This is a genomic window from Streptomyces sp. TRM68416 (assembly GCF_014596915.1).
Classification (GTDB): Bacteria; Actinomycetota; Actinomycetes; order Streptomycetales; family Streptomycetaceae; genus Streptomyces.
In genome coordinates this window covers 1-55,386 of the sequence record NZ_JACVWU010000017.1, presented here as the reverse complement: position 1 = coordinate 55,386, position 55,386 = coordinate 1, and the positions used below count along the sequence as shown (strand labels likewise).

Annotated in this window: 53 protein-coding genes, 2 pseudogenes and 1 CRISPR repeat array (1 of these 56 only partly in view); of the genes and pseudogenes, 29 read left to right on the top strand and 26 right to left on the bottom strand. The window is 70.9% G+C overall.

Going from position 1 to position 55,386, the window contains the following annotated elements:
* The 6 genes from cas3 to ICC28_RS25580 all read right to left on the bottom strand — a co-directional run.
* A protein-coding gene (gene cas3, locus ICC28_RS25605) for a CRISPR-associated helicase Cas3' (RefSeq protein ID WP_262928497.1) crosses the window boundary here: on the bottom strand, positions 1-326 show its 5' portion. Its footprint begins 2,470 nt before the window's first position; only the first 326 of its 2,796 coding nucleotides appear in the window; its start codon is at positions 324-326; its stop codon lies off the left edge, out of view.
* A 356-nt stretch (positions 327-682) separates the two neighbouring features.
* Positions 683-1,992: direct repeats of the CRISPR family, unit length 29 nt; unit sequence GTGCTCCCCGCGCCCGCGGGGTTGGTCCC.
* A 174-nt stretch (positions 1,993-2,166) separates the two neighbouring features.
* Complete coding sequence (locus ICC28_RS25600) at positions 2,167-2,655, bottom strand: hypothetical protein (protein WP_188291059.1); 489 nt, start codon at positions 2,653-2,655, stop codon at positions 2,167-2,169.
* 76 nt (positions 2,656-2,731) lie between these two features.
* A complete protein-coding gene (narI, locus tag ICC28_RS25595; RefSeq protein WP_188291058.1) occupies positions 2,732-3,502 on the bottom strand; it encodes a respiratory nitrate reductase subunit gamma in 771 nt (256 codons plus the stop codon).
* Positions 3,499-4,212, bottom strand: a complete 714-nt coding sequence (gene narJ, locus ICC28_RS25590) for a nitrate reductase molybdenum cofactor assembly chaperone (RefSeq protein WP_188291057.1) — start codon at positions 4,210-4,212, stop codon at positions 3,499-3,501. Before narJ ends, narI begins: the two co-directional genes overlap by 4 nt.
* On the bottom strand, positions 4,209-5,726 hold the full coding sequence (gene narH / locus ICC28_RS25585; protein ID WP_188291056.1) for a nitrate reductase subunit beta: 1,518 nt from the start codon (positions 5,724-5,726) through the stop codon (positions 4,209-4,211). The genes narJ and narH overlap by 4 nt, the downstream gene beginning before the upstream one ends.
* A 1-nt stretch (position 5,727) precedes the next feature.
* Complete coding sequence (locus tag ICC28_RS25580; RefSeq protein ID WP_188291055.1) at positions 5,728-9,432, bottom strand: nitrate reductase subunit alpha; 3,705 nt, start codon at positions 9,430-9,432, stop codon at positions 5,728-5,730.
* Between the two features lie 325 nt (positions 9,433-9,757).
* Between ICC28_RS25580 and ICC28_RS40770 the strand changes: the two genes are divergently transcribed.
* The 4 genes from ICC28_RS40770 to ICC28_RS25560 all read left to right on the top strand — a co-directional run bounded on the left by ICC28_RS40770 (position 9,758) and on the right by ICC28_RS25560 (position 12,263).
* Positions 9,758-9,934, top strand: coding sequence for a hypothetical protein (locus ICC28_RS40770; RefSeq protein ID WP_223189459.1), 177 nt, complete (start codon positions 9,758-9,760; stop codon positions 9,932-9,934).
* A gap of 101 nt (positions 9,935-10,035) precedes the next feature.
* The gene (locus tag ICC28_RS25570; protein ID WP_188291054.1) at positions 10,036-10,929 is read left to right on the top strand and encodes a universal stress protein; all 894 of its coding nucleotides are present in this window, start codon (positions 10,036-10,038) and stop codon (positions 10,927-10,929) included.
* Between the two features lie 45 nt (positions 10,930-10,974).
* Entirely contained in the window at positions 10,975-11,772 is a 798-nt protein-coding gene (locus tag ICC28_RS25565; protein WP_188291053.1) for a thymidylate synthase, read from the top strand.
* The gene (locus tag ICC28_RS25560; protein ID WP_188291052.1) at positions 11,769-12,263 is read left to right on the top strand and encodes a dihydrofolate reductase; all 495 of its coding nucleotides are present in this window, start codon (positions 11,769-11,771) and stop codon (positions 12,261-12,263) included. Before ICC28_RS25565 ends, ICC28_RS25560 begins: the two co-directional genes overlap by 4 nt.
* A 733-nt stretch (positions 12,264-12,996) precedes the next feature.
* Here ICC28_RS25560 and ICC28_RS25555 read toward each other — a convergent pair.
* The 3 genes from ICC28_RS25555 to ICC28_RS25545 all read right to left on the bottom strand — a co-directional run bounded on the left by ICC28_RS25555 (position 12,997) and on the right by ICC28_RS25545 (position 16,705).
* On the bottom strand, positions 12,997-14,742 hold the full coding sequence (locus tag ICC28_RS25555; RefSeq protein WP_411158625.1) for a GAF domain-containing protein: 1,746 nt from the start codon (positions 14,740-14,742) through the stop codon (positions 12,997-12,999).
* Positions 14,743-14,886: 144 nt separating this feature from the next.
* Positions 14,887-15,915 carry a type I glyceraldehyde-3-phosphate dehydrogenase gene (gap, locus tag ICC28_RS25550; RefSeq protein ID WP_188291051.1) on the bottom strand — a complete coding sequence of 343 codons (1,029 nt, stop codon included), beginning with the start codon at positions 15,913-15,915 and terminating at the stop codon, positions 14,887-14,889.
* Between the two features lie 94 nt (positions 15,916-16,009).
* Positions 16,010-16,705, bottom strand: a complete 696-nt coding sequence (locus tag ICC28_RS25545; protein WP_188291050.1) for a response regulator — start codon at positions 16,703-16,705, stop codon at positions 16,010-16,012.
* A gap of 307 nt (positions 16,706-17,012) precedes the next feature.
* Between ICC28_RS25545 and ICC28_RS25540 the strand changes: the two genes are divergently transcribed.
* Both ICC28_RS25540 and ICC28_RS25535 read left to right on the top strand, forming a co-directional pair.
* On the top strand, positions 17,013-17,378 hold the full coding sequence (locus ICC28_RS25540; protein WP_188291049.1) for a hypothetical protein: 366 nt from the start codon (positions 17,013-17,015) through the stop codon (positions 17,376-17,378).
* 136 nt (positions 17,379-17,514) lie between these two features.
* On the top strand, positions 17,515-17,961 hold the full coding sequence (locus tag ICC28_RS25535) for a pyridoxamine 5'-phosphate oxidase family protein (RefSeq protein ID WP_188291048.1): 447 nt from the start codon (positions 17,515-17,517) through the stop codon (positions 17,959-17,961).
* Positions 17,962-17,991: 30 nt separating this feature from the next.
* On the opposite strand, the gene ICC28_RS25530 is transcribed toward ICC28_RS25535, so the two are convergent.
* From ICC28_RS25530 to ICC28_RS25520, 3 genes are all read right to left on the bottom strand, one after another.
* Positions 17,992-18,825: a universal stress protein gene (locus ICC28_RS25530; RefSeq protein ID WP_188291047.1), complete on the bottom strand. Its 834-nt coding sequence runs from the start codon at positions 18,823-18,825 to the stop codon at positions 17,992-17,994.
* A 110-nt stretch (positions 18,826-18,935) separates the two neighbouring features.
* Entirely contained in the window at positions 18,936-19,376 is a 441-nt protein-coding gene (locus ICC28_RS25525; protein ID WP_188291046.1) for a pyridoxamine 5'-phosphate oxidase family protein, read from the bottom strand.
* A 112-nt stretch (positions 19,377-19,488) separates the two neighbouring features.
* Entirely contained in the window at positions 19,489-20,163 is a 675-nt protein-coding gene (locus ICC28_RS25520) for a helix-turn-helix domain-containing protein (protein ID WP_188291045.1), read from the bottom strand.
* A gap of 219 nt (positions 20,164-20,382) precedes the next feature.
* On the opposite strand from ICC28_RS25520, the gene ICC28_RS25515 reads away from it, so the two are divergent.
* Complete coding sequence (locus tag ICC28_RS25515) at positions 20,383-20,775, top strand: STAS domain-containing protein (protein WP_188291044.1); 393 nt, start codon at positions 20,383-20,385, stop codon at positions 20,773-20,775.
* Positions 20,776-21,407: 632 nt separating this feature from the next.
* On the opposite strand, the gene ICC28_RS25510 is transcribed toward ICC28_RS25515, so the two are convergent.
* The gene (locus ICC28_RS25510) at positions 21,408-22,391 is read right to left on the bottom strand and encodes an Acg family FMN-binding oxidoreductase (RefSeq protein WP_188291043.1); all 984 of its coding nucleotides are present in this window, start codon (positions 22,389-22,391) and stop codon (positions 21,408-21,410) included.
* A gap of 279 nt (positions 22,392-22,670) precedes the next feature.
* Here ICC28_RS25510 and ICC28_RS25505 point away from each other — a divergent pair, with 279 nt between their 5' ends.
* The gene (locus ICC28_RS25505; protein ID WP_188291042.1) at positions 22,671-23,252 is read left to right on the top strand and encodes a hypothetical protein; all 582 of its coding nucleotides are present in this window, start codon (positions 22,671-22,673) and stop codon (positions 23,250-23,252) included.
* A 198-nt stretch (positions 23,253-23,450) separates the two neighbouring features.
* Here the strand turns inward: ICC28_RS25505 and ICC28_RS25500 are convergent, their stop codons facing one another.
* Entirely contained in the window at positions 23,451-24,305 is an 855-nt protein-coding gene (locus ICC28_RS25500) for a LysR family transcriptional regulator (protein ID WP_188291041.1), read from the bottom strand.
* 68 nt (positions 24,306-24,373) lie between these two features.
* Here ICC28_RS25500 and ICC28_RS25495 point away from each other — a divergent pair, with 68 nt between their 5' ends.
* On the top strand, positions 24,374-25,267 hold the full coding sequence (locus ICC28_RS25495; RefSeq protein ID WP_188291040.1) for an EamA family transporter: 894 nt from the start codon (positions 24,374-24,376) through the stop codon (positions 25,265-25,267).
* Between the two features lie 66 nt (positions 25,268-25,333).
* On the opposite strand, the gene ICC28_RS25490 is transcribed toward ICC28_RS25495, so the two are convergent.
* The 4 genes and pseudogenes from ICC28_RS25490 to ICC28_RS25475 all read right to left on the bottom strand — a co-directional run bounded on the left by ICC28_RS25490 (position 25,334) and on the right by ICC28_RS25475 (position 26,977).
* Positions 25,334-25,933: a TetR/AcrR family transcriptional regulator gene (locus tag ICC28_RS25490; protein ID WP_188291039.1), complete on the bottom strand. Its 600-nt coding sequence runs from the start codon at positions 25,931-25,933 to the stop codon at positions 25,334-25,336.
* Positions 25,934-25,983: 50 nt separating this feature from the next.
* Complete coding sequence (locus tag ICC28_RS25485; RefSeq protein ID WP_188291038.1) at positions 25,984-26,208, bottom strand: hypothetical protein; 225 nt, start codon at positions 26,206-26,208, stop codon at positions 25,984-25,986.
* A 242-nt stretch (positions 26,209-26,450) separates the two neighbouring features.
* A pseudogene (locus tag ICC28_RS25480) lies at positions 26,451-26,631 on the bottom strand (DUF1918 domain-containing protein); the annotation flags it as partial.
* A gap of 55 nt (positions 26,632-26,686) precedes the next feature.
* Positions 26,687-26,977 (bottom strand): DUF1876 domain-containing protein, encoded by a 291-nt coding sequence (locus tag ICC28_RS25475; RefSeq protein WP_188291036.1) that lies wholly within the window; start codon positions 26,975-26,977, stop codon positions 26,687-26,689.
* 213 nt (positions 26,978-27,190) lie between these two features.
* Between ICC28_RS25475 and ICC28_RS25470 the strand changes: the two genes are divergently transcribed.
* Positions 27,191-28,897: a sigma-70 family RNA polymerase sigma factor gene (locus ICC28_RS25470; RefSeq protein WP_188291035.1), complete on the top strand. Its 1,707-nt coding sequence runs from the start codon at positions 27,191-27,193 to the stop codon at positions 28,895-28,897.
* Positions 28,898-29,092: 195 nt separating this feature from the next.
* Here ICC28_RS25470 and ICC28_RS25465 read toward each other — a convergent pair whose 3' ends face one another.
* Together ICC28_RS25465 and ICC28_RS25460 are read right to left on the bottom strand one after the other, a co-directional pair.
* Complete coding sequence (locus tag ICC28_RS25465) at positions 29,093-29,698, bottom strand: lytic polysaccharide monooxygenase (protein WP_188291034.1); 606 nt, start codon at positions 29,696-29,698, stop codon at positions 29,093-29,095.
* Positions 29,699-30,118: 420 nt separating this feature from the next.
* Positions 30,119-31,807: an SLC13 family permease gene (locus ICC28_RS25460; protein ID WP_188291033.1), complete on the bottom strand. Its 1,689-nt coding sequence runs from the start codon at positions 31,805-31,807 to the stop codon at positions 30,119-30,121.
* A gap of 194 nt (positions 31,808-32,001) precedes the next feature.
* On the opposite strand from ICC28_RS25460, the gene ICC28_RS25455 reads away from it, so the two are divergent.
* The 5 genes and pseudogenes from ICC28_RS25455 to ICC28_RS40765 all read left to right on the top strand — a co-directional run bounded on the left by ICC28_RS25455 (position 32,002) and on the right by ICC28_RS40765 (position 36,672).
* Positions 32,002-32,835: an alpha/beta fold hydrolase gene (locus ICC28_RS25455; RefSeq protein WP_188291032.1), complete on the top strand. Its 834-nt coding sequence runs from the start codon at positions 32,002-32,004 to the stop codon at positions 32,833-32,835.
* A 19-nt stretch (positions 32,836-32,854) separates the two neighbouring features.
* Positions 32,855-33,760 carry an alpha/beta fold hydrolase gene (locus ICC28_RS25450; protein ID WP_188291031.1) on the top strand — a complete coding sequence of 302 codons (906 nt, stop codon included), beginning with the start codon at positions 32,855-32,857 and terminating at the stop codon, positions 33,758-33,760.
* Positions 33,757-35,286, top strand: a complete 1,530-nt coding sequence (locus ICC28_RS25445; RefSeq protein ID WP_188291030.1) for an FAD-dependent oxidoreductase — start codon at positions 33,757-33,759, stop codon at positions 35,284-35,286. Before ICC28_RS25450 ends, ICC28_RS25445 begins: the two co-directional genes overlap by 4 nt.
* A gap of 59 nt (positions 35,287-35,345) precedes the next feature.
* A pseudogene (locus ICC28_RS25440) lies at positions 35,346-36,338 on the top strand (amidohydrolase family protein); the annotation flags it as partial.
* Positions 36,339-36,411: 73 nt separating this feature from the next.
* Positions 36,412-36,672, top strand: a complete 261-nt coding sequence (locus tag ICC28_RS40765) for a hypothetical protein (RefSeq protein WP_317454105.1) — start codon at positions 36,412-36,414, stop codon at positions 36,670-36,672.
* Between the two features lie 15 nt (positions 36,673-36,687).
* Here the strand turns inward: ICC28_RS40765 and ICC28_RS25435 are convergent, their stop codons facing one another.
* A complete protein-coding gene (locus tag ICC28_RS25435) occupies positions 36,688-37,314 on the bottom strand; it encodes a TetR/AcrR family transcriptional regulator (RefSeq protein ID WP_188291029.1) in 627 nt (208 codons plus the stop codon).
* A 135-nt stretch (positions 37,315-37,449) separates the two neighbouring features.
* Here ICC28_RS25435 and ICC28_RS25430 point away from each other — a divergent pair, with 135 nt between their 5' ends.
* Entirely contained in the window at positions 37,450-37,935 is a 486-nt protein-coding gene (locus ICC28_RS25430) for a hypothetical protein (protein ID WP_188291028.1), read from the top strand.
* 206 nt (positions 37,936-38,141) lie between these two features.
* Positions 38,142-39,287: a tyrosine-type recombinase/integrase gene (locus ICC28_RS25425; protein WP_223189454.1), complete on the top strand. Its 1,146-nt coding sequence runs from the start codon at positions 38,142-38,144 to the stop codon at positions 39,285-39,287.
* Positions 39,288-39,638: 351 nt separating this feature from the next.
* On the opposite strand, the gene ICC28_RS25420 is transcribed toward ICC28_RS25425, so the two are convergent.
* The 4 genes from ICC28_RS25420 to ICC28_RS25405 form a co-directional block, all read right to left on the bottom strand.
* Complete coding sequence (locus ICC28_RS25420) at positions 39,639-40,508, bottom strand: GNAT family N-acetyltransferase (RefSeq protein WP_188291027.1); 870 nt, start codon at positions 40,506-40,508, stop codon at positions 39,639-39,641.
* An 83-nt stretch (positions 40,509-40,591) separates the two neighbouring features.
* The gene (locus tag ICC28_RS25415) at positions 40,592-40,759 is read right to left on the bottom strand and encodes a hypothetical protein (protein WP_188291026.1); all 168 of its coding nucleotides are present in this window, start codon (positions 40,757-40,759) and stop codon (positions 40,592-40,594) included.
* Positions 40,756-41,880, bottom strand: coding sequence for a radical SAM protein (locus tag ICC28_RS25410; RefSeq protein ID WP_188291025.1), 1,125 nt, complete (start codon positions 41,878-41,880; stop codon positions 40,756-40,758). The genes ICC28_RS25415 and ICC28_RS25410 overlap by 4 nt, the downstream gene beginning before the upstream one ends.
* Before the next feature lie 804 nt (positions 41,881-42,684).
* Complete coding sequence (locus tag ICC28_RS25405; RefSeq protein ID WP_223189452.1) at positions 42,685-43,029, bottom strand: hypothetical protein; 345 nt, start codon at positions 43,027-43,029, stop codon at positions 42,685-42,687.
* A 203-nt stretch (positions 43,030-43,232) separates the two neighbouring features.
* Between ICC28_RS25405 and ICC28_RS25400 the strand changes: the two genes are divergently transcribed.
* The 5 genes from ICC28_RS25400 (at position 43,233) to ICC28_RS25380 (ending at position 46,305) form a co-directional block, all read left to right on the top strand.
* Complete coding sequence (locus ICC28_RS25400; protein WP_188291023.1) at positions 43,233-43,652, top strand: hypothetical protein; 420 nt, start codon at positions 43,233-43,235, stop codon at positions 43,650-43,652.
* Positions 43,612-44,136, top strand: coding sequence for a DUF6879 family protein (locus tag ICC28_RS25395; RefSeq protein WP_188291022.1), 525 nt, complete (start codon positions 43,612-43,614; stop codon positions 44,134-44,136). The genes ICC28_RS25400 and ICC28_RS25395 overlap by 41 nt, the downstream gene beginning before the upstream one ends.
* Before the next feature lie 7 nt (positions 44,137-44,143).
* Entirely contained in the window at positions 44,144-44,998 is an 855-nt protein-coding gene (locus ICC28_RS25390; RefSeq protein ID WP_188291021.1) for a helix-turn-helix domain-containing protein, read from the top strand.
* A gap of 9 nt (positions 44,999-45,007) precedes the next feature.
* Positions 45,008-45,190, top strand: coding sequence for a DUF397 domain-containing protein (locus ICC28_RS25385; RefSeq protein ID WP_188291020.1), 183 nt, complete (start codon positions 45,008-45,010; stop codon positions 45,188-45,190).
* A 197-nt stretch (positions 45,191-45,387) separates the two neighbouring features.
* A complete protein-coding gene (locus ICC28_RS25380; protein ID WP_188291019.1) occupies positions 45,388-46,305 on the top strand; it encodes an endonuclease NucS domain-containing protein in 918 nt (305 codons plus the stop codon).
* Between the two features lie 94 nt (positions 46,306-46,399).
* Here ICC28_RS25380 and ICC28_RS25375 read toward each other — a convergent pair whose 3' ends face one another.
* Positions 46,400-47,149, bottom strand: a complete 750-nt coding sequence (locus ICC28_RS25375; RefSeq protein WP_188291018.1) for a DNA-methyltransferase — start codon at positions 47,147-47,149, stop codon at positions 46,400-46,402.
* A 627-nt stretch (positions 47,150-47,776) separates the two neighbouring features.
* Here ICC28_RS25375 and ICC28_RS25370 point away from each other — a divergent pair.
* The 7 genes from ICC28_RS25370 to ICC28_RS25340 all read left to right on the top strand — a co-directional run bounded on the left by ICC28_RS25370 (position 47,777) and on the right by ICC28_RS25340 (position 55,016).
* Complete coding sequence (locus ICC28_RS25370; RefSeq protein ID WP_188291017.1) at positions 47,777-48,919, top strand: C40 family peptidase; 1,143 nt, start codon at positions 47,777-47,779, stop codon at positions 48,917-48,919.
* A gap of 86 nt (positions 48,920-49,005) precedes the next feature.
* Positions 49,006-49,305 carry a DUF6112 family protein gene (locus ICC28_RS25365; RefSeq protein ID WP_188291196.1) on the top strand — a complete coding sequence of 100 codons (300 nt, stop codon included), beginning with the start codon at positions 49,006-49,008 and terminating at the stop codon, positions 49,303-49,305.
* Positions 49,306-49,380: 75 nt separating this feature from the next.
* The gene (locus ICC28_RS25360; protein WP_188291016.1) at positions 49,381-49,992 is read left to right on the top strand and encodes a hypothetical protein; all 612 of its coding nucleotides are present in this window, start codon (positions 49,381-49,383) and stop codon (positions 49,990-49,992) included.
* Between the two features lie 30 nt (positions 49,993-50,022).
* Positions 50,023-51,405, top strand: a complete 1,383-nt coding sequence (locus ICC28_RS25355) for an ATP-binding protein (protein ID WP_188291015.1) — start codon at positions 50,023-50,025, stop codon at positions 51,403-51,405.
* A 104-nt stretch (positions 51,406-51,509) separates the two neighbouring features.
* The gene (locus ICC28_RS25350) at positions 51,510-52,979 is read left to right on the top strand and encodes an SCO6880 family protein (protein ID WP_188291014.1); all 1,470 of its coding nucleotides are present in this window, start codon (positions 51,510-51,512) and stop codon (positions 52,977-52,979) included.
* 43 nt (positions 52,980-53,022) lie between these two features.
* A complete protein-coding gene (locus ICC28_RS25345; RefSeq protein ID WP_188291013.1) occupies positions 53,023-53,478 on the top strand; it encodes a DUF6238 family protein in 456 nt (151 codons plus the stop codon).
* 20 nt (positions 53,479-53,498) lie between these two features.
* Positions 53,499-55,016: an ATP-binding protein gene (locus ICC28_RS25340; protein WP_188291012.1), complete on the top strand. Its 1,518-nt coding sequence runs from the start codon at positions 53,499-53,501 to the stop codon at positions 55,014-55,016.
* Positions 55,017-55,386: the final 370 nt, after the last annotated feature.

The window sequence follows — 55,386 nt, the reverse complement described above, 5'->3', positions numbered from 1 at the left end:
CGTCCCGTCCAGCCGTGTTGCTCCTCCAGCCACTGCGCCAGCAGCACCTGCCCGGCCAGGCCATGCGGAGCCAGCCGCCGGTCGGGGCCGAACTGACGGCGCGTCTTCATCTCCAGACCGTGTGCACGCATGACATCGGCGAGTCGGTCGACCTGACACGCGAACGCCGGCGTTGCCTTCCCTATGTCGTGCACACCCGCCAGCCACACCGCCAACCGCCGGGCATCCCCCTCACCGCCGGGCAACGCTTCGGATATCAAAGACCGTACGTTCGCCGGCAGCCACCGATCCCACAACAGCCCCGCCACCGCGGCGCTGTCCTCCATGTGCCGCCACAACGGCAACCAACCGTCGCTGTCCCGGTCGTGCTTCGCCCACACCGTCCGCACCGGCCCCTTGAGCCGATCCCCCAGCCCCGACGCGCACTCTCCCCCACGCACCATCCCTGATACATACAGGCAGATACCGCCCGACAACTCCCCCTTCAAGAAAACCGAACACCCCGAACCCGGAATCCGCCCAGCCCCACGCAACAACGGGCCTAGCCGCGTACGATGCCCCCCGGCCAGCCCCAAGCCGACGACCAACGATCAACAATTCACACCCTATGAGTGAAATGACCGACTCAGTGAAAGTACTTCCGAACGGCACCTGCCAGTCGTAAACGCGCAAGCCACCGAGTGTGCTCCCCGCGCCCGCGGGGTTGGTCCCGACCGGTACACCAGCCGCCGCGACGGTGCGATGTGCTCCCCGCGCCCGCGGGGTTGGTCCCCGCCACGACGCCGCCTGCTGCGGGTTCGGCCAGTGCTCCCCGCGCCCGCGGGGTTGGTCCCGCCGGCCAGCTCATGCCCCATCCGCGTCTCCAGTGCTCCCCGCGCCCGCGGGGTTGGTCCCATCGCGGACGCTTACGCCGCGCGTGCGGGCGGGTGCTCCCCGCGCCCGCGGGGTTGGTCCCGGCTCCGGGTAGACGCCGTTATCGCGGGTGTTGTGCTCCCCGCGCCCGCGGGGTTGGTCCCGACGAGCACCAAGCCGTGTTCGCGGTGCGGGAGTGCTCCCCGCGCCCGCGGGGTTGGTCCCCCGACGCGGGGGCAGGACGGCAGTTTGACGATGTGCTCCCCGCGCCCGCGGGGTTGGTCCCGGCTCGGGATAGACGCCGTTGTCCCGAGTGAGGTGCTCCCCGCGCCCGCGGGGTTGGTCCCCGGACCAAGATCACCCGGGGGGAGATCCTTGAGTGCTCCCCGCGCCCGCGGGGTTGGTCCCTTGCCTGCCTCGATGTTCTGGACGGTGGTGCGGTGCTCCCCGCGCCCGCGGGGTTGGTCCCCGGCTCGCCCTGCTCCTTGCGCCGCTTCAACTGTGCTCCCCGCGCCCGCGGGGTTGGTCCCCGCACCCCCACTGCGAAGGCCGTCGTGCAGTCGTGCTCCCCGCGCCCGCGGGGTTGGTCCCGCGGCCTGGAAGAGTTCCGCGCGCTCCCCGGTGTGCTCCCCGCGCCCGCGGGGTTGGTCCCGGCTTGCTCGCCGCACGCCCATCTGCGATCTTGTGCTCCCCGCGCCCGCGGGGTTGGTCCCGAGCGGGAGATGACGGGGCGGGGCCTGGAGGCGTGCTCCCCGCGCCCGCGGGGTTGGTCCCATCGTCATGCCCGGACGGGCGGCCGCGCTCATGTGCTCCCCGCGCCCGCGGGGTTGGTCCCGACGTCCGCGAACGGGAGAACATGAACCCGGTGTGCTCCCCGCGCCCGCGGGGTTGGTCCCTACATCTGGCCCGCCAACGGCGACCCCAAGTCGTGCTCCCCGCGCCCGCGGGGTTGGTCCCTTGCACTGCGCGGGCTTCTTCGGCCCGGCGCGGTGCTCCCCGCGCCCGCGGGGTTGGTCCCTGCACGGTCTGGAGGACGTTGAAGGGGCCGTCGTGCTCCCCGCGCCCGCGGGGTTGGTCCCGTACAGCGACCATGTCCGCGCCGTCCCGGTCAGTGCTGCCCGCGCCCGCGGGGTTGGTCCCAGCGAGGAAGCGGCGAACACGATTGCGAGCTGCGGCTTGGCCGCGTGGTGGTGCTCCCCGCATCCGCGCGGATTATCCGGATCGTCCTTCGAGTCGGCGGCGAGTTGGGTCAGCACGGCGGCAGAGTCGGCGCCCTCGTGGGCGGGCGCGCGGTACCCGAAGCCGCAGCCAGCCTCACCCAGGCTGCCGCCATGTGCGCTCGGCACCGTACGGCCACACCACCTCGACCGGGATGCCCCGGGCCCGGGCGTAGGCGACCAGGTGGGCTGTGGCGTCTCTGCCGTCTGTTGGGGAGCCGTCCCAGACGGCGAGGATCTTGCGGCCGGTGGCGACGAGGCGTTCGTCGGCGGTGATGCAGGCGTCGCGGTCGGTGGGGTCGAAGCCGAGCAGGCGTACGTGCTCGGCGAGCATGAGGAGTTCGGCGGTGGCCGAGCGGTCGGGTTCCGGGAGGACGGCGGGGACCGAGCGTACGGTGGGTAGAAGGACCACCAGTCGGCGGCCCGCCGCACGTGCCGCGCGCCCGAATGTCAGGGGCAGTCCCGCCCCGGCGCGCACCAGGCCGCCGACGTCCTCGGTGAGGCGTCCCAGGCGGTCCTTGAGCTCGGCCTGCACCAACTCCAGCGTGGGCACGGTCAGATCACCGTGCCCCACCACCACGATCACCGGTGTCGCTCCGTCCTGCCATATAGGCCGTATGCGCCGTACACGGCTGACATGCCTGGTCCTCTTCCTGTCCTCGTCATGACCTGTCGGAGGCAGTGAAGCGGTCGGCTCCCTCGCCCCGGTAGGGCCGAACGGTCCTCTGGCCGGGGGCCGTGGGGACGGTGCTGCGACGCCGGTAGACGACGTAGGGCCGGACCAGGTAGCCGATCGGCGCGCTCCAGACGTGGACGAGGCGGGTGAACGGCCAGGCCGCGAAGAGCAGGCAGGCGGTGAGGGCGTGGAGTTGGAAGAGCAGGGGTGCGCCGCTGATCGCCTCGGGTTCGGGCTGGAGGGTGAACAGGCCGCGGAACCAGACGGAGACGGTGTCGCGGTAGTCGTAGCCGTCGCCGAAGACGTTGTGGGCGGCCGTCGCGGCGATGCCGAGGACGACGGTGGCCGACAGGAGCGGGAAGAGGAGCTTGTCGCTGCGGTCGGTGCCGAGCCGGATCCGGCGGGTGAGCAGGCGGCGGGCGCAGAGCATGCCGAGGCCGGTGACCATGGCGATGCCCGCGACGGAGCCGGCCCAGACGGCGGTGGTGTGGTAGGTGTGCTCGTCGATGCCTGCGGCCTCGGTCCAGGAGGCGGGGATGGCCAGGCCGACCACGTGCCCGGCGATCACCATGAAGGCGCCGAGGTGGAACAGCGGGCTGCCCCAGCGCAGCCAGCGGTGTTCGAGGAGTTGGCTGGTGTGGGTGGTCCAGCCGAACTGGTCGTGCCGGTAGCGCCAGACGTGGCCGATGGCGAACACGGCGAGGCAGATGTAGGGGATGGCGACCCACAGGAGGAGGTCGGTGCCGGATGCGTTCATCGGTGACTGTCCTCAAGGGGCGTGGGGGTCGTGTACGGGTCGAGGCCGACGTCCTCGTTGGGCGGGCCCTGCGCGGCCAGTTCGGCGACCGCCTTCAGGTCGTCCTCGGTCGGCGGCGGCAGCAGGGTGAGCAGCGCGGCCAGGACGTGCCGGTAGGGCGAGTCCGCGTCGGTCAGCGCGCGGTGGATCAGCTGCAGGCCGCGTCGGTGCTGGCGCAGGGGTGCCTCGCCGCCGCCCGGCCCGGACAGGGCCGCGAACTCCAGGGCGACCGGGAGGTGGTCGGGGAGTTCGCCGCCGTCGGTCTCCCAGCCCGCGGCCCGGTAGCGCTGGGCCAGCGCGAGCAGGGCCATGCCGCGGCGGCGGGTGTCGCCGTGCAGGTAGTAGGTGAGGTAGAGGCTGCTCTTGCGGCGCAGGTCGAACATCTCGACGTAGTGGCGGGCGAGCACGTCGGGGTCCTCGTGGGTGAACCAGTCGGTGAAGGTGGTGAGTTCAGTGGCGGCCGGTGACTCCGGGAGGGCTGCTACGGCGGCGGCCACGGCCGGGCGCGCGGCGACGAGTTCCGGGTCGGGGTACTGGAGCGTCAGGGACATCAGGCGCAGCAGCAGGCTGCGACGTTCGGCCTCGACCGGGTCCGCCACCACGCGGCGGCGGACGGCGGCCCGGACGCGGGTGCGCACGATCGCCGGGACGGTGGTAGGCAGGGGGCTCATCGGGCGTCTCCTGTCGAGGTGCGGCGCAGGGTGGGGATGCCGAGCGGGACCCGCCGGTCGTTGCCGGGCGCTTCGACCGGGCAGCGGTTCTCCATCGCGGTCAGGGCGGCCGCGTCCTCCTTGTGCGCGGCCGGAACGACGTACCGGTCCTCGTACTTGGCGACGGCGAGCAGCCGGTGCATGTCCTCCGCCTGGCGCGGGGTGAGTCCTACGGCCTTGAGCGCGCTCTCGTCGCCGCTCTCCCCGAGGGTGCGTTCGCGCATGTACGAGCGCAGGGCGGTGAGTTTCATCAGGACGCCCGCCACGACGTCGGTGTCCCCGGCGGTGAACAGGTTGGCCAGGTAGTCCAGCGGGATGCGCAGCCGGGTGACGGCGGCGAACACGTGGTCGGGGTCGTCCTGGTTGCCGCCCGCCTCGCTCACCGCGTCCAGGACGGGCGAGAGCGGGGGCACGTACCAGACCATGGGCAGCGTGCGGTACTCCGGGTGCAGCGGCAGCGCCACCCGGTACCGGGAGACCAGGTCGTACACCGGGGAGCGGCGGGCCGCGGCCAGCCAGTCCTCGGGGATGCCCGACTCCCGGGCGGCGGCGGCCACTTCGGGGTCGTGCGGGTCGAGGAAGACGCCCCGCTGGGCGTCCAGCAGGTCCTTCTCGTCGGGGGTGGCGGCGGCCTCGCCGACGCGGTCGGCGTCGTAGAGGAGCAGGCCGAGGTAGCGCAGGCGGCCGACGCAGGTCTCGGAGCAGACGGTGGGCTGGCCGGCCTCGATGCGCGGGAAGCAGAAGGTGCACTTCTCGGCCTTGCCGGTGGCGTGGTTGACGTAGACCTTCTTGTACGGGCAGGCCGTCACGCACATCCGCCAGCCGCGGCAGCGGTCCTGGTCGACGAGGACGATGCCGTCCTCGACCCGCTTGTACATCGCGCCTGACGGGCAGGCGGAGACGCAGGCCGGGTTGAGGCAGTGCTCGCACAGGCGGGGCAGGTGGAAGAGGAAGGTCTGCTCGAACTCGAACTTCACCTTCTCGGCCCACTCGCCGGTCAGGTTGGGGTCGCCGCCCGCGTGCTCGGGTGCGCCGCCCAGGCTGTCCTCCCAGTTGGCGCCCCAGGTGATGGCGGTGGGTTTGCCGGTGAGGACGGAGCGGGGGCGGGCGACCGGGATGTCCTGGCCGGCGGGGGCGTTGACGAGGGTGTCGTAGTCGTAGGTGACCGGCTCGTAGTAGTCCTCGATGGCCGGCAGGTCGGGGTTGGAGAACAGCGACAGCAGGCGCTTGACGCGGCCGCCGGAGCGCAGGACCAGGCGGCCCCGCTTGTCGAGCATCCAGCCGCCCTTCCACTGCTCCTGGTCCTCGTAGCGGCGCGGGTAGCCCACCCCGGGCTTGGTCTCGACGTTGTTGAACCAGGCGTACTCGACGCCGGGCCGGTTGGACCACGTCTGCTTGCAGGTGACCGAGCAGGTGTGGCAGCCGATGCACTTGTCGAGGTTCATCACCATCGCGATCTGTGCCATGACGCGCATGTCAGTACTCCACGTCCTGCGAGCGACGGCGGATGACGGTGACCTCGTCGCGCTGGTTGCCGGTGGGGCCGTAGTAGTTGAAGGCGTAGGTGAACTGGGCGTAGCCGCCCGCGAGATGGGTGGGCTTGAGCAGCAGCCGGGTCAGGGAGTTGTGGATGCCGCCGCGCCTGCCGCTGACCTCGGTCTTGGGGACGTTCACCGTGCGGTCCTTGGCGTGGTACATGTACACGGTTCCCTCGGGCATGCGGTGGGTGACGACGGCCCGGGCCGCCACCACGCCGTTGCGGTTGTACGCCTCGATCCACTCGTTGTCCTTGACGCCGATCTTCTCGGCGTCGGGGGCGGACATCCAGATCACGGGGCCGCCACGGGAGAGGGCGAGCATGTAGGCGTTGTCCTGGTACTCGGAGTGGATGGACCACTTGGAGTGCGGGGTGAGGTAACGGACCGTCACCTCGGCCTGTCCGTCGTTGAGATGCTCGTCGCCGTAGTGGCGGCGGGCGTCCAGCGGCGGCCGGTAGACGGGGAGTTGCTCGCCGAGTTCGGCGATCCAGTCGTGGCTGACGAAGAAGTGCTGGCGGCCGGTGAGGGTGTGCCAGGGCTTCTTGTGCTCGGTGTTGATGACGAACGGCGAGTAGCGGCGGCCGCCGGTCTCACTGCCCGACCACTCGTACGACGTCATGACCGCGCGGGGCTGGGTGCGGGTGTCGGCGAAGGTGATCCGCTCGGCCTCGCGCTCGGCGGCGAGTTCGACCAGTCCTTCGCTGCCGGTCTGCGCCTGCAGTTCGCGGAACCCCTCGGTGGCGAGGCGGCCGTTGGTGGTGCCGGACAGGGCGAGGATCGCCTCGCACATCTCGGTGGCGGTGGCCAGCGAGGGCCGGCCGGCGGCGACTCCGTCGCGGACCGTGCCGCAGCGGCGGCGCAGTTCGTCGATCTCGCGGTCGGGGTGGACGGTGATGCCCTTGGTGGTGGTGCCGAGGGTGTCCAGGAGCGGGCCGACGGCACGGATCTTGTCGGCTACGGCGGCGTAGTCGCGCTCGATGACGACGAGCTTCGGCATGGTCCTGCCGGGGACCGGCTCGCACTCCCCCGTCTTCCAGTCCTTCACGACGCCGCCGGGCTGGGCGAGTTCGTCGAGGGTGTCGTGCAGCAGGGGCACGGCGAGGACGTCGGTGCGGGTGCCGAGGTGGTCGGCGGCCAGGGCGCTGAATGTGTCGGCGATCGTCAGAAAGGTGTCGTAGTCGCTGCGTGCCTGCCAGGGCGGGGCGATGGCCGGGGTGAAGGCGTGCACGAAGGGGTGCATGTCGGTGCTGGACAGGTCGTCCTTCTCGTACCAGGTCGCGGCCGGCAGGACCACGTCGGCGAGCAGGCCGGTGGAGGTCATCCGGAAGTCCATGGTGACCAGCAGGTCGAGCTTGCCCTCGGGGGCCTCCTCCCGCCACACCACGTCCTTCGGGCGGGCGTCGGGCGGGGCCTCCTCGCTGCGCACGGCGCTGTCGGTGCCGAGCAGGTGGCGCAGGAAGTATTCGTTGCCCTTGCCGGAGGAGCCGAGCAGGTTGGCCCGCCAGACGGTGAGCACGCGCGGGAAGTTGGCGGGGTCGTCGGGGTCCTCGGCGGCGAACTTCAGCCGTCCGGCCTTGAGTTCGTCCACGATGTGCTCGGGGACCTCACGCCCTTGAGACCTCGCCTCGTCCGTCAGGTCCAGCGGGTTGCGGTTGAAGCCGGGGTGGCCCGGCGTCCAGCCCAGCCGGACGGCCTGGGCGAGGCAGTCGGCGAAGCCCTTGCCCGCGAACCGGCCCTGCCCCAGCGGGGAGGCCAACTCGTCGGGGCCGAAGGCCTCGTAGCGCCACTGGTCGGTGTTCAGGTACCAGTACGAGGTGCCGGCCATGTGCCGGGTGGGCCGCTGCCAGTCGAAGGCGAAGGCCAGGTGCTGCAGTCCGGTGATCGGTCGGATCTTCTCCTGGCCGACGTAGTGGGCCCAGCCACCGCCGTTGACGCCCTGGCAGCCGGTCATGGTGGTCAAGGCCAGGAACGCTCGGTAGATGGTGTCGGAGTGGAACCAGTGGTTCGTGCCCGCGCCCATCGCGATCATCGAACGGCCCTCGGTGCGCTCGGCGTTGCGGGCGAACTCGCGGGCGATGCGGGCGGCCTGCTCGGCGGGGACGGAGGTGATCGTCTCCTGCCAGGCCGGGGTGTACGGCTGGGCGGCGTCCTCGTACGAGGTGGGCCAGACGCCCGGCAGGCCGGGCCGCTGGATGCCGTACTGGGCGAGCATCAGGTCGAAGACGGTGGTGACGAGCCGTCCGCCGATCCTGCGCACGGGCACGCCCCGGACCATGGTCGAGCCGCCCTCGGTGGCGCCCTCGTCGAAGCGGGGCAGGGCGATCTCGACAGTGTCCTCGGCGCGGTCGATCAGGCTCAACTCGGGTACCACGTCGCCCAGGTCGAGGTTCCAGCGGCCCCGCCCGGCCTCCCCCCAGCGGAAGCCGAGCGAGCCGCCGGGGACGACCGGTTCGCCGGTCGCCCGGTCCAGCAGCACGGTCTTGAAGGCTGCGTTCTCTTCGGTCTCCTCGTCGCGGCCGAGGTCGGCGGCCGTGAGGAACCCGTCGGGAACGAGACCGTGGTCGTGCTCGCGCAGTGCCACGAGGAACGGCGCGTCCGTGAACGTCCTCAAGTACTTCTGGAAGTAGGGCACTTCGCGGTCGACGAGGAACTCGCGCAGGATCACGTGGCCCATGGCCATGGCCAGCGCCCCGTCCGTGCCGGGGTGCGGAGCGAGCCACTCGTCGGCGAACTTGACGTTGTCGGCGTAGTCGGGGCTGACCGCGACGACCTTGGTGCCGTTGTAGCGGGTCTCGGTGAGGAAGTGCGCGTCCGGGGTGCGGGTGACGGGGATGTTGGAGCCCCACATCACCAGGTAGCCGGCGTTCCACCAGTCGGCAGCCTCGGGTACGTCCGTCTGGTCGCCGAAGACCTGCGGCGAGGCGATGGGCAGGTCGGCGTACCAGTCGTAGAAGGACAGCAGTGTGCCGCCGATCAGCGACATGAAGCGGGCGCCGGCGGCGAAGGAGGCCATGGACATCGCCGGGATCGGCGAGAAGCCGGCGACGCGGTCGGGACCGTAGGCCTTGATGGTGTGCACATGGGCGGCGGCGACCAGCTCGGCCACCTCGTCCCAGTCGGCGCGGACCAGACCGCCCTTGCCGCGGGCCCGCTTGTAGGCGCGGGCCTTGGCCGGGTCGCCGGTGATCTCGGCCCAGGCCGCCACGGGGTCGCCCAGGCGGCGGCGCGCCTCGCGCCACAGCTTCAGCAGCTCGCCCCGCACGTACGGGTAGCGCACCCGGCTGGGCGAGTAGGTGTACCAGGAGAAGGAGGCGCCGCGCGGGCAGCCGCGGGGCTCGTACTCGGGGCAGTCGGTGCCGATCGACGGGTAGTCGGTCGCCTGGTGCTCCCAGGTGATGATGCCGTCCTTGACGTAGACCATCCAGGAGCACGAACCGGTGCAGTTGACCCCGTGCGTGGAGCGCACCACCTTGTCGTGCGCCCAGCGGTCCCGGTAGAAGCCCTCCCACTTGCCGTCGCCCTCGCCGAACACGGCGCGGCCGTCGGCCGAGACCTCGCGGCGGGTCAGCAACCTGCGCGCGGCCAGGGGCCAGCCCTCTGCGGCGCGCCGCTGCGGCGGACGCGCCTTGTCCTCGTTCTCCATGCCTCGGAACGCTAGGCGGCGCACCCGGCCGCGCCCCCTGGGCCGAACGGCCCGCCTTGCGGACCGGTCGGTCCCGGGCTGCCGCCCACTGGGCACCCTCGCCTACCTGGCCATGGCAGCCGCGCTCGGCACGGACGGCGGACTGGCAGACAGGCGGCAGTGGACGGCGGACAGCGGACAGCGGGCAGCGGGCAGCGGCCAGCGGCCAGCGGGGCGACGCTCGCAGTCATGGCCCCGTTGACGCCACCGCAGCGGACCGGCGCCGTCGGGGCGGCGGGCGGTCCGGGCGCTTCGTACCGCCTCTGGTGACTCGCACCCCCTGGTGATGTGCTCCCTGTACGGCGCCTACGACTCCTCCGCCATCGGCGTGCCGCTGCTCGCCGCGGTCGCGGCCCCCGCGCCGATCTTCACCTGCACCGCGGTACGCCGGACGGCCACCGCGCACCAGCCGGCCCCGCACCCCGTACCCGGCAGCCGGAAAGGGTCGTTCGGCCCGGAGTGAGGGCCGCTGTGGCCTCTGCCCGGGCACCGCTCGGGCGGGGACGCTGAAGGGGAGGAGCCCGCACAGCGGAGTGCGGGAACCGGCCCGGGGAGGTGTCGACCATGCGTCATCCCGTCGTCGTGGGGCTGGACGGTTCGCGTGAGAGCCTCGCTGCCGCCGACTGGGCGGCCCGTGAGGCGCTCCGGCGCGACCTGCCACTGCGGTTGGTGCACGCCTGGGAGGGCGGTGTGTCGCCCGCCGAGTCGGAGCTGCCCGAGCTGGAGGCGCCGCGCTACTGGGCGCGGCGGATCCTGCGCGGCGCGATGGACCGGCTCAATGAGCGGTACCCGCAGGTGTATCTGAGCGCCGACCAGGTCCCCCGGTCCGCGCCCGACGCCCTGGTCGCGGCGGGCGAGGAATCCGAGCTGCTGGTCCTGGGCAGCCGGGCGTTCAGCGGGATCGGCGGGTTCATGGCCGGTTCCGTGGCGCTGGCGACGGTGGCCCATGTGGCGCGGCCCGTCGTCCTCGTCCGGGCCGGGCAGGCGTCGGAGGACGAGCATCTGCCGGACGAGAACGGACGGCCGTCGACCCGTTCGCCGTACCGGCCGGTCGTGGTGGGGGTGGACCCGGCGCACAGGTGCGAGGACCTGTTCGCGTTCGCCTTCGAGAGCGCGCGGCTGCGGGCCGCACCGCTGAAGGTGGTGCACGCGTGGCGGCTGCCGTACATGCCGACCGCGCTGGAGGCCAAGGCGCGCCGGGACGTACAGCGGGCCGCCGAGCGGGCGCTCGACGCGGTGCTCGCGCCGTGGCGGGAGAAGTACCCCACGGTGCAGGTCACGACGGTGGTGGAGGAGGGGCGTCCGGCACAGCAGCTGCTCGACGCCGCCCAGGACGCCGGACTGCTCGCCGTCGGCCGCAGGATCCGCCCCGCGAAGCTCGGCACGCACACCGGGCCGGTGGCCCACGCGGTGATGCATCACGTGCACTGCCCGGTCGCGGTCGTGCCGCACGGGTGAGCCCGCGGATCTTCGCCGCGCAGGTGCGCAGTAGACTCGTCGACCGTGGCGGACACCCAGTACGAAGACCTGTTGCGACGTGTGCTCACCTCCGGGACGGCCAAGGCCGACCGGACGGGCACCGGCACCCGAAGTGTCTTCGGGCACCAACTGCGCTACGACCTCGCGCAGGGATTCCCGCTGGTCACCACCAAGAAGGTGCACCTGAAGTCCATCGTGTACGAGCTGCTGTGGTTCCTGCGCGGCGATTCAAACGTCAATTGGCTCCATAAGCACGGCGTCACCATCTGGGACGAGTGGGCCGACCCGTACGGCGAGCTTGGCCCGGTCTACGGCACCCAGTGGCGCTCCTGGCCCACACCCGACGGCGGCCACATCGACCAGATCACCCAGGTCCTCGACACGCTGCGCCGCGACCCGGACTCCCGCCGGATGATCGTCTCCGCCTGGAACGTCGCCGAGCTGGACAAGATGGCCCTCGCACCGTGCCACGCCTTCTTCCAGTTCTACGTCGCCGACGGCCGGCTCTCCTGCCAGCTGTACCAGCGCAGCGCTGACCTGTTCCTCGGCGTCCCGTTCAACATCGCCAGCTACGCCCTGCTCACGCACATGGTGGCGCAGCAGGTCGGCCTGGAGCCGGGTGACTTCATCTGGACCGGCGGCGACTGCCACATCTACGACAACCATGTGGAGCAGGTGACCGAGCAGCTCTCGCGCACCCCGTACGACTTCCCCGAGCTGCGGCTGCGCCGGGCCGACTCGCTGTTCGACTACGCCTACTCCGACGTGGAAGTGGTCGGCTACCGTCACCACCCGGCGATCAAGGCCCCGGTGGCGGTGTGAACGTCGGGCTGATCTGGGCGCAGAGCCTCGACGGTGTGATCGGCGCGGACAACGCGATTCCGTGGCGGCTGCCCGAGGACATGGCCCACTTCAAGGCGACCACGTGGGGGCATCCCGTGGTGATGGGACGCCGCACCTGGGACTCCCTGCCCGCCCGCTTCCGCCCGCTGTCCGGCCGGCGCAACATCGTCCTGACACGCGATCCGCAGTGGGCGGCGGAGGGCGCGGAACGCGCCGGGTCCGTCACCGAGGCCCTCGACCTCGCGGCCCGCCCGTCGGCGCCGACCGCCGTGTGGGTGATCGGCGGCGGGGAGATCTACCGTGCCGCCATGGCCCACGCCACGCTGCTGTCGGTGACCGAGGTCGACTCGAAGGTCGAGGGCGACACCTACGCCCCGACTCCGGGCCCGGAGTGGCAGCTCACCGAGGACCACGACTGGCAGACCTCGACCTCCGGCCTGCGCTACCGCATCCGCGGCTACAGGCGGTGACGGCGGCGGGCTGCTGCCCGTGAGTCCGTCGTGCGACAGGCGGTGCGGAGCCGACCGTGCGCTGGGGTGGCCTGTCCCCCGGGCCGGCGCGAGCCGAAGGATGCCGAGCCGGCCGTACGCCGGGGCGCCGGGGCGGTCATGCGCTGGGCGCCGGGCGCGTCGTACGCCGGAGAGTGCCGGGCCCGCTGTCCGCCTACCCACCACGCGTCCCCAGCGCGGCGGTGGCGGTGCGGGCCCGGCGTGGGCAAGGAGGGCCGTCCCTGCCTCCCGAGGAGCCTCACCTGGCGATCCCCAACCGCCGTTACCGCTCGTGGGCTCGACGCCAGCCTGGCACGCGCCCGCCCCGGCTGGACAGATCCGAAGGGCCCGTACAAGGGACCAACCGGCCCCAAGCGATACCCTCCCGCCGGCTTGCGCCCGCCGACACCGGCACCCGCCCCAACAACCAGATCCGACCACCACGCAAGACCGCCCAGCCCAGACCGTGAGCCAAGCGGACCTGGCGAGTTCGACTGCGGTTCGGCAGCGCCCCAAAGGGGCGCGGGGAACTGCGCGACCCGCCACGACGGGCCCGCAGGCGAACTACGACACAGCACGGCACTGCCGGCCGGCCGCTCAGCGCTCGTCGACACCGGCGCCCGCCACAACACCCAAGCCCCACTGCCACCCGGAATCCGCCCGCACGCCAGACGGCCGCCCCAAGGCAGCGCCCCCCGTCAGCCCGCGCCCCCCGTCAGCCCGCGCCCCCCGGCACCGGTACCCGCCACAACAGCCGGGTGCCGCCCGCTTCCGGGGTGCTCAGGGTCAGGTCGCCGCCCAGTTGCTGGGCTCGTTCGGCCATGTTGCGCAGGCCGCTGCGGCGGCCCTCCGCCGGGATGCCCACGCCGTCGTCGCTGACCGTCAGGCGCACCTCACGGCCGTCGGTCTCCAGGACGATGTCGGCGCGGCCGGCCCGGGCGTGTCGGGCGATGTTGGTGAGGGCTTCGGAGAGCACGGCGACCACGTGGTCGGCGATGTCCCGGGGGACCTCCGTGTCGACCAGGCCCTCCATCTTCACGCTGGGGGCGAATCCGAGCACCGGGGCGGCCTCCCCGGCCACGCGTACGACACGGGCCCGCAGCCCCGAACCGGTGGCGCCCTCACGGGCCCGCAGCCCGAAGATCGTCGACCGGATGATCTTGATGGTCTCGTCGAGGTCGTCCACGGCCCGCGCCACCCGGTCCCCGGCCTGGGGGTGCTCGATGAAGCGGCCCGCGCTCTGCAGCGTCATGCCGGTCGCGAACAGCCGCTGGATCGCCAGGTCGTGCAGGTCGCGGGCGATCCGGTCGCGGTCCTGGAGCACCGCGATCTCCTCGGCGTCCCGGCGCCGCTCGGCGAGCTCCATCGCGATGGCGGCCTGCGCGGCGAAGCCCTGCAGCGGCTCGGTCTCCTTCTCGGAGAACACCGGCCTGCCGGTCTCACGAGCCAGCAGGACGACACCGCGGACCACGTCTCCGGTCCCGATGGGCACCGCGACGGCCGGCCCGAGCCCGCTGAACCGGGGTTCGGGGTTCGCCACACGCTCGTCCTTGACGACATCGGCGCTGGTGACGGGCTCGCCGGCGGTGAACGCCTGCCCGATCAGGCTCTCCCCGACCGGCAGGACGAGCCCGCGGTGCTCCTCCGCACGCTGCCCGACGGCCAGCTCCACCCGCAGCGAGTCGGTGTCCTCCACCGGCATGGCGACCACGGCGAGCACCGCGCCGGCGATCTCCTTGGCGCGCCGGGCGATCAGCCCGAGCGCCTCTCCGCGCTCGGCACCGGACATCAGGCTGTGGGTGATCTCGGCGTTGGCCCGCAGCCAGCGCTCGCGCAGCCGGGACTCCTCGTACAGGCGGGCGTTGTCGATGGCGACACCGGCCGCCACGGCCAGCGTCGACAGGACCGACTCGTCCTCCTCGTCGAACTGTGCCCCGCCGCCCTTCTCGGTCAGGTACAGGTTGCCGAAGACCTGGTCGCGCACCCGGATCGGGACGCCGAGGAAGGTGTTCATCGGCGGGTGGTGGGCCGGGAAGCCGTAGGACGCGGGGTGCTCCGACAGTTTCGCGAGGCGCAGCGGCTCGGGGTGTCGGATGAGCTCGCCCAGGATGCCGTGGCCCTCCGGGAAGGGTCCGATCCTGGCGATCTGCTCCTCGCTGACGCCGACCGTGTGGAACGCGGACAGCCGCTTGCCGTCCGGTCCGATCACGCCGAGTGCGGCGTACTGCGCGTCGACGAGTACGGCCGCGGCCTCGACGATGCTGTGCAGCACCTGTTCGAGGTCGAGTTCCCGGCCGACCGAGAGCACCGCCTCCAACAGGCTGTGCACCCGGTCGCGTGTGCCCCGGGCCGCGTCAAGGCGGGCCTGCAGCTCCTCCAGCAGCTCGTCCAGCTTCAGCTGCGGCAGCCGCACGCGGGCCTGCCCCGCCTGCTCCTGGCTCTCCACCGGTGTTTCCTCCACGTCCCCTCGACCTGTCGCCGCACTGGGCGGTCATGTGCCACGGTAACGGTCCGGGGCGCGGGACGACATGGCGCCCGGCCCGGCAACCGACCGGGGCCCCGCGGGGCGGCGGCTCGGCGGCCGGGCGGGCGGCGGTTCCGCCGGTCAGCGGCGCGGCAGGCGGGCGGCCACGTACTCGGTGAGATCGAGCAGCCGGTGGGTGTAGCCCCACTCGTTGTCGTACCAGCCGAAGACCTTCACCAGGTCGCCGTGGGCCTGGGTCAGCGGGGCGTCCAGGACGCAGGAGGCCGGGTCGCCCACGATGTCGCGGGAGACGATCGGGGCGTCGGAGACCCGCAGGATGCCCTTGAGCGGGCCGTCGGCCGCCTCCCGGTAGGCCGCGTTGACCTCGTCGGCCGTCACGGACCGGTCCAGGACCACGCTCAGGTCGGTCAGCGAGCCGTCCTCCACGGGCACGCGTACGGCGATCCCGTCCAGGGTGCCGGCCAGCTCCGGCAGCACCAGGCCGACGGCGCGGGCGGCGCCGGTGGACGTGGGGATGATGTTGACGGCGGCGCTGCGGCCGCGGCGCAGGTCCTTGTGCGGGCCGTCGAGGACCACCTGGTCGTTGGTGTAGCCGTGGATGGTGGTCATCAGCCCCTTGACGATGCCGAAGTGCTCGTCGAGGACCTTGACCATGGGGGCCACGCAGTTGGTGGTGCAGGAGGCGTTGGAGACGACGTGGTCGTTCTCCGGGTCGTAGGTGCCCTCGTTGACGCCCATCACGACGGTGGCGTCCACGCCCTTGCCGGGCACGGACAGCAGCACCTTGCGGGCGCCGGCCTTCAGGTGTGCTCCGGCCTGCTCCCGGGTGCGGAAGCGGCCGGTGGACTCGATGACGATGTCGACGCCGAGGTCGCCCCAGGCCAGGGCGGCCGGGTCGCGTTCGGCGGTGACGACGACGCGGTGGCCGTCCACGGTGATCGAGGTCTCGTCGTGCTCCACGGGCCGGCCGAGGCGGCCGTAGGTCGAGTCGTGTGCCAGCAGATGGGCCAGCGCCGCCGGCGAGGTGACGTCATTGACCGCCACCACCTCGACCGGTGTGCCGGCGGCGGTCTCCGCGCGCTCCAGCACGCAGCGCAGGTAGTTGCGTCCGATCCGGCCGAAGCCGTTGATGCCCACGCGCACGCTCATGTCCGTCGTCCTCCCCTGGGGTGTTCTGTCTCGGTTCCAGCCTGCTGGCGGCGGCGCGGCCCCGGCAGGGGCCGTACGGGGGCGGCGGCCGGGACTAACGCCCCTCCTGTTGCCGCAGTCGGTCCTGGGCCTGGGTGGCGATGACGGCGGCCTGGATGCGCCGCTCCACGCCGAGCTTGGCCAGCAGCCGGGAGATGTGGTTCTTCACGGTCTTCTCTGCGAGGAAGAGCCGCTGTCCGATCTGCCGGTTGGTCAGGCCCTCCCCGATCAGGGTGAGGATCTCCCGCTCGCGGCCGGTCAGGCCCGGCAGCGGCTCCGGTTCCTCCTCCTGCTGCTGCTCGTGGCGCAGCCGCGCCATCAGCTTGGTGGTGGCGCTCGGGTCGAGCAGGGACTGCCCGGCGGCGACCGTGCGCACGGCCGACACCAGGTCCGAGCCCTGGATCTGCTTCAGTACGTACCCGGAGGCCCCGGCCATGATCGAGTCCAGCAGTGCCTCCTCGTCGTCGAACGAGGTCAGCATCAGACAGGCCAGTTCCGGCATCCGCGACCGCAGCTCCCGGCAGACGCTGACGCCGTCGCCGTCGGGCAGGCGGACGTCGAGCACCGCGACCTGCGGGCGCAGGGCGGGCACGCGGACCAGGGCCTGCTCCACGGTGGCGGCCTCGCCCACCACCGAGATGTCCGGTTCGTCGTTCAGCATGTCGTGCACTCCCCGCCGGACCACCTCGTGGTCGTCCAGCAGGAAGACCCGGATCGGGTTCTCGGGGCCCGGCAGTGCGCCGTCCGCCATCGGATGCTCCTCGTCCTGTTCGCCGCGCCGGGTGTGCCGTCCACGGTGTGCTGTCCTTGCTGCGATCTTCGTCCGGTCGAGGGCCCAAGGACCAGGGCCGGTCGGCCCTGATTCCGTCCTCGGCCGACGGGTACCCCGCAGGCGCGAGGGGGCGCTCGGCCCGGTGCACCGGGGCCGGCCGGCCCTGGGGCGCGGTCGTGAACCGCAGGAAGGTGGAGATCCGCCGGACCAAGAGAACCGGACCGGAACCAGACCGGAACCGGACCTGAACCGGACCTGAACCGGACCGACAGAGGGAGTGGGGCACATGACGGCCAGAGACACCGGGATCCGCGTACGTGCGGCGGGCGATGTGGACGAGGAAGCTCTCGCGTACGTCCGGGCGAAGGTCGAGGCGGCCCTCGACCGTCCCGGGATTCAGGTGGAAGGCGGCGAGGTGCGTGTCACCCGGGCCGCGGCGCTCCACGTAGAGCTGCCGTGGTCGGCCGCGGCCGAGGTCCGGGTGGGCGGCGAGCTGGTGGTCGTACACGCCCGGGAGGCGAGCGCGCACGAGCTCGCGGACCGGCTGCAGGACCGGCTGCGCGGCCAGGCCGATCGCGCGGTGCACCGAGGTGACACGGCGCGCAGGGCGGCCACGCCTCCCCCGTGGCGCGGAGGGCCGGCCGCTTCCTGAGCGGGCGAAACGGGTCGGTCGGACTCGGGCCAGGGCCGTTCGGCCCTAGCCCGGCCGACCGCTGTCCGGTTCGAATGATCTGTCGAACGCAGAGGCGACGAAGGTTCACCCGCCACGACCCGTACGGAAGCCCGCCATGCCCTACGACAACGGCCCACCGACCGCTCCAGGTCCGCGCCGGAGCATCGAGCTCGACAGCGCGGAGGCCCTGCGGCTGCTGGGCAGTGTGTCCTTCGGGCGGATCGTCTTCACCCAGCATGCGCTGCCGACGATCCGCCCGGTCAACCATGTCCTGGACGGCGGCGACATCGTCATCCGTACCCATGAGGGGGCGGCGCTGACCTCGCGCACCCGGCACGCCGACGGGCCGGGGGTCGTCGTGGCCTACGAGGCCGACGTCATCGATCCGCACACCCACCTCGGGTGGAGCGTGGTCGTGACGGGATACGCCCATCTGGTGACCGACGCGGCCGAACTGGCCCGCTACACGAGGCTGCTGCACCCGTGGGTGGAGCGGACGATGGACTACGCGATCCGTATCCGTCCGGACCTGGTCACCGGGGTCCGGCTCACCGCCGCCTGACCGCGGCCCCGGTGGCGCCGGCCCCCGGTCTCACCGGGGCGTCGGCACCAGCACCACGGGGCAGTGCCCGCGGTGCACCAGCGTGTGTCCGACGGGGCCGAGCTGCGGCCCGAACCGGCCCGGGCGGCGGTGCGTGCCGATCACGACGACGGCCGCCTCGCGCGTGGCCTCCAGCAGGGCGCGGGCCGGGCCGGTGCGGACCGTGCGGGCCTCGACGTCGACCGCGGGGTGGCGTTCTTGGAGGTCGGCCAGGCTGAACCGGGGCACCGCGTCCTCGGCCCGGCCGTGCCGGGCCTGCGCCCGCTGTCCGGGGCTGGTGGCGGGGATCAGCGAGGGCAGTTCGGGGGTGACGAACCGGTGGGTCCAGGAGTGCACGACGCGCAGTCCGACGCCCCGGCGTTCGGCTTCCTCGAAGGCGTAGGCGGCCGCGTCGGCGTCGGCGTCGCTCTCCAGGCCGAGCAGGACCGGGCGCGCGCCGTCGCACGGGTGGTCGCCGCGGACGACGAGCAGCGGGCTCGACACGTGCGCGGCCAGCCCGAGGCTCACCGAGCGGGCCAGCAGACCGGTGACCGGTCCGAAGCCGCGGGTGCCCACGACGGTGAGGGCGGCGCCCTCGCTCTCCCGCGCGATGCCGGAGGCGGCACCGCCGGTCACGGGCTTCGACGTCACCCGCAGGCCGGGGTGGCGCGCGTGGACGCGGGCGACGGCGGAGGCGAGGACCGGTCCGGCCTCGTCCCGGTCGGGTACGGCGTACACGACACGCAGGACCGCGTCGCGCCGCGCGGCCTCGTCCGACGCCCAGTCGAGGGCGCGTACGGCTATCAGGGTGCCGTCCACTCCGACGACCACGTGCTGGGCAGTCATGGCTGCTCTCCCTTCCTCTCTGTGCTCCCGATACTCGTCGCGTGCGGGAGCCTGCGACAGGGGCCGGGCGAACCCTTGGGCGGGCCATACGGCCCCAGGCGGCCTGCTGTTCAGGAGGTCAGGTCGACGCCGTACAGCGTGCGTCCGCCGACCAGCTCGCGGCCGGTCACCAGGGCCGGCTCTATGCGGATGAAGACCTCGTTCGGCGAGGGCACCCAGGAGCGCGGCCCGGTGCGTTCCAGGCGGGCGTTCTCGGCGGGGTCGGTGACGACCGTGGCGGGGCCGGTGACGACGACGCTCCACCCGGAGTGCGCGACGGAGTCGACCTCGTCGGCCTCGAAGGCCACCACGGCGCCGTCGACGGCGCGCACCATCTCCGAGTCGGCCGCGGTGCGCAGCAGCACGGCTCCGTCGTCCTCCAGGCGGAAGTTGACCGGCAGAACGGCCGGCAGCGCGTGCCGGGTGTGGACGATGCGGCCGACCGGCGCCTTGGCCAGCAGCCGCAGGCACTCCTGCCGATGGAGTTCGCGGAATCCGTCGTTGCGGTACATGGCCAGTCCGTCTTTCCCGATAGGAGCCGTATGTGCTCTTTCTCTATCGTTCGTGATCGCCGGTGCCGTTCGAAGGGCCATCAGTCCCGGGCTCGCCCGCAGACAGCCCTTGTCAGACGGCGATGCGGCGTCCACTGACGGTCCGGGGCTCGATCCGCACCCACAGGGCGCGGCGACCGCCCGCCCAGGGGGCGCTGTACGCCCGCTCGTCGAGCCGGCGCGCCTCGTCGGGGTCGGTGACGGTCCGGGCGTAGCCGCGGACGAGGACGCTCCAGCCGCTGCTGAAGGCGTCGTCGATGCGGTCGACCTCGAAGGCGACCTGGCAGCCGGAGGCCTGCGCCGGTGTCGTGCCGAGGCGGGTGCGGAAGACGATCGTGTCGTCGAGGACGGTGTAGTTGACGGGGACGACGACGGGTCCGGTCTCGGTGGGGACGGCGAGGCGCCCCACGCCGTGCGTGGCAAGCAGCGCACGGCACTCGGCCGGGGAGAGTTCGCTGAACTCGGGGTGCGGAGCGGCCCGGCCCGGTCCGGGCGGTCGTTCGGCCTCTCCCCCGGTCAGTTCCGTGACGGTGGTCTGCAGGGCCTCGGCCAGCCGGATCAGCGCCCCGATGCCCGGGGCGGCGACCGTCTGCTCCTCCAGGTAGCGCAGATAGCTGGAGGCCATGCCGGCCCGCGCGGCGACCTCGCGCCGAGTGAGGCCGAGTCGTGCGCGCCGCAGCGCGAGACGGCGTCCGAGGTCGCTCATGGGCATGCTCTCGGCCGCCGTCGACGAGACCTGTTCGGTCATGGCCCGTCGCCTCCTCCGGTCGGTCCCCCCGACGGATGCGGGTGGTCCCCCGCCCCTCAAGGGTGTTCGGGTGCGGGAGGCGCCGCTTGGGCCGGTCGGTCCCCCCGTGGGCGCCGGTCGGGGTCGATTCGCCGGGGCGGGCCCAAGGACCCGACCGGATCCCCGGGCGGGGCCGACCGGCCCTTCCGCCGCGCCGGGCGCACCCACTTGGCTCGGACCATGCGCGAAAACCTCACCCCGGCGACGCCGCCCCTCACGGAACGCGTCGTGGCGGAGACCACCGTCGTGGAACTGCACGGCGAGCTCGATCTGTGGGCGGCATCCCTGCTGACCGCTCGGCTCGACGCACTGACCGCGGGCCCCTGCCCCGATCTGGTGCTCGACCTGCGTGACGTGTCCTTCGTCGACTGCAGCGGCCTGGCCGTCCTGTGCCGGGTCCGGACCCGCGCCCTCGCCCGGCACGGCCGGGTGCGCGTGGTCACGGCGAGCCCGCACTTCCTGCGCCTGCTCCGCCTGACCGGTCTCGCGGGCGTCTTCGAGCTGTACGCCAGTCTGCCGAACTCCCTGTCCACGACGTCGGCCCGGGCCACCGCGTCCGTGACAGCGGGCTGATCCACGCGACGCGGGGCCTGCCCCTAGGGATCACGCGACGCAGTGCCTGCCCCTAGGGATCACGCGACGCGGTGCCTGCCCCTACGAATCACCGGCCGCGCACGGCAGGGCGGTACCGGTCGGACAGCCACCGGCCGTACCCGACCGACCCGGGCAGCACGCCGACGGCCCTACGCCGGACGCCCACCCCTGCGGACCACCAACCCCGGGCGGACAACCACCCGCCCCCACCCGACCGACGCGGGCAACACGCCGACGGCCCTACGCCGGCCCCCACCCCTGCGGACCACCAATCCCGGTCCGTCAGCCACCGGCCGTACCCGACCGACCCGAGCAACACGCCGACAGCCCTACACCGGACCCCCACCCCTCCAGACCACCACCCCCCGGCGGGCAACCACCCGCCCCCACCCAACCTACCCGGGCAACACGCCGGCCGAGCAGCGTGGAGGGGCCGGCCCTGCGGAGGTAGGCAACCGCCGCGCCTGCCCGATCCGGGCAACGTGGAGGCGCCGCCCGAGACCGGCGGAGCCGCCCGCGGCATCGGGCAGGCAGCCGCCGCCATCGTTTCCGGCGACCGCGTTCGTTGGAGCTGCCGACCCACGGGGCGGCAGCCCTGCGGGCCGGCTGCCTCAGTCGAGCAGGCGTGGGGCGGGGCGGCGCGGTGTCGCCGGGCCCTGGGGGCCGTGGCCGAGGCGGACGAGGATCTGGGCGTGGCCGGTGTGGTCGGGCGTGGGGCTGAGGGATGCGCGCAGGTCGGGCCATTCCAGGGCCTGGTGCAGCAGGGACGTGCGCAGTCCACGGGCCGTCGCGACCAGCAGGACGCGTTCCAGGGCCTGCCCGGCACGCAGCCAGTCGGCGCGGCGGTCGTGCTCGGTGGTCAGCAGGGCGATGACCGGGGCCTTCTCGAAGGAGCGGGCGGGCAGCCGCTCCGGATGGCGTTGCGCGGTGAAGTCGCGCATGGGCAGCCTCTCCCTGGCGTCCTGCGGGCCGAGCGCCTCCAGGGGCACGCCCGTGTCGGAGGCCGAGTACGGGTCCTCGCGCACCCATCGGCGGCTCTCCGCCGCGCGGTCGGGGTCGGCGTGGTTGCGCCGCTCGCCCAGGGCGGTGAGTTCGAGCAGCCGGGCCGTCTCCGCCGCCTGGGGGAAGACCAGGGACGCGCCCTCCGCCTCGGCCGCCGCCGCCAGTTCGGCGCGCAGCCACAGGGGCAGCGGATCGTCCGAGAAGGGCAGGCGGCTGCTCCGCCTGCGCCAGAGGGCCGCGTACAGCTCGCCGTCGGCCGTCTCCGTCTCCCACGCCCCGCTCTCGGTCGGGTTCACCGTGGCCAGGAGCGTGGGGTCCCGCGGGGAGGGCAGCAGCCGGATGACGGGTGCCCAGCCGAAGTGCTCCAGGGCGACCCGGAGGTTGAGGACACATGCGCCGACCGAGATGTGCAGGGCGCGGCCCTCCGGGTCCGTGAACCGCAGACCGTGGGCCGGGGCGGCACGGACGTGGAAGGTGACCGTCTCGGGGTCGAGGCGGAAGCGCCAGGGCTGGGAGTTGTAGAGCGAGGGAGCGGCGACGGCCGCCGCAACGCAGGTCTCCAGGGCCACGGCGTCAAGGGATGTGCTGCGCATGATGCCCTCCTCTCGCCGAATGGGTTCTGTCCTTCGAGCGTGGGCACCCGTCCCCGCCACGGTGAGGGGCCGATGGTCCCCGGCCAGGGCCCGAGGGTCCGCGGCGTCCGGGCGGGACCCGGCGGCCGAACCGTGCCGACGGGAGGGCTGAACGGCCCCTTTGGAGCGTCGGGTTGGTCCCGACAGGACCCCCGATCCCGCCTGACCGGCCCATATGGCGAGCGGTCGGCGGCTGTCACCGTCGGGTGAGCGAGGACGACGACGAGGAGATACGGACCGATGGACGGCACCGTGTGCACGAAGAAGCGGATGTGGCGGTGGCGGAGCAATCCGCTGCGCCGCCGCGACGACATCATCGAGGCCTGGATCGTGCTGCTCGTCTGGGCGGTCGTCGCCGTGGGCGGCAGCGTCGCGGGCCTGGTGACGGCACACGCGGCCGACGAGGTGTTCGCGCGGCAGCGCGTCGAACGCCACCGCGCCCAGGCCGTTCTGCTCGCGGACGTCCCGCCCGCAACGTCCGCGGTCGGCGCGGCACGCCAGCAGGGGCTGGCCGAGGTCCGCTGGACGGCCGCCGACGGCACCACACGCACGGACCGCACGCTGGTCACCCGGGGTCTGAAGGCCGGCGCCGAGGTCGACGTCTGGCTCGACCGCCGGGACGGCCTCGTCACCGAGCCCCCCAGCCGCACGGAGGCCGCCGTCGAGGCCGCCGTCCTGGGCGCGGCCGCCGCACTCGCCCTCGCGGGCACGGCCTTCGGTGTCGGCGCGGTGGCCCGCTGGCAGCTGAAGCGGCGCTGCGTGGCGCAGTGGGGGCGCGAGTGGGAGCTCGTGGGGCCCGAGTGGGGGCGGCAGAACAGCTGATCCGGCCGGGCCGGTCGGACAGCCGTTGCGATACGCCAGGCCGGTCGGACAGCTGTTGCGGCACGCCAGGCCGATCCGTCAGCCGTTGCGGCACGCCAGGCCGATCCGTCAGCCGTTGCGGCACGCCAGGCCGATCCGTCAGCCGTTGCGGCACGCCAGGCCGGTCGGACAGCCGTTGCGGTACGCCGGGCCGCTCCGTCAGCCGTTGCGGTACAGCGTCGTGAGCAGTTCGACGGCCGTCTGCGTCGCCGGGTGCGGGTCGTCGCGCCACCAGCCGAGGCGTACGGCGACGGGTTCGGCGTCGCGCACCGGCCGGTACACCACTCCGGGGCGCGGGTACTGGTGGGCGGTCGCCTCGGCGGTCATGCCGACGCAGCGGCCGGTGGCGATCACGGTGAGCCAGTCGTCGACGTCGTGGATCTCCTCGGTCGCGGGGCGGGCGTCCGGCGGCCACAGTTCCGCCGTGGTGGTGCCGGTGCGGCGGTCGACGAGCAGGGTGCGTCCGGTGAGGTCGGCGAGGCGGACCGAGCGCCGCCGGGCCAGCGGGTCGTCGGCGGCCACCGCGCACAGGCGGCGTTCCAGGCCGACGATGGCCGAGTCGAACCGGCGGTCGTCCAGCGGCCGGCGGACCACGGACAGGTCGCAGGCGCCCTCCGCGAGCCCCGCCGTCGGCGAGTTGACGCGCACGAGCTGGAGGTCCGTCCCGGGCTGGGCGGCGGCCCAGCGGCGCTGCAGGGCCGAGGTGCGCCGGCCGAGGGCGGCCCAGGCGTAGCCGATCCGCAGGTGCCCGTGTCCGGAGGTGGCCTCGCGGACCAGGTCGTCGACCTCGCCGAGCACCCGCCGGGCATGCGCCAGCACCCGCAGTCCGGTGCCCGTCGGGGTCACCTCGCGGGAGGTGCGCCGCAACAGCCTTACTCCCAGGGCCCGTTCGAGCGAGGCGAGGGTGCGCGACACGGCGGCCTGCGAGACGCCGAGCGCGAGGGCGGCGTCGGTGAAGCTGCCCTCGTCGACGATCGCGACGAGGCAGCGCAACTGGCGGAGCTCCACATCCATGACTCAAGCGTATAGATCGATCGGCGCACGCATTTTGCGCATGCGTTCGGCGGCAGCACGATGCCTGCATGCGCGTCCGAACCGCACCTGCCTCCGCCCCTCAAGTCCCCCTCCCCCGACCGGAGTCGGCCCGTGCCGGCCTCGCGGGCGTGGCCACCATGGTCGGCAGCGGCCTGGCCAACCAGACCGGTGCCGCGGTGGGCTCGCTCGCCTTCCCCGTGCTCGGCCCGATCGGTGTCGTGGCGGTACGCCAGTACGTCGCCGCCGCCGTCCTGCTCGCCGTCGGCCGGCCGCGGCTGAGGAGCTTCACCCGGCACCAGTGGTGGCCGGTGGTGCTGCTGGCCGTGGTCTTCGGCACGATGAACCTGTCGCTGTACACCGCCGTCGACCGGGTCGGCCTGGGGCTGGCGGTGACCCTGGAGTTCCTGGGCCCGCTGGCCATCGCCCTGGCCGGCTCGCGGCGGCGGGTGGACGCCCTGTGCGCGCTGCTCGCCACGGCCGGTGTCGTCGTACTGATGCGGCCGCGGCCCTCCGCCGACTACCTCGGCATGGCCCTGGGACTGGTGGCCGCCGCCTGCTGGGCGTCGTACATCCTGCTGAACCGGACCGTCGGGCGGCGCATCCCCGGCGCGCAGGGTGCGGGGGCCGCGGCGGCGCTGTCCGCGCTGCTGTTCCTGCCGGTCGGTGTCGTCCTCGTCGTACGGCAGCCGCCCACGCTCGCGGCCGTCGGCTGCGCCGTCGCCGCCGGGGTCCTCTCCTCGGCCGTCCCCTACCTTGCGGACCTGTTCACCCTGCGCCATGTGCCGGCCCGGGTCTTCGGCCTGTTCATGAGCGTCAACCCCGTCCTCGCCGCACTCGTCGGCCTCGTCGTCCTCGGCCAGGGCCTCGGCGGGGCGGAGTGGGCCGCCATCGGGGCCGTCGTCGCGGCGAACGCGCTCAGCATCGCGACCTCGCGCGCATGATGCCGCAAGCGGGCCCGGCGGCGGCACAGCCACGCGGCACGGCGTCTCTCAGGGCACGGGCGCCCGTTACGGACGCCCGCCCGCGCCGACCCCCGAGACCACCAGGTCCACGACCCCGTCGAGAAAGGCGTCGTCGAGGGGTTCGCGGGTGAGCAGGAGGCGCATGTGGACGGGCCCCAGCAGGGCTTCGAGGGCGAGTCGGCGGTCGATGCCGGGGCGTAGTTCGCCCCGCTGTTCGGCGCGGTCGAGGACGGCGGCCCCGGCGGCGAAGCGGTGGTCCCAGAACCGCTCGCGGGCTCCTTCGTACTCGGCCATGTCCTCGCGCACGGCCATCCGCAGCAGCAGTTCGCCGAGCGGCGTGCGGGCGAACGCGGCGGTGTGGCGCAGCAGCGCGCCCAGGTCCGTGGGCAGGGCGCCGGTGTCCGGGACCGGCAGTTCCGTCTCCGTGCGGTCCAGTACGGCGTCGAGGGCCAGGTTGGCCCTGGTCCCCCAGCGCCGGTAGATCGACGTCTCGTGCACGCCCGCGCGCCGGGCCACCTCACCGATCGACAGCGCGTCGAGGCCGCCGTCGAGCAGCACCTCCACCGTCGCGGCCAGCACCGCGGCGCGCACCCGGGCACTGCGGCCGCCGGGTCTGCGCGCGTGGGGCTGGGTTCGGGCCGGCATCGTGCCAACGTAACGCAGGCCCCGGCCGTTCGACCTCCTGGGGAGGCGGATCAGCTCGCTCGCCGCTGCGGGGCGGGCGCGGGCGCACGGTACTCCGCGCGCAGGGGCACCACGGGGACGGGCGGCGCGCTCGCCTGCCGGGCGGGCCCGGGCCGGTGGGCCGGGGTGCGACCGGACGCGAGGACCGAGACCTGTACCGCCGCGACCGCCGTGGCGGCCATGCCGACCAGTACGACGAGCGTGAACGACATCCAGAAACCCTCGGGGAGGAGCATGTACCTCACCCTCTCACTAACGCAGTCATACTTGCGTTAACAGTGTCCCGCTCCCGTCCGGACGAAGCAAGTCCGCTTGTCACAGGGCGATTTGGGCAGCGGAGGGAGAAGAAACGAGGGCACCGGACATGACACCGCCGCGGCCCCTCGTTCGATCGAGGGGCCGCGGCGCTGCGCTCCGGTCCGCCGGCCACCGAGCCGCACGGCTCAGCCGGCCTGCGGGACTCCCTTCCGGTGCGCCGGATGACGGATGTGCGCGTCGGGGCCGGGGAACACGAGCGTCACCTCGTGCGTGTCGGACCAGCGCACGTCGTAGGGAGGGGTGCCGTCCTCGTGGCGCAGTCCGACGATCTCGCCGTCCCGCCTGGTGGCACCCGTGGTCGGGCTTTCGACAACGAGCCGATCACCGAGTCGGGCCCGCATGATCACCACCCGCTTCCTCGCACTGCTGCGGCCGCCGCGGCGGCCGTCGGATGTGTCAGACGGCCCAGCCGACCGCCTGCCGGGGCGCCTGCTCGCGCACGGGGGCCTCCATGCCCTCGATGTCCTGCGTGGCGGCCTCCACCAGTTGCCCGGCGAGGTCGTGCAGGGCCCTGCCCGCCGCCAGTTCGTCGCCGATCTCCGGCACGTCCCGGTCGGCGGGGTTGCGGTGCGCCGTCCCCTGACCGGTCAGCGACGCGTTCCCGGTGTCCAGCACCACGCGCGCCTTCGTCGTTCCCTCCTCCTCGAAGAGGTAGAGGCGCACCTTCCATTCCGCGGTGTGGTTCATCGCGTCCTCCTCCTGCCGTCGGCCCCCTCTCCCCCTTCCATGGTCATTCGGCGGCACGGACGGCACCAGGTCCCCCAGGGCCCCGCCCGAAGGGCCGTTCGGCCCGCCGCGTCTCGTCCCGCCGGGCCGATTTCTGTTATGGCACCCCCGGCCTGCGGTCTCCCCTAGTACCGGGCGAAAGAATGCGCGGACCGGAAGGGGACGTGGTCAGGCATGGCAGCAATGGGAGAACACGAGTACGCGGTGGTCGAGGCGGCCCAGCGCGGCGCTCTGTGGGCGCAGGACGAGTTGGTGGGCGCGTACCTGCCGCTGGTGTACAACATCGTGGGGCGGGCGCTGAACGGGCACGCCGACGTCGACGACGTCGTACAGGAGACCATGCTGCGCGCGCTGCGCGGACTCGGCTCGCTGCATCACCCGGGCAGCTTCCGGTCCTGGCTGGTGGCCATCACGATGAACCAGATCCGCACCCACCACTACAAACAGCAGGTGGCGCCGGCGGGAGGGGACCTCCAGGACGCCTACGACGTGGCCGACCCCGGTGCGGACTTCGTGGATCTGACGATCGTGCGCCTCGGGCTGGAGGGCCAGCGGCGCGAGGTGGCGCAGGCCACACGCTGGCTGGACGGCGACGACCGGATGCTGCTGTCGCTGTGGTGGCTGGAGGCCGTCGGCGAGCTGAGCCGGACGGAGGTGGCCGCGGCGCTGGAGCTGCCGCCGGAGCACACGGCCGTACGGGTGCAGCGGATGAAGGCCCAGTTGGAGACCGCCCGTCTGGTGGTACGTGCGCTGTCCGCGACTCCGCTGTGCGCCGACCTCGGCCAGGTGATCGGGAACTGGGACGGTCGCCCGTCGCCGCTGTGGCGCAAGCGCATCGCCCGCCACGCCCGGGAGTGCGTACGGTGCTCCGGCCACCGGGCCGACCTCGTCCCGGCCGAGGGACTGCTGGTGGGCCTGGGGCTGGTGCCCGTGGCCGCCGCGCTGACCGGCCTCGCCGGACTGACGGCCTTCCAGGGCTCCGAGACCGCGGCCGAGGCGACCGTCGCCTTCGGCATGTCGGCGCACCCGGACCACGGCCACTCCACCGCCACCGCCACCGCGGAGCACGACGACGCCCTCGCCCACCCGGAGTCCGGCTCGGATGACCCCACTGCCGTACTCGCACCGGCGCGCGCCGCACGCTCCCGCGGGCGACACGGCCACCGCGCGCGGAGGCGAATACGGCAGCGCCGCCGCGCCGCCGGCGTCGCCGCCGCGGTCGCCGCACTGATCGCAGGAGGCACCGTCGCGACCTTGAGCCTGCAGCCGGACGGGGAGGGCGACACGGTCCGGTCCGCCGCCGGCACACAGCCCGAGGCACCGGCCCCGGCATCCTCCTCCGCGTCCCCCACCCCCTCCGCCTCACCGTCCCCGTCGCCGTCACCCAGCGCGTCCTCCTCCCCCAAGCCCAGTGCTACGTCCCCGAAACCCACGCCGACACCGTCGCGCACGAGCGCGGAGCCGACGCCGTCCAGGCCCCAGCTGTCCGCGTCCCCGGCCGCCGCCCCCGCGGCCGCCCCGGCCGCGCAGGTGCTGGCCCTCGTCAACGCGGAGCGGGAGAAGGCCGGATGCGGGCCCGTGACATCCGACGACCGTCTCGCGCGTGCCGCCCAACTGCACAGCGAGGACATGTCGCAGAACGACTACTTCGACCACACCGGCCTGAACGGCAGCACCTTCGCCGACCGGGCCACCGCCCAGGGACACCCGTCGCCCGGGGCCGAGAACATCGCTCAGGGGCAGCCCACCCCCGAGGCCGTCATGGAGTCGTGGATGAACTCCCCGGGCCACCGGCAGAACATCCTCAACTGCTCCCTCACCACCATGGGCCTCGGCGTTGTCGACGACGACTGGACCTGGACCCAGGTGTTCGGCTACTGAATCGAGCGTTCGGTCCTGTCTCGGTCGCGCGATGACCGACCTCCAAGATCTTCGGCAGAGTCAGGTGAGGAACGCAGGAGGCCCCGCCGGGGCAGGGTGACCACATGGGGTCCCTGCCCCGACGGGGCGCGGTCGGCCGGGCGGCGGGTTACCGGCGCCCGGCCGAGGCCGGTGCCGTGTGCGGTGCTTTGCGGCTCAGCCGAAGTCCACGTCGCTGCACCACATGTAGGTCTGGTCGAGGTGCGAGGCCTGCCAGATCACGAACACGATGTGGTGTCCGGTGTAGCCGGAGGTCTGGACGGGGAACGTGATGTTCTGTGCCGGGGCGAAGCGGCCGGTCTGCGTGATGAAGTCGAGGTTGCCCCAGCCCAGGGTCTGGGTCTTGGGGTTGAAGCCCTGCTTGCTCACGTAGACCCTGAAGTAGTCGGCCCCGTGGGACGCCTGGTCGTACAGGTGGATCGAGAAGTTGTTGCCGATGGTGGTGGTCTTCCACGGTCCGGGCCTGTCCAGGCTGGCGTTCCTCGAGAGGTTGTTGCTGCAGAGCGTGCCGTCGGGGGTCCGTGCCTGGAACTGGCCTCCGAGGCCGTCGCGGAGCGCGCTCATCCAGTTCCACATGGTGTCGGAGTTGGCCTGGAAGGCCTGCCAACACATGGGATCTTGGGTTTGCATGGCCGGGTTCGTGTGGTTGTTGCCCCACGTCTTCCAGCACTGGTACGCGCGAGTGGCGGGGCCGACGACGGTGCCGTGAGCCTGGGCGGGGGTCGACCAGGCGAGGGCGCCGACGACCACGGCGAACACCATGACGAGCGCCTGGAGAGGCCGGCGGAGGGACGCCCGCGAACGCCCGGTTAACGGACTTTCTGTGCGCATGTGGGGGGACTCCTTCCAGTTGCAAGGCTGTGATGGGAGCGCTCCCAAAGTTAGGCCTTCTGTGTGAGATGTCAATGGAGCAGAAGGAGTTGATTACAGGGGCGGGTGGCGAGCAGGGAATCCGCCGTGAGCCGGGAGCCGGAATTGTTCGCGGGGCCGGAAGACGAGGGTGCGGCCCGGACCGGTGCGCCCGCGGGGCGGGCGGTGCGCTCGCGCGGCGGGCGGTGCGCAGCGAGGCTCCCTCGGTCTCGGTCAGGCCGTCGAAGGGCAGCAGCACGTCACCGGTGGTTCCAGGTCACGGCCCTGCCGGCGCCGGATGGCCCGGCGCCGGCAACGCGCCGCCCGGGTGGTTCAGAAGCTGATGCCCAGGGCCCAGCCGCCGAGCAGCATCACCATGGCGGTGATCAGCACGACGCCGACGAGGTTCAGCCACAGTCCGGCCCGGATCATCTGCGGCATGGTCACATGGCCCGACCCGAAGACGATGGCGTTCGGCGGCGTCCCGACCGGCAGCATGAAGCTGCAGGTGGCGGCCAGCGCGGCGGGCGCGAGCAGCAGCAGCGGGTCGAGACCGATACCGACGGCGACGCCGCCGAGGACCGGCAGGAACGTCGACGCGGTGGCGGTGTTGCTGGTGAGTTCGGTGAGCATCAGGATGATCAGGCAGACGGTGCCGATCAGCAGAACGGTCGGCAGACTGCCCAGACCGCTCATCTTCGTGCCGATCCAGTCGCTCAGCTTGGTCTCCTGCACGGCCTTGGCCAGGCTCAGGCCACCGCCGAAGAGCAGCAGCACGCCCCACGGGATGCCGGACTGCGCGGTACGCCAGTCCATGGTCATCGTCATGCCCCGCTCTCGCGTGCTGCGCGCCGCGGGGATGAGGAACAGCGCGATGACGGCGGCGATGGCGACGGCCTCGTCCGTCAGCCTGCCCATGAAGGGGAGGACCGAGGTCAGCCCGGACCAGTCGGTGAGCGGCTCCTTGAAGACCCACAGCAGGGCGGCCGTGGTGAAGACGGCCAGCACGTTCCACTCGCCCCGCGACATCCGCCCCAGCTTGTCGATCTCCTCCTGGATGACCTCCTTGCCGCCGACGACGTCGGTGAGCCGCGTCGGGTAGATCACCCGGGTCAGCAGCAGCCAGGCGATGACCAGGAAGACCGCGGAGAGGGGCACGCCGACCTTCATCCAGTCCGCGAACGCGATGGTGATGTCGTAGTTCTGCTCGACGAACCCGGACAGGATCAGGTTGGGCGGGCTGCCGATGAGGGTGGCGAGACCGCCGATGGTGGCGGCGAAGGCGATGGCCAGCATCAGCCCGGTGGCGAAGTTCTGCGTGTCCTTGTCGGCGGCCAGCTCGGAGACGGGGCCGCCGATACCGGCGTCCGCCCCGGAGGCGCCCCCGCCTTCCCCGGCGCCGACCGCGTCGTCGGTGTTCTCGGCGTTCTCGTCGTTGTCGGTGTTGCCGGCGCCGGTGCGCTTGGCGATCACCAGGGCCAGCACGCTGGTGCCGATGGGCAGCATCATCAAGGTGGTGGCGGTGTTGGACACCCACATGCTGAGGAACGCCGTGGCCACCATGACCCCCAGCACCAGTTGCCGGGGCTTGGTGCCGATGGCCCGCATGGTCAGCAGGGCTATCCGCTTGTGCAGGTTCCACTTCTGCATGGCCAGCGCGATGACGAAGCCGCCCAGGAAGAGGAAGACCGTGGGGTGCGCGTAGGGAGCGGTCGCGTCCCCGATCTCCAGGACGCCGAGCAGGGGGAACGCCACGATCGGCACGAGTGAGGTCACCGCGAGCGGCATCGCCTCGGTCATCCACCACACGGCGACCAGCACAACCACGGAGGCCGTGGTTCTGGCCGGGGTGGACAGTGCTGCGTCCTGAGGGAGGAGGAAGTACGTCGCGAACGCGAGTACCGGGCCGAGGACCCGGCCGAGCCAGATCCGTCGGTTGGGCAGATGCGATTCGTCCGCACCCGGCCGGGGACCGGCCGAGACCCGAGCGCGGGCCTCGACCTGCTGGGTGTCCGTGTTCATGACCGTCCCTTTCGGAAACACTCCGGCCACTCGGCTGTAACCGGCGTGCTGGGGAATGTGGCACGGGTCACTCCGGCTGTCCCTGTTTTGTTCTTAACGGTCGCGGTCGCCGTCGCCCTTGCCCTTGCCCTTGCCCTTGCCCTTCGAAGGCTTGCACTTGACACGGCCACCTTATCGGCAACAGTGTAGCCATTATGGGCATCTGGTCTCAGCCGCAACCCGATTCCCGGTTCGTCGCGGTGGAGGGGCTGCGCATCCACTACAAACGCGCCGGTCACGGCCCGGCACTCCTTCTGCTCCACGGCAGCGCCTCGTCGCTTCAGCACTTCGACGGTGCGGCGGACCTGCTGTCGCGGTCGTACGACGTGATCCGCCCCGACCTGCCGGGGTTCGGCCTGCCCGGCCCGCGCACGGACCGCGACTACCGCATCCCGGCCTACGCCGTGACCGTGGCGCGCTTCGTGGAGGCGCTGAAGGTGCCGCGTTACGCGATGGCGGGCAGTTCCCTGGGCGGCAACATCGCCTGCAACCTCGCACTGGACCAGCCGGACCGGCTGACCGGCCTGCTGCTGGTCAACGCCACCGGATACCCGGAGAAGGCGGTGCCCGCGAGCATGCGCCTGACCCGCAATCCGCTGCTGCGCCCTGTGTTGCGGCGGGTGATGCCGCGCGGCGCCATCGAGCGCAGTCTGCGCTCGGCCGTCGACCCGCGCTCCACGATCGTGGACGACGCCCTGGTCGACCGGGCCCATCAGCTCATGAACCGGCCCGGGAACCGCTCGGCCTTCGTCGACTTCTGCAACACCGACCAGCCCGACCGAAGCGCGCAGATCCCCCGTATCACGGTGCCCACGCTCGTCCTGCGCAGCGCGCGTCTGGACGGCCAGCACTTTGCCCGCGACATCCCCGGTGCCGCGGAGCTGGTGCATCCGCACGGCGGTCACCTGCTGCCCGAAGAAGAGCCCGAGTGGGTCGCGAAGGCGATCGCGGACTTCCTCGGCTCCCGCGCCGACACCCCCACGCACTGAGGCCGAGGAGGCCCGTTCCATGAAGTACTTCGTCGCCCCGGGCGAGGACCGCCGGCTCACCCCCGGCTCGCGGCAAGCCCTGCGCGGCAGTTTCGTCGAGCTGTCCGACGGCGTCACACACTACGAACTGAAGGGCCCGGAAGACGGGGATACGGTCGTGATGGCCGGCGGGCTGACCATCCCGCTGTTCTACTGGGACGGCCTCGTCGCCGAGCTGAACGCCCGCGGACTGCGGACGCCGGCCTTCAGCGCGTACGGCCGCGGCTATTCGGACCGCGTGCGGGCGCGATACGACGAGAACCTGTTCGTACGGCAGCTGGCCGAGCTGACGGACCGGCTCGGTCTGACGGCACGCCCACTGCATCTCGTCGGCACCTCCATGGGGGCGCTCGTCGCCATGGCCTGCGCAGCCCGGCACCGCTCGTCGATGTCCACGCTCACCGTCGCCGGACCCGCCGGTCTGGCGAAACCGCGGCCGACCTCCCCGCACCGGCTGCTGCGCAGCGATCTGCTGGCCGGCCTCGTGGCCCGGCGGCGCGGCCGACGGATACTCCAGCGGCACCTCGGGCACAACGTCCGCGACCCCGAACGCGGTGCGGAACTGACCGAGATGGTCCTCGACGCCTTCCGCTTCGAGGGCTCGCTGCACGCGGTCTTCGACACGCTGCAGCACCTGCCCGTCTCCGGCCGGGACGACCTCTTCCGGCCGACGGGGACGCTGGGCATTCCGACCCTGCTCCTGTGGGGCGAGGAGGACAGCGTCATGCCCCTGGCCCACTTCGCCCCGGCACGCGCCCTGCTGAAGCCCCGGCACCATCACGTCATCCCCGAATGCGGCCACATGGCCCCGTTCGAACGGCCCCGCGGCGTCGCCGACCAGCTCGTCCCGTTCGTGGCCGCACGCAGCGAAAGGCCCGACTCGTGAACAACCCACCGGTCATCGACGTCCTGGTCATCGGGGCGGGCCCCTCGGGCTCCGCCCTGGCCATCGACCTCGTACGCCGCGGCCTCGACGTACGCATCGTCGACAGGTCGCCCCACGCCTTCCGCGGCTCCCGCGCCAAGGGCGTCCAGCCCCGCAGCCTCGAAGTCCTGGAAGACCTCGGCGTCCTGCCCGACGTGCTGGCCGGCGGCAGCACCTACCCCAAGCTCGCGCTCCGTGCCGGGCCCCTCGCGGTGCCGTGGCGAATGTTCCCCCACAAGGAGGCGACCCCGGACGTCCCTTATCCGAACACCTGGCTGATCCCTCAGTTCCGCACGGACCGCGCCCTGCACGCCCGGCTCGGCGAGCTCGGCTGCGAGATCGAGTTCGGCAGGGAACTGACCGAGCTGACGCAGCACGAGGACACGGTCGTCACCAAGGTGTCCGGCACGGACGGCACGCAGGAGATCGCCGCCCGCTACGTCGTGGGCGCCGACGGCGGTTCCAGTGCGGTACGCAAGCAGCTCGGCGTCGGTTTCGTCGGGACGACGGACGAGAGCGACCGGATGCTCGTCGTCGACGCCTCCGTGACCGGTCTGGCACGGGACCGATGGCACATGTGGCCCGGCCGGGGCGGCCGGTTCATCGGCGCCTGTCCGCTGCCCGACAGCGACATGTTCCAGTGGATGATCCGCCTCACGCCGGACGAGGAAGCGCCCTCGCAGAAGGACGACATCCTCCGGCGGATCCACGCCCACACCCACAACCGGCGCATTCAACTGCACGACATCCGCTGGACGTCGGTGTTCCGGCCCAACATCCGCCTGGCGGAAAGCTACGGCCGAGGGCGGGTCTTCCTCGCCGGTGACGCCGCGCACGTCCACACACCGGCCGGCGCCCAGGGCCTGAACACCGGCATACAGGACGGGTACAACCTCGGCTGGAAGCTCGGCCAGGTCCTCGCCGGGGCGGACGCGGCGCTGCTGGACACCTACGAGGCCGAGCGGCAGCCGATCGCCGCCGGGGTCCTGGGCCTGTCCACGGACAAGTGGGGCGGCATCGCCAGGCTCGACCCGACGAGCATGAAGCGGGGCAGGGACGAGCAACAGCTCACCCTCACCTACTACGGCGGCCCGCTCGCCCCCGCCGACGGCACGCGCACCGGGACCCTGCGCGCGGGCGACCGCGCCCCCGACGCCCGACTGCTCGGCGCCGACGGAACCGCGACCCGGCTCTTCGACGTCCTGCGCGGACCCCACTTCACCGCCCTCGCCTACGGCCCCGATGCCGCCCGGGACCTCGAACAGCTCGCCTGGCCGGCGGCGGGCGCGCAGCTGAAGCGGCTCACCGTCGGAGCGTCCGCCGCCGACGGCCGCCCCTTCTCCGACCCCCGCGGCACACTGCGGCGTGCCTACGGCCTGACCGGCGACACGCTGCTGCTCATCCGTCCCGACGGCTACATCGGGCACATCGCCACGTCGGACTTCCTCACCAGCACGCGCACCGCCATGCGTGCCATGACACCGTAGGCAAGGAGCCGCACCATGTACCGGCAGAACCGCCTCCGCACCGATCGGGGGACCGCCGTATGAGCCGCGTACTGCTGCGCGGGGCGCAGGTCGTCACCATGGCGGCGGACCGGCCCGACGCCGAGCGCCTCGACATCCTCGTCGACGGCGACCGCATCGCCGCCGTCCACGAGAACATCGAGGCACCCGACGCCGAAGCCGTCGACCTCTCCGGTCGTATCGTCATCCCCGGCCTGGTCAACGCCCACCTGCACACCTGGCAGACCGCCCTGCGCTCGGTGGGCGCCGACTGGACGCTGATGGAGTACCTCACCCACCTCCACGGCGAGTGCGTCGGCCACTACACCCCGGCCGACATGCGCATCGGCACTCTCGCCGGCGCACTGAACCAGCTCAACTGCGGCACCACCACCCTCGGCGACTGGTGCCACAACGCCCTGTCGCCCGAACACGCCGACGCGGCCGTCGAGGGACTGGTCGAGGCCGGTATCCGCGCCGTGTTCCTGCACGGCACGCCCTACCGCTCTCCGGACACACCGCACCCGCTCGCCGAGATCGACCGGCTGCTCGACGGCCCCGTCCGCGGCCATGGCCTCCTCACCCTGGGCATGGCGCTCCAGGGACCGCAGTACTCCTCGCCCGACACCGCGGTGGCCGATTTCCGAGCCGGCGCAGAACGCGGTCTCCTCGTCTCGATGCACCAGAGCGGCGGGGAGCCCGCACCCGGCTGGCAAGCCGTGCGCTCCGCCGGACTGTTCGGCCCCCTGACCAACGTCGTGCACGGTTCCGGCCTGCCCGACGACTGGATCGCGACGCTCGTCGAAGCGGGCGCCACCTTCACCACCACCCCGGAGAACGAACTGGGCCAGGGACACGGCGCACCCGTCACCGGGTCCCTGCTGCGTCTGGACTCGGCGCCCTCCCTGGGCACCGACACCGACACCGCCGTACCCGGCAAGCTCCTCACCGCCGCCCGGATCGCCCTGGCCCATCAGCGCGGCCTGGACCACGACCGGCACCGGCGGACGACCGGCCTGTACGCCGACTCGCCCTCGGTCACCGCCAGACAGGCACTTTCCTGGGCCACGGTCGGGGGGGGCGAGGGCACTGGGACTGGCCGACCGGGTGGGCCGGATCGAGGTGGGCATGCAGGCCGACCTGCTCGCCGTCGACGCCCGGGCACTCAACCTGTGGCCGGCGCACGACCCGGTCGCCACGGTCCTGCACGCCGACATCGCCGACATCGAGGCCGTGATGGTCGCCGGCATCTGGCGCAAACGCGATCACGCGCTGCTCACCACCGGCCTCGACAGGGTGAAGGAACAGCTCCAGGAGTCCGGGGCACGGCTGCTGCGCAGCGTCCGGCCCGCCGGCTCCCCCGCCTGAGACCGGATCGCCCGGTCAGCCCTCGTCGCGCAGGTGGGCGAGCCCGCTGAGAAGGAGTTCGAGGCCGAAGGAGAACTCGTCCTCGATCGGAACCGGCATCGCCCCGGCCACCGTGACGGTGGCCGGGAAGAGATCCGCGTCCAGACTCCCGAAGACGGCCGCCGGCTGCGCGTCGTCGGCCTGTCCCGCACCGCCGTGCCCGTCGGCCTGCACGGCGAACCCGAGGACGTAGCGGGCCAGGGTCGCGTACGCATACGCGGCCACCCGCGGCGGGAAACCACCGTGGAGCAACACCGCGACACAGCGCTCCCGCAGCGCCATCGCGTTCGGCCCCAGAGGAATCCCCTCGCCCATCAGCCGCGCCGCGTTCCGGTGCCGGGCCAGGGCGTCGAACATGGTGTGCGCGACCGTCCGCAGCGCCCGCTGCCAGCCCATCGCGAGGAGCTCGTCGCCGTTCGGCTCCACGACGCCGAACATGCGGTCCACGACATGAGCGACCAGCGCCGCCCGGTTGTCGAAGTGCCGGTACAGCGTCGCCGTGCCCGAGCCCAGACGCTGGGCCAGCGTCCGCATCGAGAGGGCGTCCGCGCCCTCCTCGTCGACGATCCGGAGCGCCGTGGCGACGATGCGCTCCAACGGCACCGGGGGCCGCCCCGGAGAACGCCGAGCCGATGCCGCGCCCCCTCGCGCAGAACCAGGTGCTGCCACGGAACGTCCCACCTCCTCGGCCCGCACCATAACAACAACGCCGTAGCCGGTATATGACATCCTGGCCCGGTGCTCCTGAAGGATCTCGACGGCAGCGTCGGTCTCCGCCCTGTGCGGTATCAGTTCGCCACGGTCCGGGGCGACTCGTACGACGACAACTGGCTGGTCGTCGAGGGCAGGGTGACAACCCCCGGGGGAAGCTGGTCCTTCGCCGATCCGTGTTTGCTCACCCATGAGGCTCGCCGGGTGTCCGCGTGGCTGCGCGCGGTGGCCGCGGGCACGGTGGCCGTGACCGAAGCCGATGCCGACGGCGTGCTGTCGCCGGACACGTGGTTCGTCGAACCGGTCGTGGCGTTCAGCCTCGCCGACCGAAGCGCGGGCGGGGCCGCGGTGATTCGCGTTCATCTCTCGCTGGAGGCGGCACCCCCGTGGCAGCGGGGGGACGACGGAGCCGACGTCTACCAGTTCGCCGTGGAGATCAGGACGGACGCCGCGGCACTGCGTCACGCGGCTGACCAGTGGGACCTCGCACTGGTCCCCTTCCCACCCCGCTGATCAGCGTTCCTGCGCCCGCACGTGACCTTCGGTGCCGCAAGGTCGATACTGCCGACAGCAGCGTTCCCGTCGACCACCGCCGACTGCTCCGCCGATCCGACAGCCACACCGGAGGTACCCATGAGGATGCTCATCAACGTCTCGTAATTTGGTGCGGCCGCAGGTCAGGACCATGCTGAGGGCTCGTTGGTCAGCAAACTCCCAGCATGAGTCAGGAGACGTGCACGTTGGCGACCCAACTCACCCGTGGGATGGGCAGTTGCTTCAAGGTCTGCGCCTGTTCCCGCCAGACCCGATGCCCCCACCCTTACGCCATTCGCTACCGCGATGCAACAGGCCGCCAGCGCGAGGAGACGGGGTATTCGACGCAGCAATCTGCGATCGAGAGGCTCACCAAGGTCTACAACGAGAAGAGCAACACCCCGCGTCAGCAGGCGGACCTCAAACGCGAGATCGGAAAGCAACGCTTCGGGCCGTACGCCTCCACGTGGCTCACCCGACAGCGACACTACGCTTCCGGCAGTGTCCGCACGGTCAATCAGGTCCTGAACAGCCATATTCTTCCGGTTCTGGAATCCCGCCGGATAAATACCTTCGCGTCGACCGTCGTCGAAGACTTCATCATGTCGATGGAGGAACGTTCCGTCGGCCTGGCCGCGCAGCAGAACTCCTTCGACACGCTCAAGAAGATCCTTCTCGACGCGCGTCGCCGGGGAGGCATCACCGAGGACCCTTTCGACGGAGTGATACCGCCCGAGTACATCCCTCGGAAGATCACCATTCCGGCGCTGGACGAGATCCATGCCCTCAAGGCGGTCGCCAACGACGGCCTCGTCGTCATCATCGACCTGATGTCCGGTTGTGGTCTCCGCAATGGAGAAGCCTACGCAGCCAACACGGAACGGATGGTCGCGGACGACGTCTACCGAATCACCGAACAGATCGAGGGAAAGACGCGCGAGCGGTCACGCCTCAAGCATCGCAAGCCGGGAGAATTTCGCGAAACTCCGATGCCCTGGACGGTGCGCGAGTCACTCCTGCGGTACGAGAAGGACCACGGCGTGTCTGCGGACGGGTACCTTCTCCGGACCCAGCGGTCCGCCCATTGGGCACACACCACGCTCGAATACCAGTGGAACATTGCGAAGAAGAGGGCCGGCATCACGAGGAAGCTGACGACCTACTCTCTGCGCCATTACTTCGCGTCCAACTGTCTCTCCAGGGGCATACCCATCACGGACGTGGCGGAGTGGATGGGGCACAAGAACATCAACATGACCTTCAAGATCTACCGCCACCTCATGCCGGCGTCGATCGGCCGAGCCGCTCGGATCCTCAACGACGGCCTGTGAACACGAAAGGGCCGGGCTTTCGCCCGGCCCTTTACGCAACCCTCTGCTGCTGTGCCCATCGGTCAAGATCTACGATCTTGAACTTCAACTTACCGCCGAAGTAGTACCTGGGGATGCCATGCCGTTGGGACTCTTCGATACATCCAACGCTCGGTCATGTCGAGATATGTGGCCGCATCAGCGACCCCCACGTACTGGCGATCCATCCATTCCTCCTCGTCACACTCACGGGAGGTATACACAACTTTTCCGGCCGCACCCAACGAAAGCGGCCGCGTCACGCTCGGATCTCCACCGACGATGACCGGGCCCGGTCGGCGACGCCCGGGGCTCGGTTGCACAGCAGTAAGTTCAAGCGGACTGCCAGTGGATGAAACCGAGCGAGGTCAGTCCTTCGGACCGACAGAGGCGATCCGACGGGCCACCGACCTCCGTTTGGAGGAGCTGATATGCCGCCCCATTGGTCTGGCCCCAGTGCATAGCCGCCCGCCACATCAGCCTTCCCAGGCCTTCACCGCGGTGCTCTGGGAGGACACCGAAGTACTGCGGCATCAGTTGCGGGGTGCCAATCGCGTCGCGACGGATCTCCATTGGGCCGATAGCGCCGGCCACTCTGCTGTCCGAGACGGCGGTCAGGACTGGGCCGACCGTTCCGGCCCGCATCTGCCCAGAGAGGAAGACGAAGCCGTCGGATGCCATCTGTTCGGCGAAGTCGGCGAAGGTATCTCGTACGCCCGCTGGCCATTCATCGTTGGAGCGCACTGGGCCGTCCGGAGGGATGCAGAGGGTCGTCCTGAAGTCCTTCAGTTGGATGCGCGTACCGCGGCCGCTCGGAGACTCGGGACCGAGGAACCGTACGATGCGCAACTTGCTGGCACCGTGGTCGGCGGCCAGCTTCTGTGCGAGTTCGGTGGCGGCGAGCACGCTGCTTGGTTCGATGCCGTAAAGGTGGACCTTGATCATGCCAGCACCTCGCCGGGACAGCGCGGGGATCAACGTCTCGCCGGGCCGATGGACAATGCTCTCGACGAGGACGGTTTCGGCCTTGCTGTCGGACCAACGGATGTCCTTGTCGTAGCGAAGGAACCACCGATCGGTGGAAGCCGCGGTCAGGGTGTCCGTGAACAGATCCTCGGTCAGTACGGACGGATGGACCGGCCCGATCGTCGGCACGTAGGGCGCCAGCACCACTGGACGTAGCCAGTCCCAGCGGAATCGCATTGCTTCAGGGTACTCATCTCGTGCTCAGGTCTCAGACCCCGACGCGGATGCGCCAGGGCCTGAGGGCAGGTGACCGAAGGGGGTCAGTTCGGGTTGTCGTCGCCGGCTGCGCACGAGCAGGCGCTGCCCTCCATCAGGGCGTCGGCGTCGACCTCGATGACAACGGCGGTAGTGGCAACGAGGCCGGTGGCAAGGACCGGGCGAATGGCCGGCGGACGGCGGGTCAGGATCTCGACGGGAACAGGACTCATGAGGGCACCATCTCCTTGGTGTCTCCGTGCTGGCAGTAGGTGTTCAGTGGTGCCTTCGCCTCCTGGTAGAGCTTGGCGAGCGGTCGGCACACCCGGCAGGTACCGGAGAGCGAGCAGCCCGGACAGCCACCGGTGCGAAGCATGAGCCGATCGGAGATCGCTCCGAGTCGGCGAAGGCCATCGATGCCTTCAGCCATGAGGTCGATCTGGTCATCGCGTCCGATCCAGATCGAGACCCTGGCGTGCGGGTCAGCGTGGAAGAAGGTCACGCCCGCGTTGCAGCCCTGGAAGACCGGGCGCTTACGCAGGTGCTCGGTGGATTGGACAAGCAGCGGCTCGCCCGTGCCGGAGAAGGTCGGCTGCATGTTGGTGTAGACGTGGTAGTCGAGGCCCCAGCTCTCAACCAGGGCCGCCATAGCGTCGACCTCGTGGGCATTGTCCTCTGTGACTACGACGGACACTCGCAGGGGCAGGTCGGCATTGCGGGCTGCAGCCATGCCCTTTCGGAAGTTCTTCCAGGCACCCTTGCGCTGGGTGAGCTCGTCGAAGGAGTCCTCCGTGGCGCCGTACATGGTGACAACGACGCGGTATGGCGGGCAGTCCCGGAACAGCCGCAGCAGCTCGGGTTTCCACAGGCGCGAGGCGTTCGTCAAGACCGTGAGCATCATGCCCTGGCGGTACGCGTACCGGTAGACGCCCTCGAAGTCGGGATCGACTGTCGGTTCCCCGCCCGTGATCTGGAGCCAGAGAACCCCGGAGTCGCGGAAGATGTCGATCAGCTTGACCTTGTCGTCCCACCCCAGGCCGGCGAGGGGGCGTTCGCCGAGGTAGCAGTGCTTGCAACCGAAGTTGCAGTAGAGATTGATCTCCCAACTCGCCCGGGCGAAGGCGAGCTCGGTCGGTTCGCGCACCAGGAGTGCCTCCTGGCAGCTCTGGCCGTCCAGGTCGAGGTCCCAGGCTTCGGTCGCGGTGGCCGCCAGCCAATCGGGCACGCGGTCGTCGACTCGGGCATATTGCCGTAGGTCCTCGTAATGCGAGGCTGGCAGGCGCACGCACACGGTACTCCCCGGACGAACAGCCAGGTAGCCGTCCAGGAACGGGCTAACGATCAGCCGGTGCATCCTTTACCTCTTCTCTTGAGACTGGATCCCGCCCCTGCTGCGACCTGTCCTTCTGAGGTGGGGGAACCTCCAGTTCGAGCAGCAGGGGCGGGGGCATATGGCCGCTTCAGGGCCTGGCCGTCCTCTACGCGACATGGGCGGGCGGTCTCGGGAACGGCATTGGAGACGACCACTGGCCAGGGGGGACGCAACTCATCCCCGGATGTGACGGCGCCTCGGCGACGGACGGCTCGTTCACTCATCGTCCAGTGGAGCTGTTCGAGCCGGAACACACACCGCTGGCAGGCGACGAGCGGGAAGACCACGTCGGCCACCGCGATGTCGCCGACTTCTGCTACCGGGACACCGGTCTGCTCGCACTTGAAGCAGCTGCCGTCCTGCCAGTCGAAGCGCCCCCACAATTCCTCTGGTCTCAGCCCCATGGCATGCCCCCGGTTGTTCGGTGTGGCAGCGGCTTGCCGCCGACGACAGCTACGAACAGCGCAGGGCGGGCGTGCCATGCAAAGGAGAACGGCTCCGCCACCAGCGGCAGCGTGAAGTCCGTGCCCTTCTGAAGGGCCGACACGGCGTCTTCCCACAAGGGATCGCTCCGGTCGACCAGACGGTCAATGGGGTAACGGCCCGACGGCCGAGGCGATGATGCGGATAGTGAGGCGGGCCCATCGCACGGCCGACTCCGGAGTTGGCTGCGATGCAGACCGGATCCGCTCTCCGTCGGTGTGACGCCACTCGCACCAGAAGCCTGGCTGGGGCTTACCGTTAGTGCTGCTGAGCCCGGACGAACGGTGAAGCAGCATGGGGTGATCAGGTCGCATGGTGGCTCGGCTCGGTGTAGATCCACAGCAGACGCCGGGCCACGTTGGCCACGTCGCGCATATAGAAGAAGGCGTTTAAGGCCGCGGTTTCCTTCGTCGGGCGGCCCGTCAGCTCCAGTAGCCGGTAGGCCTGTCTGAACAGGTCCCTGACCTCGGGATCCCCGTCGGCGCCGAGATCCTGGGCGAGAAGGTGGTTCAAATGCTTGATGACGACGGCCGTTCGGGCATTGATGTCCTCGCGGGTCGAGGTCCCGAGCTGCATCCGAAGGGCGGCGTCGGTGCTGTCCGCGATCGACTCCGCGTCGACGGTTGAAGCCTCGGGTTCGTTGGTCACGGTAGCCACCACGCATCTCCCCTCGGTGCCGCATGGCGCGGCTTCCTTGGTTGCTCAGGTTCGAGAACGACCGTAGGACTACCGTCTTTCAACTCCCAAGAAGATTGCGCGAGTTTGCAGCAAGTCGATTGACGACCCCGAACAGGCTCTCGACCATCGAGGTGTCACGCAAATCAGCGCAAGGCAGCAGACAGGAGAGCGCCATGCAGCTACGGTTCCTTGGTAAGAACTCCACCGTGGGAGACTGCCCGACCCTGTACGCCACGGACCGGGATACGTACCTCGTCCAAGGCTGGAAGACCTTCGCTAACGACCTGCTGATGCAACTCGACATTCGCGAGGGGCAGACGGCAGTCGAAGTACCGACGGAGCTGTTCGAGTTCCTGAAGGAGGACGGACTGACAGCCGGCGAGTTCAGGCGGATCGAGGACCCGGTCATGGTCCTCACGCCCGGCGGCACGTACGTCGTCCAGGGCCTGGAGGTCACTGACCCCGAGGCGTTGTCCCAGATGGAGATTCCGGACTACGAGACCGTGGTCGAGGTCCCGAAGGCCTCGATCACCGCCCTACTGGAGGAACCGCGTGGAGTTGATCTCCAGCGCCAAGCGCAACCGGCTCTTTGAGACCTTCACGAAGGACGCCTTCCATCTGGAGCTGAGGGACGACTACTCGGTCCCGGATGAGGACGGGCCGTTTGAGTGCTGGCTTCGGGGAGCGCCGGTCGACTACTCGTACATGGAGCCGTGGGCGCAGCTCATCAAGCGTGTCACCGGAGAGGGCAAGACCGTCCGTCGCGTGCGCGTTGTGACCGAGCCCCACTCTCCCTACATCCAGTGGGAGTACGCCGCTACTCCCCACAACGAGGAGGCCGGCGAGGAGATCCGATGGCTGCCGCGTCACCGGCTTCCCGACGAACTGGTCTTCCCCGTCGGCGGCAACGACTGGTGGTTGTTCGACGGTCGCCTCCTGGCCGTGGGGCACCTCGACACCGACGGCCGCGTGCTCGGCTCCGAGCTGGTCGAGGCCGCCAAGGCCGTTGCTGAGTGCGTCCGCGTCCGAGATCTGCTGTGGGACCTGGCCATCCCGCACCGCGAGTACAAGCCCTGAACCATCCGTGAGCAACCAAGCACAAGAAACGCGCGAGGCACTGGGTGCCCGGCTGCGCGGCTTCCGGAAGGATGCCGGATTCACCAGCGGCCGGGCCCTGGCGCGCGCCCTCAACTGGCAAGAGTCCAAGGTCTCTCGCCTTGAGCACGGTAAGCAGAACGCCAGCGAGCAGGACATCAGGGCCTGGTGCACGGCGACCCGGCACGAGCAACACATCGACGACCTGATCGCCACAGTCCGCCACATCGACGAGCTGTGGCTTGAGTGGCGCCGGCAGGTCCAGACGGGCGCCGAGACCAGGCAGAAGAAGTCCCTGCCCGTCTATGCCAAGACCAAGGTGTTCCGCATCTGGCACCCCAACATGATCTGGGGGACCTTCCAGACGGCGGACTACGCCGCCGAGATCTTCCAGCAGGCCGTCAGTTTCCTGGAGTATCCCAACGACACCGAGGTCGCCGTCGGCAAGCGTCTCGAACGGCAGCGGTACCTCTACGAGGGCAACCGGATCTACAACGTGCTCCTCGGCGAACAGGCCCTGTACTCCAACGTAGGCGGGCCAGAGGTCATGAAGGCTCAACTCGACCGCCTCCTGGCCCTGATGGGACTGCCCCGCGTGAGCCTCGGCATCGTCCCCCGTGCCGCAGCCACCGAGATCTGGCTCGGTCACGGCTTCTCCATGTTCGACGACAAGCTCGTTCTGGTGGAGACCTACTCGGCGGAGTTCTCCGTCACCCAGCCACGAGAGATCGACCTGTATGCCAAGGCCTTCGCCCTGTTGAAGCAGTCCGCGGTCTACGGCACCGCCCTCCGTGACCTCGTCCTCACCGCTACCCGACATTTTGATCAGATGCCGAACGACTAGGAGAGCACCATGTCCCCTGCGACCCCGAATTGGCGTACCAGCTCCTACACGGGCACGGAGAACTGTGTGGAAGTGGCCGACAACAAACCGGAATTGGTGATGGTCCGGGACACCAAGGCCCGCAGCCGCGGAATCCTGGCCATCCAGCCCGCAGCGTGGGCCGTCTTCGTCGAGTTCGCCAAGGACAGATAGCAAAGACGGCCACACCTACCGTTCACGTCTTGTCGGCAGCGGGAGTAGCCGGCCCGGCTGCTGCCACTCGATCCCACGGCGTCGAAGGTTCAACCTTGACCGGCTCAGCCCGTACGGCTGAATCGGAGTCCGGGGAATAACCCGCTCTTCACCGCGATTGTCCGTACTCAGTGATCAAGGTGGAGTTGGGGAGAGACATGAGCAACCTGAAGGTCTTCAGGCTGCGAGGCGGGCGAGCCACAGAGATATCCGGGGCGTCCGTGGGGGTCGAACGCGAACTGCAGGCGCTGATCGAAGCCAACATGGAGGCCATGCTCGGCATCCGCTTCCTTGTGACCGAGTACCGCACCGGTCGTCACAGTGGCCGGATCGACTCCCTCGGCTTGGACGAGAGCGGGACACCGGTCATCGTGGAGTACAAGCGCTCCCGCGACCAGAACGTCATCAACCAGGGGCTCTCCTATCTGTCGTGGCTCCATGACCACCACCATGAGTTCGAGAGTGTGGTCAAGAACAAAATCGGCGCTGAGGCCGCTGCCGAGATCGACTGGTCCAATCCCCGGATCGTCTGCGTCGCCGGGGCCTTCACGCGCCATGACATCGTGGCGATCGAGATGATCGGTCGCAGGATCGACCTGGTAACGTACCGAATCTTCGACGACGTCCTCACGCTGCAGCTCGTTGCCGCGAAGGCCGGCGTCGCCCCTTCTTCAGGGCGGACGATGCTCGACGCCCCTCGATCTTCGGGCTCGCCTGCTCCCAAGTCGGTTCAGCAGTACCTCGACGAGGCGCCGCAGGATCTGAGGGACCTCTGCCGGGATCTGGACGAAGTGCTTCTGTCCCACAGCGACGTGCAGAAGGAGACCCAGGTCCACTACATCGCGTACCGACGGATCAAGAACGTTGCCACCGTACGCGTTCAGCCGCGCAACCGAGTGCTTGTGGTGAACCTGAGACTGAATCCGGACTCGGTCGAACTGCACGACGGTTTCTCGCGAGACATTCGGGGGCTGGGATGTCTCGGTATCCGGGACGGCGTGGAGCTACGGATCGGATCGCGTGCGGACCTCGCACGGTCAGTTGCCCTGATCCAACAGAGCGTCGAGGCATCCTGACTCCCCTCACGCACAAGGGCGGTTGCATAGCCGGTTTACGGTGATGCAACCGCCCTCTTCTGTGCCCCCGCCCCGGCGCCGGAGCCTCTCGCTCTCACTCCTCGGGCCCAGCGGGTTCGAAGTCATCTTGCGTCAGGGCAGCCCGCAGGCGCTCCTCAGCGATGCCAGCATAGTGCTCGGAGAGTTCAATACCTATGAACTCTCGTCCCTCCCGCAGGGCGGCGACTCCTGTAGAACCGGAGCCTGCGAATGGGTCGAGGACCGTTCCTCCTGGCGGGCAGATCTTCACCAGCTCCTGCATCACTTCCACGGGTTTTTGAGTGATGTGCACGCGGCCCTTCTGGGGCTGGCTCGCCGTATAAAGGCCTGGCAGATAGACGGGGTTACGGTTGGGATCCACCGGCCCCTTGGTGCCCCACACGATGTACTCGCAGGACTGCTTGAGTCGGCCCTTCTGTGGCCGGGAGACCGGCTTGTGCCACGAGGCGATCCCCCGCCAGGTCCAGTCGGCAGCCTGGAGCGCGTCCGTCGTCGTCGGCAACTGCCGCCAGTCTGTGAAGACAAGCGCGGTGCCGGACTCGACGGTCGCGCGATAGGACTCGGTGAGCAGGAGGGTGAGCCAGAAGCCGTACGAGCGCTGGTCTCGGTTCTCGCCGGGGAAGTTGGCGAGGTCGTGCTCGGCATCCGCCGAGGTGTACTTCGCGCGCGCTGAGCGGCCTGTGCGCTCGCTGCTTGTTCGGCCACCGCTGTTGTAGGGCGGGTCGGTGATGACGGCATCGACGCTGGTGTCGGGGATGCCCGCGAGGGCGGTCAGCGCGTCGCCTCGGTGAAGGGTGTACGGCATTGCACGGTTCTCTCTTTCAGGGGGCGGTCATGCGCCTGTTTCTCCGCTCGCGGAGGGCTGCGCACGTCGGCGTGGGTCGCTCCGCGGAACTGCGAGGGCAACCGCCGTGGCGAGCAATGCGCTGGAGGTTAACTCCGAATTCCGGCCGCACCCAATGAGGCAGATCTCAGCTCAGCGCCCCGAAACCGCCCGAATTACGGGCCGTTTGGTGCGGCCGGATTCCGTCCCTACAGTCTCGCCGTGTTCGCAGGACGGGACCTGGTTCCGGCCCTGCTGAGCTGTGTCGACGCGTGCCGTTCCGTCCAAAGGACAGCGCGCCTGACACCCCACCGACTGCCTTCCTGATCAGCGAAGGGGACTTCCCATGTGGCGAGTGAGATTACGAGCGCGGCTGGCTGCCGCTTTCCAGTAAGGGGCCAGCGGCCGGAAGTTAGCAGCTCCCGGCCCTGGTTTCCCTGCCTCCCCTCAAGGATTGCGAATTAACCAGCGCGGTGCCGGTGGCCTTTTCGACGAGAACGCCTGCGCCGCGCTGCCTACGAGAAAGAGGCTGCCGATGCAGCATGCCCAGGCGCGCCCCTCCCCGGGCTCAGATTCCCTGTCCCGCCGTTCCATGTGCAGCCCGCGTCCGTGAAGAAGGCCATCGCCATAGCAGGGGCCGTGGCGCTCGGCCCGACGTTGTTGATAGCGCCGTTCGCTGCCGCTCTCGCAGGTTCCAGCAGTGCTCAGGCCGCCTGTTCCGCGGACGGCACACGGGCTGTGGACAGTGCGGAGGTCGCGAAGCTGGTGAAGTCCATCCTCAAGGGCGACGGCAAGGGGTCCGTGTCTGTTTCGGGGCTTTCTCAACCCGTGGAGCAGATAGCGAACGCCGAGACGATCCAGGCCACTGGCATCGCGATGAACGTGCCGGTCCGGGGGCAGATCGTTGCCCTGGCCACGGCGCTGCAGGAGTCGGGGCTGCGGAACCTGGATTACGGGGATCGCGATTCGCTCGGCCTCTTCCAGCAGCGCCCCAGCCAGGGTTGGGGTACGGCTGCCGAGGTTCGCGATCCGGTGCACGCCTCGACGAAGTTCTACGAGGGCCTACTCAAGGTCTCGGGCTGGCAGTCGATGACCGTCGCCCAGGCCGCACAGGCGGTTCAGAAGAGCGGCTATCCCGACGCGTACGCGAAGTGGGAGCCGCTGGCCACGGCCCTGCAGAAGGGCATCGCCAAGTCGCGCGGCCAGGACGAAGGTTCCGGCAAGGGCGGCGACACCGGCAGTGTGGCCGAGCAGACGTCCTCCTCGGCGGCTGCCGCGTGCGGCACCGGCGGGGACGGGGCCTCCTTCGGCCCGACTCCCGCGGGCTCCATACCCGAGGGCTACGAGGTCCCGGCCAGCGCGCCCAAGTCGGTGCGTACAGCGATCCGTTGGGGTCTTGGTCAGCTCGGTACGCCGTATCAGTGGGGCGGCAACTGCTCAGATCCGCACGGCCGGGACCCGATGGGCCGGTGGGACTGCTCGTCTCTGATGCAGGCGTCGTACAAGGCCGGCGGTGTCTCGATCTCCCGAACCACGTACACGCAGGTCAAGGAGGGCAAGGCAGTCAGCGTCGACGCCCTCAAGCCGGGGGACCTCCTGTTCACCCGCGGCACGGCCGCGGCACCCGAACACGTCGGGATGTTCATTGGCCAGGGCTTGATTCTGCAGGCCCCCAAGACCGGCGACGTGGTCAAGATCTCGACCCTCGCCGACTGGCGCGCAGACATCGTCGCCGCCCGCCGGGTCGTCTGACCGGCCCCTTTCTCCCCCTCCCCTCGCTCCATCTCCTCTCGGGCCCTCGCGCGCCCAAAATCGCACTGGAGTTCCAAGTGAAGCTCATGCAGCACGCCCAGTATCTGGCGTACAGCCCCGGCATCACACCGAAGGAGGGCGGTCTCCCCGGCCTCAGCGTGCTGAAGAACGTCGTCTCCTCGATCAACCTCTTCGGGATCATCGCGGTGGTCGGCGCCCTGGCCATCTCCGCCATGGTCTGGGCGTGGGGTCACCACAGCGGCGGTCACCAGGCCGAGGCGAACGGGAAGAAGGGCACGGTCATCGCCGCCGGGTGCGCGCTGCTGCTCGGCGCGGCCAACGGCATCGTCGCGTTCTTCTCGGCAATGGGAACGCAGGTCCACTGATGCCGAAGAAACATTCCCTCGCCGCCCAGGAGCGCACCTACGGGGGCGCCCTCCTCGGTCCTGCGACGTGCCCTGATGGGCGGCCTCGTGCTCGTCGTGCTGCTGGCCGTCGCCGGTCTCGTCGCGTATCTGACCCGTGCGGAGAGCCTCGCCTCCGCGCAGCCCTCCCCGAGCCCGACATCCACGCCGCCGGCCGCTTCGCCGGAGGCGACCGCCGATGAGGGCGAGGCTGTCGCAGCGCCGCCCAGGACGAGCGATCCGATCGTCTTCGCCAAGGCGGCCACCAAGGTCCTGTGGACGTACGACACCCGGTCCTTTTCGCGTGCCGAGCACGTCGCCGGCCTTAAGCGGTGGATGACCGGCGAGAAGAAGTACGCCGACTGGGGCTCCGTCTCCGACCAGATTCCCAGCCCGGTGCTGTGGTCGCGGATGCACGACAACCAGCAGCGCGCGACCGCCAAGGTCGGCGAGGGCCACTTCCCGCAGGCGTTCAAGACCGCCCTGGCCGAGGACCCCGGTGCGATCACCGAGGCGTACGTCTACGCCGTCACGGTCACCGGCAAGCAGTCCATCGCTTGGAAGGGCTCCGGGTCCGGGGCCGAGTCCCGCTCCACCACGCTCGCCGTCCAGTGCCGCCCCGATGAGGCCTGTGCCCTGGTCGGCGTGCTGCCGAACGTCGCGCCCTGACACCCCCGATTCCCGAAAGGAGGTGCCCCCATGGGGGCTTGTGACCTTCCCCTGATGAGCGCGGTGTGCGACACCGTCGGCGGGGTCGTCGGTTCGACCGGCGAGGCGATCACCGATGGCATCGGTGCCTGGATCGCCAAGTCGATGGGCGAGCTGGCCCAGTCCGCCGCGGACCTGGCCTCGACGGCGGTCGACAAGACCACGGCCGTCGATCTCAACGCCGAGTGGTTCCGCGACAACTACGAGCTGCTGCTGCCCATCGGTCTCGTCCTGACCGTCGGCACGTTCTGTCTGCAGCTGATGCGGGCCGCCTGGCGGCGTGACGAGCGCGCCCTCGCGCAGGCGGTGACTGGGACGGTGGCGGGCGTCCTGTTCGCGTTCGCTGCGATCGCCTGCACAACCGTCGCGCTGACCGTCGTCGACGCGCTGACCGCCGGGCTGTTCAAGGCGGCGAACACTTCGGTCGACGACGCCATCCGTCGCATCATCGAGGTCAACAACCTGGGCCCGATGTACGCGTTGGGCTGGACCATCCCAGCCATGGTCGGCCTCGGGTGCGCCATCGGCGCGTTCCTGTACTGGGCGGTGATGGTCGCCCGGAAGGTCGGCATTCTGGTCCTGGTGACGCTGGCGGTGTTCGCCGGCGCGGGCGGTGGCTGGGAAGTCGCGCGACGCTGGCGGCGCGGGTGGATCGAGGCGACCGCGACTCTGATCGTCAGCAAGCTGCTGATGACGATCGTGTTCCTGCTGGGCGTCTCGGCCATGGGCAAGAGCGACGCCTCCGACGGACTCGCCGCCCTGTCCGACGCCATGGCGGGTATCGTCGTCATGGTCCTGGTGATGCTGTGCCCCTACGCCACGTACAAGTTCGTGCACTGGGCGGCCGACGGCGGCGGCCAGGACGACCTGCACCGTACGGGCGTCGCCGGTGTCGCGGTGGCTGCCGGTGCGGCGAAGACCGCGGGCCAGCTGGCGATGCAGGCCGGTACGGGCATGCGGGCTCCGCAGGGTCCTGCGAAGGTTCCGGGCCAGGGCTGGGGCGGTGTCGCCTCCGGCATCGACCCGACCGGCGGTTCCGCCGACGGCGACCAGCCGAAGCAGACCCACTTCCGATTCGGTGAGGACCCGAACGCGACGGGTGACAAGGGCCGGGCTCTGATCCGGCGGCCTCCGACCGACGGTGACCGCGGGCAGGCGTTGATCCAGCGTCCCGGCGAGGGGGCGGCGGCCGACGCGACGCCGGTCTCGACAGGGCCGACGCCCCAGGGCGCTGCGGTGGCGCCGCCGCGCATCACGCACCTGGATCCGCCGGCACCCCGGCGTCCCGGGCCGGGGAGCGGACCGTCTCCGCAGGGCGGTGCCACGCCGCAGCGGTGGGTCTACCCCGAGCCGCCGGGTGGATCGGGGTCGTAGACCTCGCCTGACGGGGCGGGCGGCACCGGTCGCCTCCGGCACCGCCCGCCCCGTCTCCTCCCCCTCCTTCTTCTTGCTCTCCACGTTCCAAGGACGGCTTCGCCATGCTTTCCGACACCTCTCAGCCCGACGGTCCGGCCACCGTGAAGTTTCCGCATCGCTCGCGGCGCGGCGTACTGCTCGGCCTGTCGGCTCCTCAGCTGATCGTCGTCACCCTCGCCGGGCTGCTGCTGCTCGCGGTACTGCTGACCTCCGGCGTCCCCGGGGCGCTCAAGCTGATCCCGCTGTGGGTGGTCATTCTGGCTGCGGTGTTCGTCCGCCATCGCGGACGGTCCCTCGCCGATTGGGCGCCCGTCGCCGTGGGGTACGCGCTGCGTCGCTTCCGGGGCCAGCTGGTCTGGCTCGCCCGGCCGTCCACCCGTCCGCGCCGCGAGGGCCTGCTGCATCTCCCGGGCACGGCGGCATCCCTGCGGATGGTCACCGCCCCGCACGGCCGCTTCGGTGCCGTGCACGATCCGCACCACGGCACGCTCACCGCGGTCGTCAAGGTCTCCTCGCGTGCCTTCGCTCTGCTCGACCCGGCCACCCAGGCCAGCAACGTGGCGGGCTGGGGGCGCACGCTGGCGGCTCTCGCGCGCACCGGGCACATCGCCCGTGTCCAGGTCCTGGAGCGCACGGTGCCCGACTCCGGCGACGCGCTCAACCGCTACTGGCACGAGCACGGCAACGCCCAGACGCACCTCGCTGGCCCCATCTACCGCGACCTGCTGGCCGACGCCGGCCCGGCCGCGGCCCCGCATGAGGCCTACGTCGCGCTCGCCCTCGGCCTCAAGGCTGCCCGGCGTCTGATCAACCAGGCCGGCGGCGGACTCACCGGTGGCTTCGCCGTCCTGGCCCAGCTCGCGGCCACCTTCGATCAGGCCGCCCGCAACTCCGGGCTGGCGCCCAGCGGCTGGCTGGACGCATCCGAGATCGCCGCCGTGATCCGTACGGCGTACGACCCGAAGGCGTCAGCCGCTTTGGACCAGAGGTCGGCCTCGGGCCGCGCGCAGGCCGAGCCCGCTGCCGCTGGCCCCGTCGTCCTGGTCGAGAAGGCCGACCGGATCCAGACCGACTCGGCCCACCACGCCACGTTCTGGGTCGAGAACTGGCCCCGCATCGAAACCTCACCCGGCTTCCTGCACCAGCTCCTGTTCACCTCCGGCGTACGCCGCACGCTGTCGCTCACCTACGAGCCCAAGGGCCTGGACTCCGCGCTCAAGGACGTTCAGCGCCGCAAGGCCACCGTGATCGCGGACGCCGCCGAGCGGCAGCGCAAGGGGCAGGTCGACTCCGAGGAGGACTCGGTCGAATACGCCGACATCAAGCAGCGCGAGCGCCAGCTGATCGCCGGACACGCCGACGTCGCCCTCACCGGCCTACTCACCGTGAGCGCCGACACCGACGAGCAGCTAAACGCCGCCTGCGCCGCGATCGAGACCGCCGCCGTCGCCGCCCTCATCGACCTGCGCCTCCTGACTTGGCAGCAGGCCGAGGCCTTCACCAACTCCGCCCTGCCCCTCGCCCGCCCGTAGCGCACCCGCACCATCCTCTCGCGCTCTACCGAAGGGCACCCCCATGCCGACCGAGCCCCTGCCCGAACTGGCTCCGGACTTCGTCCCGTTCGCCACCGCCGCGCTCGACTTCCACCAGGCGATCAACATGCCGGTCGCCCCCATCGCCGCCGGCCGTGCCGAACTCGACTCCCTGCACGCCCATGTCGTCGCGCTGTACGGGTTGCTCGACGCCCACACCGCCCGCACCACCCCGGTGGCCAGGGCGGAGGGAGACCATCTGCGGGCGTGCCGGATCCGGCTGTGGCAGGCAGCCGAGCACCTCCACGCCGCCTTCCACGCCGCCCCGCACCCCGGCACCGGCTGCCTCCCCACCCGGGAGGCGTGCCGGGCCCGGCGGCCCGAGAGAGTGCCCGAACTCACCGTGTGCCGGCGCCACCTGGCCACCGCCACCCGCGTCCGCCGTGACCACACCCCGGCCGATCTGCGCGACCCCTTCACCGGCCTCACCCCCCACTGACCATCAGGAGCACCATCCCCATGGCCTCTCGGACTACCCGCGCCAGCGCCAGCCCGCTGTTCGTCCCGCGCAAGAGCGACCGCCGTACGGCGCGCGCCGCCCGTCATCAGTTCGCCGCCGCCCGCGACCAGGCCCGGCACGCCGCCCGTCCCGAAGCCCGCCCGACCGCGCCCGGTCTCGACCCCGAGCTGCGGGCCACCTACCCGGCCGCTGGCCGACCCGGTCCGGCCTCGGCCCGCGGCGGCCGTCTCAAACTCCCCGCCCACCGGATGACCACAGCCATCGCATCGGGGGCCTACCCCTTTCTCGCGGAGGGCGGTCTTGGCGCGCAGGGCATCTACATCGGCCGTGACGTCCACGCCGAAGCGGCGTTCACTTACGACCCGTTCGCTCTGTACGGGCGCCTCGACGCCTTCACCAACCCCAACATCCTGCTGGCCGGGATCATCGGCATGGGCAAGTCCGCCCTGGCCAAGTCCCTCGCGGTGCGCGCCGTGGCCTTCGGCTACCGGATCTACGTACCGTGCGACCCGAAGGGCGAGTGGACCGTCGTCGCCCATGAGCTGGGCGGGCAGACCATCGCGCTCGGCCCCGGGCTGCCAGGACGCCTGAACCCCCTGGACGCGCCCGCCCGCCCGTACGGCGTCAGCGAGGAAGACTGGACGAGCGAGGTCCGCAAGCGGCGCCTGCTGCTGCTCGGCTCGCTCGCGAAGACGGTCCTTGGGCGCGAACTGCATCCCATGGAACACACCGCCCTTGACGTAGCGCTCGACCAGGTCGTCGCCCACGCCGAGGCCAACGGCACCACCCCGCTGCTGGGCGAGGTCGCCTACGTCCTCGGCTGCCCCGCGCGGCTCGACGCCGCGCTCGGCGAGCTGTCCGGCCGCCTCGGACATGCCGCCGAGGACCTCGCCCACGCCCTGCGCCGACTCGTGCACGGCGACCTGGCCGGCATGTTCGACGCGCCGAGCACCGTGGCCTTCGACCCGAGCGCGCCAATGCTGTCCATCGACCTGTCCCGCCCCGGCGGAGCGGGCGACGACACCGCGCTCGTCCTGGCCATGACCTGCGCCTCCGCCTGGATGGAGTCCGCACTCGCCGCCCCCGCCGGAGGACGGCGCTGGGTGATCTACGACGAGGCCTGGCGCGTCATGCGGCACGTCGCGCTGCTGGAGCGAATGCAAAGCCAGTGGAAGCTCTCCCGCGGCCTGGGCATCGCGAACCTCATGGTCATCCACCGCCTCAGCGACCTGCTGGCCGCCGGTGACGCCGGCTCCCGCGGCCGGGCCCTGGCCGAGGGCCTACTCACCGACTGCTCCACACGGATCATCTACCGCCAGGAACCCGACCAACTCGCCTCCACAGCAGCCCTGTTGGGGCTCACCGGCGTCGAGACCCAGGCCGTCTCCGCGCTCACCAAGGGTCGCGACCTGTGGAAGGTGGCGGGCCGATCATTCATTACTCAACATCTTCTGCACCCACGGGAGCGTGAGCTGTTCGACACGGATGCACGAATGGGCGCAATCACTCGTCCTTGATCAATCCCACCATTCGGGGCCGGCGCCACGTCCCGGCCCCCGCCTCTTCCCGCCCCGAGCGTTCCTAGGAAGTCCCCTTCATGTCTCAGCAGTACAAGATCCGCCGCGCGATGCATCGCCTCGTCCAGAGCTACCTCCGCGCCACGGCAGTCAACACCTCTCACGGCCATATCCCCTGCCACAGGCCCGTTCAGTGCCCATGACCAATCCCGGCGCCTCGACACCCGCCAGGCTCCGCCGCCCAACGAATCAAATCTCCGCCATGGCTGAACGGCCGCCGATGACATGCGAAGTCGACTCTCCTGCGCCCGATTTCGCCGCACCGGCCGCAGAACACCAGGGCACCACTGCGGCCGGCAGAGCAACTAGC

What these genes read in the sequence shown, in the direction of transcription:
- ICC28_RS25340 (WP_188291012.1), top strand. Translation starts at nt 53,499, where the DNA reads ATGGCCTCTCGGACTACCCGCGCCAGCGCCAGCCCGCTGTTCGTCCCG.
- ICC28_RS25485 (WP_188291038.1), bottom strand. Translation starts at nt 26,208, where the DNA reads ATGCTCCTCCCCGAGGGTTTCTGGATGTCGTTCACGCTCGTCGTACTG.
- ICC28_RS25535 (WP_188291048.1), top strand. Translation starts at nt 17,515, where the DNA reads ATGCCCTACGACAACGGCCCACCGACCGCTCCAGGTCCGCGCCGGAGC.
- ICC28_RS25450 (WP_188291031.1), top strand. Translation starts at nt 32,855, where the DNA reads ATGAAGTACTTCGTCGCCCCGGGCGAGGACCGCCGGCTCACCCCCGGC.
- ICC28_RS25400 (WP_188291023.1), top strand. Translation starts at nt 43,233, where the DNA reads ATGCAGCTACGGTTCCTTGGTAAGAACTCCACCGTGGGAGACTGCCCG.
- ICC28_RS25460 (WP_188291033.1), bottom strand. Translation starts at nt 31,807, where the DNA reads ATGAACACGGACACCCAGCAGGTCGAGGCCCGCGCTCGGGTCTCGGCC.
- ICC28_RS25360 (WP_188291016.1), top strand. Translation starts at nt 49,381, where the DNA reads ATGGGCGGCCTCGTGCTCGTCGTGCTGCTGGCCGTCGCCGGTCTCGTC.
- gap (WP_188291051.1), bottom strand. Translation starts at nt 15,915, where the DNA reads ATGAGCGTGCGCGTGGGCATCAACGGCTTCGGCCGGATCGGACGCAAC.
- narI (WP_188291058.1), bottom strand. Translation starts at nt 3,502, where the DNA reads ATGAACGCATCCGGCACCGACCTCCTCCTGTGGGTCGCCATCCCCTAC.
- ICC28_RS25475 (WP_188291036.1), bottom strand. Translation starts at nt 26,977, where the DNA reads ATGAACCACACCGCGGAATGGAAGGTGCGCCTCTACCTCTTCGAGGAG.
- ICC28_RS25490 (WP_188291039.1), bottom strand. Translation starts at nt 25,933, where the DNA reads ATGCCGGCCCGAACCCAGCCCCACGCGCGCAGACCCGGCGGCCGCAGT.
- ICC28_RS25505 (WP_188291042.1), top strand. Translation starts at nt 22,671, where the DNA reads ATGGACGGCACCGTGTGCACGAAGAAGCGGATGTGGCGGTGGCGGAGC.
- ICC28_RS25385 (WP_188291020.1), top strand. Translation starts at nt 45,008, where the DNA reads ATGTCCCCTGCGACCCCGAATTGGCGTACCAGCTCCTACACGGGCACG.
- ICC28_RS25570 (WP_188291054.1), top strand. Translation starts at nt 10,036, where the DNA reads ATGCGTCATCCCGTCGTCGTGGGGCTGGACGGTTCGCGTGAGAGCCTC.
- ICC28_RS25425 (WP_223189454.1), top strand. Translation starts at nt 38,142, where the DNA reads ATGAGTCAGGAGACGTGCACGTTGGCGACCCAACTCACCCGTGGGATG.
- ICC28_RS25495 (WP_188291040.1), top strand. Translation starts at nt 24,374, where the DNA reads ATGCGCGTCCGAACCGCACCTGCCTCCGCCCCTCAAGTCCCCCTCCCC.
- ICC28_RS25415 (WP_188291026.1), bottom strand. Translation starts at nt 40,759, where the DNA reads ATGAGTCCTGTTCCCGTCGAGATCCTGACCCGCCGTCCGCCGGCCATT.
- ICC28_RS25545 (WP_188291050.1), bottom strand. Translation starts at nt 16,705, where the DNA reads ATGGCGGACGGCGCACTGCCGGGCCCCGAGAACCCGATCCGGGTCTTC.
- ICC28_RS25345 (WP_188291013.1), top strand. Translation starts at nt 53,023, where the DNA reads ATGCCGACCGAGCCCCTGCCCGAACTGGCTCCGGACTTCGTCCCGTTC.
- ICC28_RS25510 (WP_188291043.1), bottom strand. Translation starts at nt 22,391, where the DNA reads ATGCGCAGCACATCCCTTGACGCCGTGGCCCTGGAGACCTGCGTTGCG.
- ICC28_RS25470 (WP_188291035.1), top strand. Translation starts at nt 27,191, where the DNA reads ATGGCAGCAATGGGAGAACACGAGTACGCGGTGGTCGAGGCGGCCCAG.
- ICC28_RS25530 (WP_188291047.1), bottom strand. Translation starts at nt 18,825, where the DNA reads ATGACTGCCCAGCACGTGGTCGTCGGAGTGGACGGCACCCTGATAGCC.
- ICC28_RS25515 (WP_188291044.1), top strand. Translation starts at nt 20,383, where the DNA reads ATGCGCGAAAACCTCACCCCGGCGACGCCGCCCCTCACGGAACGCGTC.
- ICC28_RS25380 (WP_188291019.1), top strand. Translation starts at nt 45,388, where the DNA reads ATGAGCAACCTGAAGGTCTTCAGGCTGCGAGGCGGGCGAGCCACAGAG.
- ICC28_RS40770 (WP_223189459.1), top strand. Translation starts at nt 9,758, where the DNA reads ATGTGCTCCCTGTACGGCGCCTACGACTCCTCCGCCATCGGCGTGCCG.
- ICC28_RS25520 (WP_188291045.1), bottom strand. Translation starts at nt 20,163, where the DNA reads ATGACCGAACAGGTCTCGTCGACGGCGGCCGAGAGCATGCCCATGAGC.
- narH (WP_188291056.1), bottom strand. Translation starts at nt 5,726, where the DNA reads ATGCGCGTCATGGCACAGATCGCGATGGTGATGAACCTCGACAAGTGC.
- ICC28_RS25525 (WP_188291046.1), bottom strand. Translation starts at nt 19,376, where the DNA reads ATGTACCGCAACGACGGATTCCGCGAACTCCATCGGCAGGAGTGCCTG.
- ICC28_RS25465 (WP_188291034.1), bottom strand. Translation starts at nt 29,698, where the DNA reads ATGGTGTTCGCCGTGGTCGTCGGCGCCCTCGCCTGGTCGACCCCCGCC.
- ICC28_RS25420 (WP_188291027.1), bottom strand. Translation starts at nt 40,508, where the DNA reads ATGCGATTCCGCTGGGACTGGCTACGTCCAGTGGTGCTGGCGCCCTAC.
- ICC28_RS25540 (WP_188291049.1), top strand. Translation starts at nt 17,013, where the DNA reads ATGACGGCCAGAGACACCGGGATCCGCGTACGTGCGGCGGGCGATGTG.
- ICC28_RS25455 (WP_188291032.1), top strand. Translation starts at nt 32,002, where the DNA reads ATGGGCATCTGGTCTCAGCCGCAACCCGATTCCCGGTTCGTCGCGGTG.
- ICC28_RS25580 (WP_188291055.1), bottom strand. Translation starts at nt 9,432, where the DNA reads ATGGAGAACGAGGACAAGGCGCGTCCGCCGCAGCGGCGCGCCGCAGAG.
- ICC28_RS25355 (WP_188291015.1), top strand. Translation starts at nt 50,023, where the DNA reads ATGGGGGCTTGTGACCTTCCCCTGATGAGCGCGGTGTGCGACACCGTC.
- ICC28_RS25365 (WP_188291196.1), top strand. Translation starts at nt 49,006, where the DNA reads ATGCAGCACGCCCAGTATCTGGCGTACAGCCCCGGCATCACACCGAAG.
- ICC28_RS25375 (WP_188291018.1), bottom strand. Translation starts at nt 47,149, where the DNA reads ATGCCGTACACCCTTCACCGAGGCGACGCGCTGACCGCCCTCGCGGGC.
- ICC28_RS25500 (WP_188291041.1), bottom strand. Translation starts at nt 24,305, where the DNA reads ATGGATGTGGAGCTCCGCCAGTTGCGCTGCCTCGTCGCGATCGTCGAC.
- ICC28_RS25350 (WP_188291014.1), top strand. Translation starts at nt 51,510, where the DNA reads ATGCTTTCCGACACCTCTCAGCCCGACGGTCCGGCCACCGTGAAGTTT.
- narJ (WP_188291057.1), bottom strand. Translation starts at nt 4,212, where the DNA reads ATGAGCCCCCTGCCTACCACCGTCCCGGCGATCGTGCGCACCCGCGTC.
- ICC28_RS25410 (WP_188291025.1), bottom strand. Translation starts at nt 41,880, where the DNA reads ATGCACCGGCTGATCGTTAGCCCGTTCCTGGACGGCTACCTGGCTGTT.